At 63.4% G+C, this 57,671-nt stretch carries 47 protein-coding genes and 3 tRNA genes (2 of these 50 only partly in view); 24 read left to right on the forward strand and 26 right to left on the reverse strand.

The window, feature by feature from the left end; all coding sequences use genetic code 11:
* On the reverse strand, positions 1-985 hold the beginning of the coding sequence (locus tag AC5WNI_RS14800) for an LPS-assembly protein LptD (RefSeq protein ID WP_175089713.1). The gene continues 1,400 nt to the left of window position 1, outside the view; the window shows 985 of its 2,385 coding nt (coding positions 1-985); it begins with the start codon at positions 983-985; its stop codon lies beyond the left edge, outside the window.
* Between the two features lie 381 nt (positions 986-1,366).
* Here AC5WNI_RS14800 and AC5WNI_RS14805 point away from each other — a divergent pair, with 381 nt between their 5' ends.
* The 4 genes from AC5WNI_RS14805 (at position 1,367) to speD (ending at position 5,219) form a co-directional block, all read left to right on the forward strand.
* Positions 1,367-2,614, forward strand: a complete 1,248-nt coding sequence (locus tag AC5WNI_RS14805; RefSeq protein WP_175089602.1) for an aminoglycoside phosphotransferase family protein — start codon at positions 1,367-1,369, stop codon at positions 2,612-2,614.
* Entirely contained in the window at positions 2,614-3,474 is an 861-nt protein-coding gene (locus AC5WNI_RS14810) for a nucleotidyltransferase family protein (RefSeq protein WP_175089603.1), read from the forward strand. The genes AC5WNI_RS14805 and AC5WNI_RS14810 overlap by 1 nt, the downstream gene beginning before the upstream one ends.
* Positions 3,475-3,685: 211 nt before the next feature.
* Positions 3,686-4,111, forward strand: coding sequence for an OsmC family protein (locus tag AC5WNI_RS14815; protein ID WP_175089714.1), 426 nt, complete (start codon positions 3,686-3,688; stop codon positions 4,109-4,111).
* A 313-nt stretch (positions 4,112-4,424) separates the two neighbouring features.
* Positions 4,425-5,219 carry an adenosylmethionine decarboxylase gene (gene speD / locus AC5WNI_RS14820; RefSeq protein ID WP_175089604.1) on the forward strand — a complete coding sequence of 265 codons (795 nt, stop codon included), beginning with the start codon at positions 4,425-4,427 and terminating at the stop codon, positions 5,217-5,219.
* Positions 5,220-5,345: 126 nt separating this feature from the next.
* On the opposite strand, the gene AC5WNI_RS14825 is transcribed toward speD, so the two are convergent.
* The 4 genes from AC5WNI_RS14825 to AC5WNI_RS14840 all read right to left on the reverse strand — a co-directional run bounded on the left by AC5WNI_RS14825 (position 5,346) and on the right by AC5WNI_RS14840 (position 10,814).
* Positions 5,346-6,230 (reverse strand): ion transporter, encoded by an 885-nt coding sequence (locus AC5WNI_RS14825; RefSeq protein WP_175089605.1) that lies wholly within the window; start codon positions 6,228-6,230, stop codon positions 5,346-5,348.
* Positions 6,231-6,403: 173 nt separating this feature from the next.
* Entirely contained in the window at positions 6,404-7,171 is a 768-nt protein-coding gene (locus tag AC5WNI_RS14830; RefSeq protein ID WP_175089606.1) for a hypothetical protein, read from the reverse strand.
* A gap of 79 nt (positions 7,172-7,250) precedes the next feature.
* Positions 7,251-10,340: a bifunctional [glutamate--ammonia ligase]-adenylyl-L-tyrosine phosphorylase/[glutamate--ammonia-ligase] adenylyltransferase gene (glnE, locus tag AC5WNI_RS14835; RefSeq protein ID WP_368447698.1), complete on the reverse strand. Its 3,090-nt coding sequence runs from the start codon at positions 10,338-10,340 to the stop codon at positions 7,251-7,253.
* Positions 10,341-10,442: 102 nt separating this feature from the next.
* Complete coding sequence (locus AC5WNI_RS14840; protein WP_043334615.1) at positions 10,443-10,814, reverse strand: diacylglycerol kinase; 372 nt, start codon at positions 10,812-10,814, stop codon at positions 10,443-10,445.
* A 287-nt stretch (positions 10,815-11,101) separates the two neighbouring features.
* On the opposite strand from AC5WNI_RS14840, the gene nhaB reads away from it, so the two are divergent.
* Both nhaB and AC5WNI_RS14850 read left to right on the forward strand, forming a co-directional pair.
* On the forward strand, positions 11,102-12,634 hold the full coding sequence (gene nhaB, locus AC5WNI_RS14845) for a sodium/proton antiporter NhaB (RefSeq protein WP_175089608.1): 1,533 nt from the start codon (positions 11,102-11,104) through the stop codon (positions 12,632-12,634).
* 247 nt (positions 12,635-12,881) lie between these two features.
* On the forward strand, positions 12,882-13,859 hold the full coding sequence (locus tag AC5WNI_RS14850; RefSeq protein WP_175089609.1) for an MDR family oxidoreductase: 978 nt from the start codon (positions 12,882-12,884) through the stop codon (positions 13,857-13,859).
* 304 nt (positions 13,860-14,163) lie between these two features.
* Here AC5WNI_RS14850 and dacB read toward each other — a convergent pair whose 3' ends face one another.
* The 3 genes from dacB to AC5WNI_RS14865 form a co-directional block, all read right to left on the reverse strand.
* The gene (dacB, locus tag AC5WNI_RS14855; RefSeq protein WP_249330404.1) at positions 14,164-15,714 is read right to left on the reverse strand and encodes a D-alanyl-D-alanine carboxypeptidase/D-alanyl-D-alanine endopeptidase; all 1,551 of its coding nucleotides are present in this window, start codon (positions 15,712-15,714) and stop codon (positions 14,164-14,166) included.
* A gap of 67 nt (positions 15,715-15,781) precedes the next feature.
* Complete coding sequence (locus AC5WNI_RS14860) at positions 15,782-16,111, reverse strand: DMT family transporter (protein ID WP_175089610.1); 330 nt, start codon at positions 16,109-16,111, stop codon at positions 15,782-15,784.
* 4 nt (positions 16,112-16,115) lie between these two features.
* Positions 16,116-16,565 (reverse strand): PACE efflux transporter, encoded by a 450-nt coding sequence (locus AC5WNI_RS14865; protein WP_175089611.1) that lies wholly within the window; start codon positions 16,563-16,565, stop codon positions 16,116-16,118.
* Between the two features lie 141 nt (positions 16,566-16,706).
* Here AC5WNI_RS14865 and AC5WNI_RS14870 point away from each other — a divergent pair, with 141 nt between their 5' ends.
* Positions 16,707-17,633, forward strand: a complete 927-nt coding sequence (locus AC5WNI_RS14870) for a LysR family transcriptional regulator (protein ID WP_175089612.1) — start codon at positions 16,707-16,709, stop codon at positions 17,631-17,633.
* 6 nt (positions 17,634-17,639) lie between these two features.
* On the opposite strand, the gene trmB is transcribed toward AC5WNI_RS14870, so the two are convergent.
* A complete protein-coding gene (gene trmB, locus AC5WNI_RS14875) occupies positions 17,640-18,329 on the reverse strand; it encodes a tRNA (guanine(46)-N(7))-methyltransferase TrmB (protein WP_175089613.1) in 690 nt (229 codons plus the stop codon).
* 477 nt (positions 18,330-18,806) lie between these two features.
* Here trmB and AC5WNI_RS14880 point away from each other — a divergent pair, with 477 nt between their 5' ends.
* From AC5WNI_RS14880 to AC5WNI_RS14895, 4 genes are all read left to right on the forward strand, one after another.
* Positions 18,807-20,681 (forward strand): beta-ketoacyl synthase, encoded by a 1,875-nt coding sequence (locus tag AC5WNI_RS14880; RefSeq protein ID WP_175089715.1) that lies wholly within the window; start codon positions 18,807-18,809, stop codon positions 20,679-20,681.
* Between the two features lie 227 nt (positions 20,682-20,908).
* On the forward strand, positions 20,909-21,418 hold the full coding sequence (gene coaD / locus AC5WNI_RS14885) for a pantetheine-phosphate adenylyltransferase (protein ID WP_175089614.1): 510 nt from the start codon (positions 20,909-20,911) through the stop codon (positions 21,416-21,418).
* 10 nt (positions 21,419-21,428) lie between these two features.
* On the forward strand, positions 21,429-21,686 hold the full coding sequence (locus AC5WNI_RS14890; RefSeq protein WP_175089615.1) for a YfhL family 4Fe-4S dicluster ferredoxin: 258 nt from the start codon (positions 21,429-21,431) through the stop codon (positions 21,684-21,686).
* A gap of 519 nt (positions 21,687-22,205) precedes the next feature.
* Positions 22,206-25,136, forward strand: coding sequence for a sensor domain-containing diguanylate cyclase (locus tag AC5WNI_RS14895; protein WP_175089616.1), 2,931 nt, complete (start codon positions 22,206-22,208; stop codon positions 25,134-25,136).
* Between the two features lie 107 nt (positions 25,137-25,243).
* On the opposite strand, the gene AC5WNI_RS14900 is transcribed toward AC5WNI_RS14895, so the two are convergent.
* Positions 25,244-25,525 carry a hypothetical protein gene (locus AC5WNI_RS14900; protein ID WP_254627084.1) on the reverse strand — a complete coding sequence of 94 codons (282 nt, stop codon included), beginning with the start codon at positions 25,523-25,525 and terminating at the stop codon, positions 25,244-25,246.
* Between the two features lie 285 nt (positions 25,526-25,810).
* Here AC5WNI_RS14900 and AC5WNI_RS14905 point away from each other — a divergent pair, with 285 nt between their 5' ends.
* The 4 genes from AC5WNI_RS14905 to AC5WNI_RS14920 all read left to right on the forward strand — a co-directional run bounded on the left by AC5WNI_RS14905 (position 25,811) and on the right by AC5WNI_RS14920 (position 30,888).
* Complete coding sequence (locus AC5WNI_RS14905) at positions 25,811-27,145, forward strand: MATE family efflux transporter (protein ID WP_254627085.1); 1,335 nt, start codon at positions 25,811-25,813, stop codon at positions 27,143-27,145.
* A gap of 189 nt (positions 27,146-27,334) precedes the next feature.
* On the forward strand, positions 27,335-28,645 hold the full coding sequence (locus tag AC5WNI_RS14910) for a short-chain fatty acid transporter (RefSeq protein WP_175089618.1): 1,311 nt from the start codon (positions 27,335-27,337) through the stop codon (positions 28,643-28,645).
* A 272-nt stretch (positions 28,646-28,917) separates the two neighbouring features.
* Complete coding sequence (locus tag AC5WNI_RS14915) at positions 28,918-29,442, forward strand: acyl-CoA thioesterase (RefSeq protein WP_043332919.1); 525 nt, start codon at positions 28,918-28,920, stop codon at positions 29,440-29,442.
* Between the two features lie 114 nt (positions 29,443-29,556).
* Complete coding sequence (locus tag AC5WNI_RS14920; protein WP_495928553.1) at positions 29,557-30,888, forward strand: methylated-DNA--[protein]-cysteine S-methyltransferase; 1,332 nt, start codon at positions 29,557-29,559, stop codon at positions 30,886-30,888.
* A gap of 13 nt (positions 30,889-30,901) precedes the next feature.
* Here the strand turns inward: AC5WNI_RS14920 and AC5WNI_RS14925 are convergent, their stop codons facing one another.
* A complete protein-coding gene (locus AC5WNI_RS14925) occupies positions 30,902-32,353 on the reverse strand; it encodes an aminotransferase-like domain-containing protein (protein WP_175089620.1) in 1,452 nt (483 codons plus the stop codon).
* A gap of 157 nt (positions 32,354-32,510) precedes the next feature.
* On the opposite strand from AC5WNI_RS14925, the gene AC5WNI_RS14930 reads away from it, so the two are divergent.
* The 6 genes from AC5WNI_RS14930 (at position 32,511) to AC5WNI_RS14955 (ending at position 36,561) form a co-directional block, all read left to right on the forward strand.
* Entirely contained in the window at positions 32,511-33,113 is a 603-nt protein-coding gene (locus AC5WNI_RS14930) for a LysE family translocator (protein ID WP_043332923.1), read from the forward strand.
* Positions 33,114-33,246: 133 nt separating this feature from the next.
* Positions 33,247-33,852: a glutathione S-transferase family protein gene (locus AC5WNI_RS14935; RefSeq protein ID WP_175089621.1), complete on the forward strand. Its 606-nt coding sequence runs from the start codon at positions 33,247-33,249 to the stop codon at positions 33,850-33,852.
* Between the two features lie 44 nt (positions 33,853-33,896).
* A complete protein-coding gene (locus AC5WNI_RS14940) occupies positions 33,897-34,340 on the forward strand; it encodes a GNAT family N-acetyltransferase (RefSeq protein WP_175089622.1) in 444 nt (147 codons plus the stop codon).
* 66 nt (positions 34,341-34,406) lie between these two features.
* Positions 34,407-34,811 carry a DoxX family protein gene (locus AC5WNI_RS14945; RefSeq protein WP_282627915.1) on the forward strand — a complete coding sequence of 135 codons (405 nt, stop codon included), beginning with the start codon at positions 34,407-34,409 and terminating at the stop codon, positions 34,809-34,811.
* Positions 34,811-35,395: a DNA-3-methyladenine glycosylase I gene (locus AC5WNI_RS14950; protein WP_175089623.1), complete on the forward strand. Its 585-nt coding sequence runs from the start codon at positions 34,811-34,813 to the stop codon at positions 35,393-35,395. The genes AC5WNI_RS14945 and AC5WNI_RS14950 overlap by 1 nt, the downstream gene beginning before the upstream one ends.
* A gap of 50 nt (positions 35,396-35,445) precedes the next feature.
* Positions 35,446-36,561, forward strand: a complete 1,116-nt coding sequence (locus AC5WNI_RS14955) for a metal-dependent hydrolase (RefSeq protein WP_495928554.1) — start codon at positions 35,446-35,448, stop codon at positions 36,559-36,561.
* A gap of 85 nt (positions 36,562-36,646) precedes the next feature.
* On the opposite strand, the gene AC5WNI_RS14960 is transcribed toward AC5WNI_RS14955, so the two are convergent.
* The 3 genes from AC5WNI_RS14960 to AC5WNI_RS14970 form a co-directional block, all read right to left on the reverse strand.
* Entirely contained in the window at positions 36,647-37,966 is a 1,320-nt protein-coding gene (locus tag AC5WNI_RS14960; protein WP_131432760.1) for a sodium ion-translocating decarboxylase subunit beta, read from the reverse strand.
* Between the two features lie 70 nt (positions 37,967-38,036).
* Complete coding sequence (gene oadA / locus AC5WNI_RS14965; protein ID WP_175089625.1) at positions 38,037-39,854, reverse strand: sodium-extruding oxaloacetate decarboxylase subunit alpha; 1,818 nt, start codon at positions 39,852-39,854, stop codon at positions 38,037-38,039.
* A gap of 205 nt (positions 39,855-40,059) precedes the next feature.
* Positions 40,060-40,326 carry an OadG family protein gene (locus tag AC5WNI_RS14970; protein ID WP_175089626.1) on the reverse strand — a complete coding sequence of 89 codons (267 nt, stop codon included), beginning with the start codon at positions 40,324-40,326 and terminating at the stop codon, positions 40,060-40,062.
* Between the two features lie 256 nt (positions 40,327-40,582).
* Here AC5WNI_RS14970 and AC5WNI_RS14975 point away from each other — a divergent pair, with 256 nt between their 5' ends.
* Positions 40,583-41,659: a tRNA dihydrouridine synthase gene (locus AC5WNI_RS14975; RefSeq protein ID WP_175089718.1), complete on the forward strand. Its 1,077-nt coding sequence runs from the start codon at positions 40,583-40,585 to the stop codon at positions 41,657-41,659.
* Positions 41,660-41,990: 331 nt separating this feature from the next.
* Here the strand turns inward: AC5WNI_RS14975 and AC5WNI_RS14980 are convergent.
* The 9 genes from AC5WNI_RS14980 to AC5WNI_RS15020 form a co-directional block, all read right to left on the reverse strand.
* Positions 41,991-42,067, reverse strand: a tRNA-Arg gene (locus tag AC5WNI_RS14980).
* 97 nt (positions 42,068-42,164) lie between these two features.
* Positions 42,165-42,241 (reverse strand) — tRNA-Arg (locus AC5WNI_RS14985).
* 22 nt (positions 42,242-42,263) lie between these two features.
* A tRNA-Ser gene (locus AC5WNI_RS14990) sits at positions 42,264-42,356 on the reverse strand.
* A 464-nt stretch (positions 42,357-42,820) separates the two neighbouring features.
* Positions 42,821-43,012 (reverse strand): carbon storage regulator CsrA, encoded by a 192-nt coding sequence (csrA, locus tag AC5WNI_RS14995; RefSeq protein WP_043332937.1) that lies wholly within the window; start codon positions 43,010-43,012, stop codon positions 42,821-42,823.
* Positions 43,013-43,370: 358 nt separating this feature from the next.
* Complete coding sequence (locus AC5WNI_RS15000; RefSeq protein WP_175089627.1) at positions 43,371-44,618, reverse strand: aspartate kinase; 1,248 nt, start codon at positions 44,616-44,618, stop codon at positions 43,371-43,373.
* 109 nt (positions 44,619-44,727) lie between these two features.
* The gene (alaS, locus tag AC5WNI_RS15005; RefSeq protein WP_175089628.1) at positions 44,728-47,331 is read right to left on the reverse strand and encodes an alanine--tRNA ligase; all 2,604 of its coding nucleotides are present in this window, start codon (positions 47,329-47,331) and stop codon (positions 44,728-44,730) included.
* A 242-nt stretch (positions 47,332-47,573) separates the two neighbouring features.
* A complete protein-coding gene (locus AC5WNI_RS15010) occupies positions 47,574-48,218 on the reverse strand; it encodes a regulatory protein RecX (protein WP_438940922.1) in 645 nt (214 codons plus the stop codon).
* A gap of 172 nt (positions 48,219-48,390) precedes the next feature.
* Positions 48,391-49,458 (reverse strand): recombinase RecA, encoded by a 1,068-nt coding sequence (recA, locus tag AC5WNI_RS15015; RefSeq protein WP_175089629.1) that lies wholly within the window; start codon positions 49,456-49,458, stop codon positions 48,391-48,393.
* 215 nt (positions 49,459-49,673) lie between these two features.
* Complete coding sequence (locus tag AC5WNI_RS15020; protein ID WP_282627913.1) at positions 49,674-50,210, reverse strand: CinA family protein; 537 nt, start codon at positions 50,208-50,210, stop codon at positions 49,674-49,676.
* A 166-nt stretch (positions 50,211-50,376) separates the two neighbouring features.
* Between AC5WNI_RS15020 and mutS the strand changes: the two genes are divergently transcribed.
* Together mutS and fdxA are read left to right on the forward strand one after the other, a co-directional pair.
* Positions 50,377-52,956, forward strand: coding sequence for a DNA mismatch repair protein MutS (gene mutS, locus AC5WNI_RS15025; RefSeq protein ID WP_175089630.1), 2,580 nt, complete (start codon positions 50,377-50,379; stop codon positions 52,954-52,956).
* 260 nt (positions 52,957-53,216) lie between these two features.
* On the forward strand, positions 53,217-53,540 hold the full coding sequence (gene fdxA, locus AC5WNI_RS15030; protein ID WP_043333067.1) for a ferredoxin FdxA: 324 nt from the start codon (positions 53,217-53,219) through the stop codon (positions 53,538-53,540).
* 1,245 nt (positions 53,541-54,785) lie between these two features.
* Here the strand turns inward: fdxA and eno are convergent.
* From eno to pyrG, 3 genes are all read right to left on the reverse strand, one after another.
* Positions 54,786-56,075 carry a phosphopyruvate hydratase gene (gene eno / locus AC5WNI_RS15035; RefSeq protein ID WP_175089631.1) on the reverse strand — a complete coding sequence of 430 codons (1,290 nt, stop codon included), beginning with the start codon at positions 56,073-56,075 and terminating at the stop codon, positions 54,786-54,788.
* Between the two features lie 102 nt (positions 56,076-56,177).
* Positions 56,178-57,029, reverse strand: a complete 852-nt coding sequence (gene kdsA, locus AC5WNI_RS15040; protein ID WP_175089632.1) for a 3-deoxy-8-phosphooctulonate synthase — start codon at positions 57,027-57,029, stop codon at positions 56,178-56,180.
* 131 nt (positions 57,030-57,160) lie between these two features.
* On the reverse strand, positions 57,161-57,671 hold the final stretch of the coding sequence (pyrG, locus tag AC5WNI_RS15045) for a CTP synthase (RefSeq protein WP_175089633.1). The gene runs 1,130 nt beyond the window's last position; 511 of the gene's 1,641 nt are visible here — the last part of the coding sequence; the start codon falls outside the window, past its right edge; it ends in the stop codon at positions 57,161-57,163.

Below are 57,671 nucleotides of genomic sequence, written 5' to 3' on the forward strand. Positions count from 1 at the left end.
TGCCATCGGAGGCGGCACCGTACTTCAACTGGTAGTCGGTACGGGCGTCATAGCGGCCAGCATGCTGGTAGTTGATGTACCAGCGGTCCTCGCCGATCAGGTCTTCCTCGTCATCGTCGGGGTCGCTTCCGCCGTCGTCATCGGCGAGCCAGGCACCCTCGATGCTGCCTTCATCGCCACGCGGCAATAGATAGCGGAACTCGCCTTCCAGCATCTCGCCACGCTCGGAGATGTAACGCGGCGTGAGGGTGGCATCGTAATTGGGGGCCAGGTTCAGATAGATCGGCTGTGCGTAGTCGAAGCCGCTGGAGCTGGTGTAGCTGAACTGCGGCCACAGCAGGCCCGTGTGGCGACGGTCATCGACCGGGAAGCGCACGTAGGGCCAGTAGAAGACCGGCACGCCGCCCATTTCCATGCGCGCATGCTTGGCCGTCCCCCAGCCGGAGTCCTGATCGATGGTGATGTCGCTGCCGACCAGGCGCCACAGGCTGTTGCCCGGCTCACAGGAGGTGAAGCTGGCATCCTTCAGGCGGTAGCGGCCATCCTCGAGACGCGCCAGCTGCACCGCATCGCCGCGCACATGCTGCTCGTGAAAGACGTAGTGGCCGTTGTCGACGCTGGCCGCATCGCTGTTGAGCGAGACCCGCGCATCGTCGCCACGCAGCAGGACTCCGGGCTGGCGATAGGTGACAGGGCCCTTGGCGGTGGCGGTGTCACGCGCCTCGTTGACGCTGACCTCGGGCGATTCCAGTTGGGAATCACCGCGGCGCAGCACCACCTCCCCCATCAGGGTGGCGACGCCATCGTTGCCGTAGTTGGCCTTGTCGGCCGAGGTCGTGACCTGCTCCGGCGTGTCGCCCGCCTCGATACGGTAGGCCGGCGTGACATAGCGCCCGGAGCACAGCTGGCCCTGCGGCACCTCATCATAGGGCTGCCAATCGAGCTGACTGGCTGACAGGGGCTCGGGCGGAGCGGCCTGTGCCATCAGAGGAGCGCCGGCGGCCAGTGGCGCCAGGGTCCACAACAGACGGAAAACCAGTGGCTTGAGCTGCCAGACCGGGCGGTCATCGCCCGATCGGGCTATCGATGCCTGCCGGGAATGAGCAGACAGAGAGTGAGTCGCGAAGCGACGCTGACGTCGCCCGGGAGCGGTCGTCGGCTTGCCCGGATGGGATGAATGGCTGCGCTGGGCCATGGCTGCTCTGTGTCCTTGGCTGGGGGAATCGGTATTATACAGGCCCAGCAACCGGCCTTCCTGCTTGCCGGTTCCGCCTGCCTTCTCGTCACCACACGACAGCATGCGGGGCCGCGGCACAGGCGTCAACTGACAGCCGGCCCCGCACACGCTGACAGGAGCCCAAGCCCCATGACATCCGACGCCCGCCGCCAGGCGCTGCACGCCTGGGCCGCCGCCCGCCACGACCTCACGCCAGAGGCCGTGCGCATGAGCGCCGTGGCTGACGACGCCAGCTTCCGCCGCTATTTCCGCCTGCACCTCGAGGAGCTCGACCCGGCCACGCCGGCGCGCATCCTGATGGACGCGCCGCCCGAGAAGGAAGACAGTCACGGCTTCGTCGCCATCGCCCGCCAATGGCGTGACGCCGGCCTGCCGCTGCCCGAGGTCTTCGCCTTTGACGAGTCACTCGGCTTCCTGGAGCTGGAAGACCTCGGCGACACCCCGCTGATGACCGCCCTGACCAGCACCGAGCACGCCGACCACTACTATGGCGAAGCCATCGGGCTGCTCGAGCAGCTGCATCAGCTGCCACCCGGCAACCTGCCTGCCTATGACGACGCCCGGCTGTCCGCCGAGCTGGAGCTGTTTCCGGATTGGTGTCTTGGCCAGCTTCTCGACATGCCGCATGACCGCCGCTACGCCGCCTGGGGCAAGCTGAGAGACCAATTGCTCGCGGCCGCCAGCGCGCAACCGGTGGTGAGCGTGCATCGCGACTTCCATGCCCAGAACCTGTTCCTGCATCAATCAGCATCCCAGGACCAGCCCCGGCTGTGGATCATCGACTTCCAGGACGCCGTCAGCGGCCCCGAGAACTACGACCTGATCTCGCTGCTGCGTGACCGTCACTGGCGATGGCCGGAACCCGCCATGGCGCGCTGGATCGAGCAGGCACGCCTGGCCGCCTTGCCACGCTACGCCGCCACCGGCTTGCCGGCACCAAGCCCGCTCGAGTACCGCCAGAGCGTCGAGCGCATGGGCGTGCAGCGCAATCTCAAGATTCTCGGCATCTTCGCGCGCCTGACGCTGCGGGACGCCAAACCCCGCTACCTGACGCTGATGCCGCGCTTCCTTGGCCACCTGCGCGAAGGCCTGGCCTTCTGCCCGGAACTGATCTCCTTCACCCACTGGCTGGATGAGGTACTGACGCCGGCACTGTCACTGCGCCTGGCCGAGGAATGCGAGGCCCGCGATCTGCGTCTCGTCAATGGCGAGCGCCCCGAGATCAACCTCGATGATTACGATGAGCTGGCGGCACTCGCCGATCGCGCCGCCCGCCTGCAGCGCAACGCGGCCGCCGCTACGGCGAAGAGCGCTGCGGCAAGTGGGGAAAGCAAGGAAAGCACTGCAAATGCCGATGACGAGCCAGGGAGCCACTGATGCGCGCGATGATTCTGGCGGCCGGTTTCGGCACGCGCATGCGCCCGCTGACCGACCATACCCCCAAGCCGTTGCTGGAAGTCGCCGGGCTGCCGTTGCTGGAGCACCACCTACTGCGTCTGGAAGCGATCGATGTGGACAAGGTCGTCATCAATGTCGGCCACCTGGCCGACAGGATTCTGAGCCACTTCGCCGCGAAGCCGAATGTCCAGGGCCAGCTCGAGGCTTGCTGGCAGGGGCGCAAGCGCTCCCTGACACTGATCTTCTCGCACGAGGAGACGCCACTGGAAACCGGCGGCGGCATCGCTCGCGCCCTGTCACTCTCCGGTGCGTTGACGCAGGACGCAGGCGATGACACGCCCTTCCTGCTGATCAATGGCGATGTCTGGTGCGACGTTGACCTCACGCTGCTGACCATCCAAGCGCTGGCGAGCCATTCACTGGCTCTACACGCCGACCAGCCGCAGGCGCTGGCGGGGCTGGTGCTGGTGGATAACCCGCCCCATCATCCCGAGGGCGACTTCCTGCTCACCCCGGCGGGGATTGTGAAGGGTGAAACCCGCGACGAGAGTGACGAACAGGACGAGAAGGAAGAGAAAGATGAGCAGGAAAAGCAGGCCGGCAGCCGCCTGACCTTCTCCGGCGTGTCGTGGCTGTCACCCCGCCTGATCCGTCGCGCCATCGCCGAGACACCGGCCTACCAGGGCCCTGACAGCGTCTTCAAGCTGGCGCCGCTGCTGCGTGACGCCATGCAGCATGGCGAGGTACGCGGCCTGCATCATCGCGGCGCCTGGATCGATGTCGGCACCCCACAGCGTCTGGCCGAGCTGGATGAGCTGCTGAGCCACGCCAGGGCCTGAGCCAGCGCGATATAAGCTCAGCGCTGGACGTTCCTCCGGGCACGCCGATGACAATGCTACCCTGTGCGCCATCGTGCTCACCGCGCCCTTGGCTTCCATAGCGCTCAGCCCGCATGACTCTCAGCCTCTATCGCTGTCGGCCCCTATGGCTGCTAGCGCCGGGCCGGTGGCGCATCAACGACTTATCAGAAGGAGAAGTTCCGACATGGCAATGAACGCCAGCATCAAATGGACCGATGGTCGCCAGTTCCTCGCCGAATCCGGCAGCGGCCACAGCGTGGTCATGGACGGCAATCCGGACAACGGCGGTCGTAACACCGGTCCGCGTCCGATGGAAATGCTGTTGATGGGTCTGGGCGGCTGCACCAGCTTCGATGTCATCCAGATTCTGGAAAAGGCCCGCCAGCAGGTCACCGACTGTCACGCCGAACTGAGCGCCGAGCGCGCCGATAGCGTGCCGAGCGTGTTCACGAAGATTCACGTCAAGTTCGTGGTCACCGGTCGCAACCTCAAGGAATCTCAGATCAAGCGTGCCGTCGAGCTGTCCGCCGAGAAGTACTGCAGCGCCTCCCTGATGCTGAGCGCCGGGGGTGTCGAGATCACTCACTCCTACGAAGTCATCGACATCGCGGCCTGATCTCGCCTCGCCCTCCCGCCGCTCAAGGCCCCGCCGACGGCGGGAGGGAGCGCACCACTGACGACGACTCGCCTGGATCGGCGGGAATTGTCGCTGGCGTGTCAGCCCTGCCTGTGCATAATACGCCCCTCAAACCGGTCGTCTCACCGGTCATCTCGTGGCAAAGATGGCACGCAATGCTCCCTGTGAGTCATGCTGCCAGCGCCCGGGACGGACCTTTCGAGATGTCCTCTTCGGCCCGATGCCTGCCTCTGCCCCATTGCAATGGCGCATCGGATGTCATACCACCCTCCCATCTCAAGGAGGCCTGGACGTGAGCGATCAACTCCGCCTTCACGGGTTCAACAACCTCACCAGTTCGTTGAGCTTCAATATCTACGACATCTGCTACGCGCAGACCGAAGAGCAGCGCACGGCGTATATCGATTATATCGATGAGCTCTACAATGCCGAGCGTCTTACCCAGATCCTCAAGGATGTCACCAACATCATCGGTGCCCACGTGCTGAACATCGCACGTCAGGACTACGAGCCGCATGGCGCCAGCGTGACCATCCTGATCGCCGAGCACGAGCTGGAAGAGCAGGACGCGTCCCAGACCGCGCCGGGCCCGGGCCCGTTGCCGGAAACGGTCGTCGGCCATCTGGACAAGTCTCACGTCACGGTGCACACCTATCCCGAGTCCCACCCGGACAACGGCATCAGCACCTTCCGTCTGGATATCGATGTCTCGACCTGTGGCATGATCAGCCCGCTGAAGGCGCTGAACTATCTGATCCACAGCTTCGATTCCGATATCGTGACCATGGACTACCGTGTGCGTGGCTTCACGCGCGACGTGGATGGCAAGAAACTGTTCATCGATCACGACATCACCTCCATCCAGGATTACCTGGCGGAAGACACCAAGCGTGCCTACCAGATGGTCGATGTGAACGTGTATCAAGAGAACATGTTCCACACCAAGATGCTGCTCAAGGACTTCGAACTGGACAACTACCTCTTCGGCACCTCGCGTCGCGAGCTGACCTTCGAGGAAGCCACCAACATCGAAGGCCGCCTGCGTCGTGAAATGCTCGAGATCTTCTACTCGCGCAACTTCGACTGATCACCGCCCGAGCCATGCGCGACCGCCACAGCGTATGTGTCCGCTTGGCTGAGGCCTGGTGACAGTCCGAAAAAAGCCCCCTGACACCTCACGGTATCAGGGGGCTTTCATTATCTGCCTGTCGGTTCAACGATCGCCGGCGGGGTCCTCCCTGTCTGGCGGAGCGGCATCTCTCAGGCGCTGTTCCATCTCCTCATTCACCTGGCGATGCAGCGCCTCGCGGTGGCGCTCGTGATCAGCCAGCGACTCTCCCCGCTCCTGCGCGACCTGATCCAGTCGTTCACGCAGCTCGCGCACTTCCGTCGTCAACTCGCTGATCTGATGATAGAGCGCCCGCGTCATGTCGCGCTGGGCACGCGCCGCTCGGGCCTCCTGCTCGCTGTCATCCTCGATGAAGATCGAGCTGATATAGGCGGCGAAACTCCCGAACAGCCCCACGCCCCCGACCATCAGCAGCACCGCCACCACGCGACCGAGCGTCGTGATGGGATAGTAGTCGCCATAGCCGACAGTGGTCACCGTCACCACCGCCCACCACAGCGCCTCCTCGGCGGTATTGATGGGGCTGTCGGGATTCGGTGTCTCCACCATCAGCATGGTCAGGGCGCCGAATACCACCAGCAGCACCGTAGCGGTGGCCGCCGAGGCGAAGACCCCCTCGGCCCGGTTGCGGAACAGCAGCTTCCAGATCATTTCCATCGACTTGATGGCGCGCAGCACCCGCAGCACCTGCACCACGCGAAACAGCCTCGCGCCCTGGAAGAGTCCCGCCGGGATACAGGCCAGCAGGTCGATCCAGCCCCACTTCATGTACTCACGTTTGCTCTTGGCACTGGCGAAGCGCTTGCAGAAATCGATGAAGAAGAACAGGCAGACCACGTAGTCCATGTACTCCAGCAGCCGCTGGACCTGGGGTGACAACACAAAGACAAGGTCCACCACCATGGCGCCGATCACATAGATCGACAGCACCAGGATGAACAGCTGAAAGGGCGTGACGCGTTCCTGCATCCGAAGACTCTCCGTGAATGGGGCTCTGGAAAGCCTACCCCATCCTCGACGCCCTGACAGTGTGAAGCCACCGCTGGCATGCGCCCGGGCACTCATCTGTCCGATGGTTCATGCATCCCTGGGCTCATGCGTCCGGTGGTTCATGGATTTCTGGCCTCATGCACCCGCGCTCATCAAGCCTTGTTGCGCGACTCCTCGTCACTCGGGGGCTGGAAGGTGGACTGCTCGCTGATGTCCTCCCCACTGATGCGATTCAAAAGCTTGCGCAACTTGTGACGCTGCCTGCGTGATGACAGGCGATTGGAATCCCAGCGCTCCGGTACCAGCGCACATTCTCCATTGGCATCGTGCAGGCGGAAGGCACGCTCGACGCCGATCGGATGGTCCTCACTGCCGTAGATGCCGATGATTTGCAGCGTCAGGCGCTGGAATTCCAGCTGCTCATTGCTGGGCCAGTGACCGTCGAGCGAGATGCCATTGCGGCGCGCCATGCGCTCGATGACTTCAGAGAAAGTCCCGATATGCAGGAAGTCGCCCGAGCCCAGCGGCCCCTGACGCGTGGTATCGGAGATACGCCATTCACTGCTGCTGGAAGCCCCCTGCGCGGGCTGTTCGCTGTCGCCGTCCTGCTGGTTGTCCCCCTGCTCGTCACCTTCCTGATAGCTGCGTTCGAACTCGGTGACATCCATCAGCAGGCTGCCATGACTGGTATCCAGCCTGGCGATGATGTGCTCGATGAAGATCGACTCAGCACTCATGTTGCTGATGATGCACAGACTGTCGATACCCTTGGACTTGCCGCGATTGATCAGCACTCGCGGCCGGCGCTGGCGCCGGAAGTTGTGATACAGCAGCTGCGCGTAGACCAGCCAGATGAAGAACGAGCCGACACTGGCAATCGCCGAGATGGTTTTCGAGTGATTCGCGATCCACTCCATCATGCTGACCTCCCCTGTCAACGTTGTCTGGTGCACCCTTTCTTGGGGACAGCGACAGGGGATTGCGAGCATTGATTTGGCGTTAAACCTCTTTGTTGCTGACCTGATCCTCGCCCAGCAGTGCCTGCCAGAGGGTAATCACCCGCTCACGGTGGGCGGCAATCACCGGGTGCTGCTCCAGTCGCATCAGGCTGCCGTGCTTCTCCAGCGCCAGGCGATGACTGACATCGCGATAGGCCAGATAGGCCTCGCGCAGCTCACCGGCCTGCTCGCCCGGCAGCTGTCCACAGGACTCGAGGGTTTCCAGCAGTCGCATGTTGTCGCTCCACTCAAGCAGAGCAGGCACCTGATGACTCAGCGCCAGCACGCAGTACTGGGCGAGAAATTCAATGTCGACGATGCCGCCGGCATCCTGCTTGAGATGGAACTGGCCGGCCTCGCGGTCCTTGGCGCTGCTGCCCAGGTGATCACGCATCTTGTGGCGCATGGCGATCACCTCCTGGCGCAGCGTCTTCTCGTCCCGCTGCTGACCAAGCACCTCACGGCGCACCTCCTCGAAAGCCAGCGCCAGCGCCGGGTCTCCCGCCACGGCCCGCGCGCGCACCAGCGCCTGATGCTCCCAGGTCCAGGCTTGGGTGAGCTGATAGTCCCGGAAGGCCGCCAGACTCGAGACCAGCAGCCCCGAATTGCCCGACGGGCGCAGGCGCATGTCGACCTCGTAGAGCGCACCGGCCGGCGTCACCGCCGTCAGCAGATGGATGATGCGCTGCCCCAGGCGCGTGAAGAACAGCGGGTTGTCCAGCGGCCGCGGGCCATCCGTCTGGCCCTTGCTGGCCGCATCATGCAGGAAGACGAGATCCAGGTCCGAGCCATAGCCCAGCTCGATGCCGCCCAGCTTGCCGTAGCCGACGATCACGAAGCTGCCACTCAGGCTGTCGCCGGTGATCGGCTGGCCATCGCGCCCGATGGGGAAGCCATGCTTGCGGGTCAGGGTCTTCCACGCCATCGCCAGCACCTGTTCCAGCACCACCTCGGCGATGAAGGTCAGATAGTCGCTGACCTTCATCAGCGGGCGGGCACCGGCGATATCGGAGGCCGCCACGTGCAGCACCTGGGCATGGCGGAACACTCGCAAGGCCTCGAGCAGCGCTTCTTCATCATCTTCGGGGATGCGCGACAGCGCGGTGCGCAGCTCATCGGCGAGGCGCGTCTTGTCGGCGGGAGAATAAAGATTATGCGGGTGCAGCAGCTCGTCGAGCAGCACCGGATAGCGCGCCAGCTGTTCGGCAATCCAAGGGCTTGCCGCACACAGGCGCATCAACTGCGCCAGCGCATCCGGGTTCTCGCGCAGCAGCGCCAGATAGGCCGTTCGGCGCAGTACCGCCTCGATCAGCGGCAAGACGCGCTCCAGCACAAGGCTGGCATCGTGCTCGCCGGGCTTCTCGGGGTCACCCGCCGCCGAGCCCAGCGCCTGCAGCAATGGCGGCATCAGCGCATCGAGGCGATCAAAGCCGATGCGCTGCATGCCCTGCACCGCACGCGACCGCCGCAGGCTATCGAGACGGCGGAAACTCTCAGCCGCACTCTTGAAGCCGCTCTCGGCGAGCAGTGCCTCGCCCTCCTCCGCCGTCAGCTCGCCGCGCCATAGCGCTCGCCATTCATCCAGCGCCTGCTGGCCTTCGCCCTGCTCGGCCTCGTCGTCTTCCGGCGCGGCGATCACGTTGTCGAAGTGATGGCGGATGCGCATACGCACCTCTTCCAGGCGCGCGGTGAGTGCCTCCCAATCGGGCAGTTTCATGGCCAGCGCGAGACGCTCGCGGCCCAGCGGATCCAGCGGCAATGTCTGGGTCTGGCGGTCGGCCTGGGCCTGCAGGGCATGTTCAAGATCGCGCAGGAAGACGTAATCCGGCACCAGCTCATCCACGACCGCCTGCGGCAGCAAGCCCAGGGCTGGCAGGCGCGCAAAGGCCTGCTTGAGCGAGGTGACCTGCAATTCCGACTCACGCCCGCCCCGAATCAGCTGGAAGGCCTGGGCGACGAACTCCACCTCGCGAATGCCGCCGGAGCCGAGCTTGATGTTGTCGGACAGCCCGCGCCGTTTGACCTCTCGATTGATCATCGCCTTCATCTCGCGCAGCGACTCGATGGCACCGAAATCCAGATACTTGCGATAGACGAAGGGACGCAGGTGCGCGATCAGGCGCTCGCCGGCAGCGACGCTGCCCGCCACCGGGCGCGCCTTGAGCATCGCGTAACGCTCCCATTCGCGGCCCTGATCCTGATAGTAGCTGGCCAGCATCGAGAAACTGCCGACCAGAGGCCCGCCGTCCCCCAGCGGACGCAGCCGCATGTCGACGCGGAACACGAAGCCATCGGCGGTCATCGCGTCCAGCGCGGCAATCAGCTTCTGGCCGAGGCGCGTGAAATATTCCTGATGATCCAGAGACTTGCGGCCACCGGATGTCTCGCCCTTGTCGGGAAAGGCGAAGATCAGGTCGATATCGGAGGAGAGGTTGAGCTCGCCGGCGCCCAGCTTGCCCATGCCGAGCACCACCAGCCGCTGCGGCTCGCCGAAGCGATCCGGCGCGGGGCGGCCATAGCGCGGCTCGAGCGACGCTTCCAACCAGCCAAGCGCGCCTTCGAGGGTGACTTCGGCGAGGTGCGAGACCGCCGCCGCGGTCTGCCACATGTCGGCGCCGTTGAGGTCACGCCACACGATGCCCAGCATGCGCAGCTGGCGGAAACGCCGCAGCACCTGCTGCATCGCCTTCTCGTCATCGGCACTGGCGAGACCGGCGGCGAGGCGCTCAGTGAGCTGGGCGACCGGCAAGGCGCGCTCCAGCTCGCCACTCTCGAGCAGTTCGGACAGCAATTCAGGGCGGCGGCACAGCGCCTCCAGCGCGAAGTCGGACAGCGTGATCAGACGCCCAAGCTGCCTGCGCTGACGCTCATCGAGGGCCAGAAAGGTCGCCAGCGGAGAGCTGTCATCGCCACGCATCTCGCTGAGATTCTCAGCCTGGGTCAGGCTCTCTTCGAGACGCTCCTGCGCGGCGTGCAGGGCGCTCTCGAGCGTGGCACGGCTGTCAGCCGACTGCTCGGCCAGCAGCGATGACGGCGCAAGGAAATCAGCGGGCAACAGTGGGCGGGACTGCGCGGGGGATGGCTGGGGCATGGTCGTCTCCTTCGATCCAGCCCTCAGCATAACGGAGGCCGCAGGCACATGACACGGCCCTGCCCGCTGCCCCTTCCATTGATGAGACCAGGGCGAGGACGTTCAGCCGAACAGCTTGTCGTAGAGCAAGGTGCCCCAGGTCAGCCCGGCGAATATCAGGCTGATCATCACCGCCGCCGAGCCCATGTCCTTGGCGCGCCCGGACAGTTCATGGAATTCCGGGCCGATGCGGTCAATCGCGGACTCCACCGCCGAGTTGAGCAGTTCGACCATCAGCACGATCAGCGTGGAGCCGACCAGCAGCAGCCATTCGACATGCGAATCACCGATCCACCAGGCAAACGGCAGCAGCAAGGCGCACAGCACGATCTCCTGGCGGAAGGCCTCTTCGTTGCTCCAGGCGGCCTTGAGGCCCTTTAGCGAGTAACGCGCGGAATGCTTGAGGTGGGTCAAGCCGGTATGCCGTGATTTCATCTTCGGGTCTCGTACAGAAGCAGCACGGGGGCTGCAAAGGCCGATCTTTCAATCGGACGACGTCTGCCAGCAACACGCCTCGGGAGAGCTCGCAGCACACCGGCCAGCGACAGCGCAGCGCTGCCTGCGCGAATTTCACGACCAAAGGCTACCCGAGGCCTCATCGACGGGCGTGCTCTAATACCGCCAGGCGCTCGATGACGGCGGCGATGATAGCAAAGCACGCGCTGAAGCGGCATTGTCGATCCCGTCCTCCAACAACAACAAATCAACGCCGGGAACTGCCCATGCCTTCGCTATCACACGACACACGCCAGACGCTCAGCCGCGGACTGGCGCGCAACTTCCTCGGCCAGTCGCCACGCTGGTACAAGCAGCTGATGTGCCTGTTTCTGATCACCAACCCACTACTGCTGTGGTTCAGCGGCCCGCAAGGTGGCGTGATCGTCGGCTGGCTGCTGCTGGGGGAATTCATCTTCACGCTGGCGATGGCGCTCAAGTGCTACCCCCTCCAGCCGGGCGGTCTGCTGGCACTGGAGGCCGTCGTCATCGGCATGGCCTCACCGGAGGCCATCATGCAGGAGATGGAGCGCAACCTGCCGGTGATCCTGCTGCTGATGTTCATGGTGGCCGGCATCTACTTCATGAAGCCGCTGCTGCTGTATGCCTTCACCAAGATCATCCTCGGCGTGCGCTCCAAGACCTGGCTGTCGCTGATGTTCTGTCTCTCAAGCGCTCTGCTGTCCGCCTTTCTCGATGCCTTGACGGTGACGGCGGTCATCATCGGCATCGCGGTGGGCTTCTACTCCGTCTACCACAAGGTGGCCTCGGGCAAGCATTTCGATACCCAGCATGACCATGCCAACGATGTCAGCGTCGAGGCCGTGCACAGTGAAGACCTCGAGGATTTCCGCGGCTTTCTGCGCTCGCTGCTGATGCATGGCGCGGTGGGAACCGCGCTGGGAGGCGTCAGCACCATGATCGGCGAGCCGCAGAACCTGGTGATCGCCAAGGCCGCTGAATGGGACTTCATCGACTTCTTCCTCGCCATGGCGCCGGTCACCGTGCCGACCTTCTTCGCCGGCCTCGCCCTGTGTGTGCTGCTTGAGCGTGGCCGCTGGTTCGGCTACGGCCAGCGACTGCCCGCCAGCGTGCGACGAATTCTCGAGGATTATGATCATCATCAGGATGCACGGCGCACGCCGCGGGAACGCGCCGCGCTGATCGTGCAGGCCGTGGTGGCCGTGCTGCTGGTACTGGCGCTGGCACTGCACATGGCAGAGGTCGGGCTGATCGGGCTGGCGGTGATCATTCTGCTGACCGCCGGCAACGGCATCACCGATGAGCACCAGATCGGCCGCGCCTTCCAGGAATCACTGCCCTTCACCTCGCTGCTGGTGGTGTTCTTCACCATCGTCGCGGTCATCCACGAGCAGCATCTGTTCCAGCCATTCATCCAGTGGGTACTCAGTCTGCCCATCGAGGAGCAGGCCGGCGCACTGTTCCTGGCCAATGGGCTGCTCTCGGCCATCTCGGACAATGTCTTCGTGGCCACGGTGTACATCACCCAGGTCAAGAACGAGTTCGTGGCCGGCAATATCAGCCGCGAGCACTTTCATGCGCTGGCGGTCGCGGTGAACACCGGCACCAACCTGCCCAGCGTTGCGACCCCCAATGGCCAGGCGGCGTTCCTGTTCCTGCTCACCTCCGCCATCGCGCCGCTGGTCAGGCTTTCCTACGGGCGCATGGTATGGATGGCATTACCCTACACGGTGCTGATGACGCTGGTCGGGTTGGCCACCGTGCGCAGCTTCATCTAGCCAGCGTCTTGACGAGAACCTTGATGAGAGGCCTGACGAGAGCCTTCCGCCAGCGCCTCCTGTTACCGGGGCCAACCGCACACCCGGCTGGCCCCGGTTGCGTCAGTCTCATCCCAATGTCGATATCGCGAGACTTCCCCACAGCGTCGCTTGCAGGCACTGTGAGGTGACGCGTCTCGATCAGACGCCGTGACACCCTTCAAGCAGGAAGACCGCCAACACCAACGCCATCCACAAGGAGACAGCCATGTCCCGCGCACTGATGCTGCACGAAGAGACACCTCGCGCCCGAGTCGTCGACCTCTCCGATGATCAGCTACCTGACCTGCCCGTCACGGTGGCCATCGAGCGTTCAGGGCTCAACTACAAGGACGCACTGGCCATCACTGGCCGTGGCAAGATCGTCCGCGAGCTGCCCTTCGTGCCGGGCATCGATTTCGCGGGACGCGTCGAAGCCTCCGACTCGCCGGACTATCAGCCGGGCGATGAGGTCATCCTGACCGGCTGGGGCGTGGGCGAGCGCCATTGGGGTGGTCTGGCCGAGCGCATGCGCGTCAAGCCCGAGTGGCTGGTCAAGCGCCCTGCCAATCTGAGCGCCGAGCAGGCCATGGCCTTCGGCACCGCCGGTTTGACTGCCATGCTGTGCGTGATGCGCCTCGAGGAGGCCGGCCTGACGCCCGAGCAGGGCCCGGTGATCGTCACCGGCGCCACCGGCGGGGTCGGCAGCTGGGCCGTGCAGATGCTGGCCAAGCAAGGCTTCGAGGTTCACGCGGTCAGCGGCAAGGCCGAGCAGCGCGAATGGCTCGAGTCACTGGGCGCGAGCGAAGTCCATCTGCGCAGTGATTTCGAGGACAAGGGCCGCCCACTGGAAAAGAGCCGCTGGGCAGGCGCCGTGGATACTGCCGGTGGCCAGGTGCTGGCCAATCTGCTGGCGCAGATGAATTACGATGGCAAGGTGGCGGCCGTGGGCCTCGCGGCGGGCGCCGACCTGCCCACCAGCGTGATGCCGTTCATCCTGCGCGGCGTCTCGTTGCTGGGCGTCGATAGCGTCATGATCAATGCCGAACGTCGTCGAAAGGTCTGGCAGCGTCTGGCCGACCTGCCGGATGAGATGCACGCCCAGATGCAGCTCGAGACGGTCGGTCTGGAAGGCCTGGCCGAGCGCGCCGAGGCGATGATCGACGGACGCGTCAGCGGTCGCGTGCTGCTCGACCCGACGCGCTGAAGACACTCGACGCACGACTCGCGACGGAAAATTTGTCCTCGCAGCGCCAAAAACGCTTCAAGTCCTTGATTGTTGCGGTGCAATAGCGATTTTGGCGTTAGCCAATGCCCTCACACAACGCTATGCTCTTGTTATCTCGTTGCGCCCTGTCGAGCGTCCCGAGTGCCCTCCCCTCAGCCATGCCGGGCGTGTGGAGGACCACCCCGCCTTCGGGCGGGGTTTTTTGTGTCTGTCATTCAGGCCATGAACACGAAAGCCCCGCCGATTGGCGGGGCTTTCGTGTCATGCGCTCGCGATCAGGAGCTCAGTTGCGCTCGATCATCGCGGTCAGGTCCTCGGCGACCGGATCCAGCACCTGCGGCCAGGACAGATAAGGCACCGCCGCCCGACCGTTGACCATCACCGCGAAGGCACCCCAGCGGCCACTTTGCGTGCGGAAGTATCCCGAGATGGCGCGCACCGGCACCGGGTTGTTGAGCGTGCCTGTCTTGACCATCACGTGATTGCGGAAGGTCTCGCTGCCACGGCGGATGAAGCGCATCGGGCCATTGACCGGTGCCTGCAGGCCCGCCACGAAGGTGGGGAACAGCGCCGGGCGGTGATACATGCTGTCGAGCAACGCCACCAGCCCACTGACGCTGGTGCGGTTCTGGGAAGTCAGGCCGCTGCCGGAATACATCGTCAGCGGGCCGTGCCCGGGAATCGCGCTGGCGAAGGTTTCAAGCTTGGCACCGCCCTGGCGCAAGGTGGCCTGACTGCCGCCGACCAGCGCCAGCGTCAGCTGGTCCGCCATGAAGTTGTTGGAGTAGTTGAGCATGCGCGTCAGCAACTCCTGCATCGGCTTGCCTTCGACGCTACCGAGCTGCGCGGCGCTGGAGGGCGGCGCCGTCGAGGTGATATCCACCCCGCCGGTCACCGTGATCCCGGCGCGCGCCAGGATGTCGCGCATCAGCTCACCGGTGTACAGCGCAGGATTGGAGACGGCGCGGTAGATACTGCGCGGCTGGCTGTCGGCGGCGATGGTGCCGGTGACGACCAGCGTATCGCGACCGTTGCTGGTGGTACGGCGGGCATTGATGGCGCTCTTGCCCCCCGCGCCGACCGTAGTGACCTGGTTATCGAAGATCTCGGTGGGCTGGGTGGTATCGCAGCTGGCCAGTCGCGCCGGCGCCTGACTGCCCGCACCCGGCATCACCTTCACGCACCAGCTGGCATAGTTGCTGGCCGCGGACGACAGCAGCGCATCATAGGCGTTGCTGGAACGCCGCGAGGCATTGCAGCGATCGGTACTGATGCAGGGCACCGGCCCGAAACGCCACTGACTGATCAAAAGGCGCCCTTCGACACGGCGGATGCCCCGAAAGCGCAGCTCCTCGGTCAGCCGCCACAGCTCTTCGCTGGTCAGCGCCGGGTCGCCGCTGCCCTCGAGCACCAGGTCACCGGTCAAGACACCGCCGCTGATCGTGCCCGTACTGCGCAGACGCGTGGAGAAACGATACTGCGGACCGAAACGGTCCAGCGCCGCACCGGCGATATAGAGTTTGGACAGCGAAGCCGGCGTCAGTTGCTGGTCGGGATTGACCGAGGCCAGCGTCTCGCCGGTATCGAGCATGCGCGCCTGGGCACTGACGATGAAGCCCTTGTCAGTCAGCCGCGTCAGGTTGTCAAAGCCCGCCGCCTGCGCCGGGCCCGCCACGACAAGCGTCGCACCGGCCGCCATGGCCAGTCGGCGCAGCGAGCGCGTGAAACGCAGCGACTTGCCCGCTGCTGCGGGGCGCGCCGCCTTCAGCAAAGGCAACAGGGGAGAGAGTCGGGAGGGTCGCGCAGAGGTCGGTGCAGTGCGAAATAGGGGCATGAGGCATCCAGTGACGTCGTCGGTGAGCATCCATGTCACAGCCGGGAGGCGCCGTGATGCCCCTAGCTTAATGAGGACTGGCGCTGGAAAACAGATGCAGGACGGCGACACCGCCCACGATCATCGCCAACCCCAGGATGGCCGGCAGATCCGGCATCTCGCGATAGACCACCGCACCGAAGACGGTGACCAGCACGATGCCGAGCCCGGACCATACCGCATAGGTCACACCCAGCGGCAGATCACGCAGTACCAGCGTCAGGAAATAGAAGGCGATGCCGTAGCCCACCACCACGATCATGCTGGGGCCGAGTCGTGAAAAGGACTCGGAGGCCTTGAGCGCACTGGTCGCGATGACCTCTGCCAGTATGGCCACTGCCAGGAAGACATAACTCATCGAATCACCTCGTATTGTGGTGGACCAGCTGCTGCTCGCGCGCGGCCTTGCGCGCCAGCAGACGGTGCATCACGGCATCGAACAGCGGATTGAAGATCATGGCCCAGACCAGGAAAAAGGCAACGAAGCCGAGATCCAGCAGGAGTGCCTGCCACAGCCCGAGGTCGAGCCAGGCAGCCACGATGAAGACGGTCACCAGTACCAGGCCGAGTTCGAAGCCGAGTGCCTGAGCGATGCGCTGGGCCACGCTGCGCTGGCGGGTCGGTACCCAGCGGTCGAACATCCAGTTCCAGACCGTACTCCAGATCACCGCCAGTGTGGACATCACCACCGCCAGGCTGCCCATGCTCGCCAGGTCGTGCCCCGTGACCAGTGCCGACAGCGGCGCCACGAGCAGGATACCGCCCAATTCCAGCAGTCCTGCCTGGGCCAGACGTTCTTTCTTGGAACGCATGTCATACCTCCTCTCGATCACCGCGTGTGATGCCGGATGGGCGGAACGACGCGGATGGAGGAGGCATTCTAGAGAGATACAAGATGGTTTAAAGTTGGCATCCATCTATTATTCAGATGGATCAAGGCGCGAGGCGAGGCAATGAACTGGACCCTGGAGCAACTGCAGACACTGCGCTGCGTGGCGGAGACGGGCTCGTTCTCGGCGGCGGCGCGGCGTCTGGGGCGCGCGCAATCCGCAGTCAGCACCGCCATCGCCAATCTGGAACTGGACCTGGGCTGCGAGCTGTTCGATCGCCGCCCTCGCACGCCGGTGCTGACGCCCGCGGGCAAGGCCATGCTGCACGAAGCCAACAGCGTGCTGATGCAATGCCAGCGCCTGGAGGCACGCGCTCGCACCCTCAGCCAGGGGCTGGAAGCCAGCCTGACGTTGGCGATCGATGAGGCGCTGGTAGAAATGCCGCCGGTGATGGCGGTACTGGAAAAGATGGCGGTGCAATACCCGACGCTGACGCTGAATCTGCTCAATGGCGCGCAGGATGAGGTGGCCCGCTGGGTGGAGCAGCACCAGGCCAATCTCGGCATCCTGTTCTATCAGCCATTGGGTGTCATGGCGCTGGAGCGCGAGGCGCTGGGGCGACTGGAGCAGGTGCTGATCGTGGCACGCAACCATCCGCTGGCGCAGCTTGAGAGCCCGACCCACAGCGACCTGGCGGATCACCGCCAGCTGATGATCGGTCAACGCCAGCAACTGGAACCCGGCCACGAGGGGCCACGCTCACAGCGCTTCTGGCAGCTCAACAGCTTCTATGCGATGGCTGAGCTGACGACGCGCGGACTGGGCTGGGCGCAGGTTCCGCGCCATATCGCCCACTACCCGCCCTTCCAGCAGCGTTTGAAGATTCTGGACTTGAGCGCGCTGGGCGCCACCGCCGACATCGATATCGAACTGATCGCGCGCCGCGACAGCCCTCGTGGCCCCGCGGCAAGCTGGCTGCGCCAGTCACTGCGCGACACCTTCCACAACAGCCACGCCGCTATCGCCAACCAGAATCTGCCACCGGCGTGATTCACGTCAGACCTGCAGCGGGTAGCGCTCGGGCGTGTGTTCAAGCTGGCACTCGAGTCGCCACAGCGCCTGGCCAGACTCGTGATACTTGCGCTCGAAGTGCGTCAGATAATCGCCCTGCGGCTCGAAGGCGTGCGCCGTCACCTCGACACCGGTGGCATGCCCGATGGCCTGGGCGAATTCCCGGGCGTAGATTTCCCAGTTGGTGCGCAGCTCAAGCTGACCACCCAGCGCCATGATGATCGGGAATACCGGGTGGCCCTGCCAGCGCATCTTGAGGTGGCGCGCCTTGGGATAAGGATTGGGGTACAGCAGGGTGTGATGCGCAGGTGCCCAGCCCGCGGCGAGCGCCAGACGCCAGAAGTCGACGAGGTCCGCGCGAACCAACAGGGCGTTGTCCGGCAGCTCGCCATGCTTGCGACTGAGACGGTCTTCGCTGCGGTCCACACCGATGACAGCATGGTCCGGGTGCGCCAGTGCCAGTTGACGCGTCGATCGCCCGACGCCGCAGCCACTGTCCAGCCACAGGGGCCTGCCCTGAGCCGACAACCACCGTTGCGCTTGCAGGAACGCTTCGCGGGTATGTTCCGCCACGGGTTTGCGCAGCGGATGCGCCATCGCACGGCGCACGCGACGCTCGATATCCTCGTGGGGGCCGGTCTGGGGAGAATCGATCTGGCGGGAGTTGGCGTACATCAGCAGTTCCGATAGCAACGGGCAGGAAAATCACGCGCGGAGTCTAGCAGATGCGCCTGCATCGGGCTGCGCCATATGGCGCACAGCCCATCCGGGGCCGGCGGTGCAGAAAGGCCTGGGCACAAAAAAGGCGCCTGCCTCGCGGCACGCGCCTACACCAACTCAAACAGCCAAGACAGAATGTCAGCTTGTTTCTCGAAAATCAAACAAACGTTTAATCACGATCACTCCATGCCATGACAAGTACAAAAACAGGCCAGAGGGTCTCGCACTGAGCGCAGAGATATCGCACAGTGTTCGCAGCAAGCGCTCGCTGGCGCGCCCGCGTAGAGGCAGGGGTGCATGACGCCTGTATTGAGGGGGTGTTATCATCCGCCCATCATTTGGACGAATATCCGCAGAGGTATCGCCCAGACCAACGACTCACAGTATTTTTACGAGGAAAGCGGCTTGTCACACTTACCGGTGATCGTCGGCATGGGCGGCGTCAATGCCGCCGGCAGAACTTCGGGCCATCAGGCGTTCCGACGCACGGTGCTCGACTCCCTGCCGGAGACAGACCGTCAAGAGACCCTGCTGGGGCTCGCGTCGCTCATGAACCTCGCCCGCTGCGATGATCAGGGCCAGTGGTTCGATGCCGAAGGCCAACCCGCCGAGGCTCAGGCACTCGCGGAGCGCCTGGCGGACCAGGTGCTGTCCCACACCCTGATTCGTCGCATTGAAGACGAGCGCTTCAACGCGACCGGCATTCCTGCCAATCGTCAGTCAAAGCTGGCGCTGGGCCAGGACTTGACCTTCACGCTGCGCAGCCGCCAGCTGCCGGAACAGCCGCCCGCTGACTGGCAGATCCGCGAGCTGGACAACCGTCATGTCGAAGTCACGGTACCGGCCGGCGAATTCGAGGTCCTGCTGCCCGATCATCGTCAGGCGCTGGTGCGCGCCGCGGGTCAGCTGCCCAGCGGCTTCGCGCCAGAACAGCTCTATCGCAGCGTGCATCACCCGCGCGGCCTGTCGATGACCATCTTCGGCGCCAGCGACTGCCTCGGCGACAGCGGCCTGGACTGGGATGCGCTGCGCGATAGCCTCGATCCGGACGATATCGCCGTCTACGCCGGCAACTCCATCGGCCAGATGGATGCCGAAGGCTGGGGCGGACTGATGAAGTCATTCGTGGCCGGCGAGCGCGCCACTTCCAAGCAGATGCCACTGGGCTATGCCCAGATGCCCGCCGACTTCCTCAATGCCTATGTGCTGGGCAATGTCGGCGGCGCCGGTGCAGCGATGGGCGCCTGTGCCAGCTTCCTCTACAACCTGAAGCTGGGCCTGAACGACATCCGCAGCGGCCGTCGCCGCGTGGTGATGGTCGGCACCGCCGATGCGCCGATCACGCCGGAAGTCATCGAGGGCTTCCGCAGCATGGGGGCTCTGGCCGATGACGAGAGCCTCAAGGCCCTCGACGCGCTGGAAGTGCTCACCGACAGCGATTACCAGAAGGCCTGTCGCCCGTTCGCGCGCAACTGTGGCTTCACCATCGCGGAAGCGACCCAGTTCGTGATCCTGATGGCGGATGATCTGGCGCTGGACACCGGCGCTCGCATCATCGGCAGCGTGCCGGACGTGTTCGTCAATGCAGACGGCTGGAAGCGCTCCATCTCGGCACCCGGCGTCGGCAACTACATCACCCTGAGCAAGGCGGTAGCGCTGGCGCGCGATATCGTCGGCGATGAAGGCGTGCGCCAGCGCAGCTTCGTGCACGCACATGCCACCTCCACGCCGAAGAACCGCACCACCGAATCCCATGTGCTCAATGAAGTGGCTCGCGCCAACGACATCCAGTCCTGGCCTGTGGTGGCGGTAAAATCCTTCGTCGGCCACAGCCAGGGCAGCGCCGCGGGCGATCAGGCGGTATCGGCGCTCGGCAGCATGGCGACCGGCATCCTGCCAGGTATCCCGACGCTGGATGCCATCGCCGATGACGTGCATCACAGCCATCTCGACATTCGCCGCGAGGCGCGCGAGTTCACCGCAGATGTCGCCTTCATCAATGCCAAGGGCTTCGGTGGCAACAACGCCAGTGGCGTGGTGCTGTCGGCAGATGTCACGCTGAAGTTGCTGGCGGCGCGACACGGTGAGGAGGCATTGGCTGCCTGGCGTGAGCGCAGTGATCTCTGCGAGCAGCGGCGTGCTGACTATCTGGACAAGGCACAGCGCGGCGAATTCACGCCGACCTATCGCTTCGGTGAAGGTGTGCTCGAAGGTCCGGAGCTGGAGATCACGGATCGCGAGATCCGTATCCCCGGCTATGCGAAGCCCGTCTCGCTCAAGGTCGACAACCCCTTCGGTTCGCTGTAAGCCAGGCTCGCTGCAAGACCGGTTGGCTACCCCTCCCGGGTTGCGCACTCGGTGACGAATCCCCTCGCGCGACTGGCAAGCCGCGCGAGGGGTTCTACACTCGGCGTACCAGGGGAGCCGGCGGCGCGACAGGCACTGCGCCCCGGCCTTCTGCGGCTCCTCATCCTTCGTCGTCCACTGCAGCCGGTCACCAAGCTGACCCGCTGCCGACAGAGCTCGAGTTCGTCATGCCCAAGAACATCGCCGTCTATCCCGGCACCTTCGACCCGATCACCAATGGCCATACCGACCTGATCGAGCGCGGCGCCCGCCTGTTCGACAAGGTAGTGGTGGCGGTGGCTTACAGCCCCAGCAAACGCCCTGCCCTGCCGCTGGAGATGCGCATCGATCTGGCACGCCGGATTCTGGCGCATCTCGACAATGTCGAGGTCATCGGTTTCAGCTGCCTGCTGACAGAGCTGCTTGAGCAGCAGAATGCGCGTATCATTCTGCGCGGCCTGCGTGCGGTCTCCGACTTCGAGTACGAACTGCAGCTGGCCAACATGAACCGGGCCCAGGCTCCGCACGTCGATAGCCTGTTCCTGACCCCGGAATTACAGAACTCCTACATTTCATCGACCATCGTGCGCGAGATATCGCGTCATGGCGGTGATGTGTCGCGTCTGGTGCATCCGCTGGTGGCCGAGACCCTCGCCCGGCATTTCACCGCTACCGACGACGACACAGCCACAAGCTGAGGACAGCATCATGGCCCTGATCATCACTGATGAGTGCATCAACTGCGACGTCTGCGAGCCGGAATGTCCCAATGGGGCCATCTCGCCGGGGGAAGAGATATACGTCATCGACCCGGACCTGTGCACCGAATGCGTCGGACACTTCGATGAGCCGCAATGTCAGCAGGTCTGCCCTGTCGACTGCATCCCGCTCGACCCGGCCAACAAGGAAAGCCGGGAAGAGCTGATGGACAAGTACCACATCATCACGGCCGCACTCGGCAACTGATTGCCGCCTGCTCCGACAGCCGTCATGACGATGACATGGCCTGTACTGCGCCACATCCGTCGTGACGGCTGCTGCCTGCTTCTTCTTGCCTTCTCCGCAAGCCTTTTTCAAGCGCTCCCCGATAGCCTTTCCTGCAAGCTCCTTTTCTCAAGCCCTTTCCTCAAGCTCGGCCCTGACAGGCGCTTCAGCGCCTGCCCCCCAACGCGGCGCCTCTTGCCGCGAGAAACCAGCGGGTAACGAAACCGACTGGCAAAGACGTCGACCAGCGACACTCTTCGCCCTCGATCACGATCTCCCGCGACGCGCTGCCTGTCATTGCCTGCTCCCGCCAGTCCCACTGCTGAGATGGCCAGACAACGTCATGGTCGTCAGCTTGCGCTCGGCCCCCTGCCTAAACGGCTACGCAATCAATACCAAACGCTACACCAGGTTATTTTCTGTTAGGATAATGTAAACAAAATATTCTACCCTGTAGTGATAAAGTCACCGACCGCACCCTTTCACGCGCACGGATTGCCCATGTCCTCTCGCTCTCTTTCTACCGTTTTCAAGCGCCCCTTCCCGGGGACACGCACACAGCTGCCCAATGCCGGCACGGGAATGCTGCTTGTCATGCTGGCGATCATGGTGGTCTTGATCGTGGTGCCGCGCCCGCAGCTGTTCAGCTCGATCGGACAGTACCTTGTCCCGCATTCACTGCTGGAAATGGGTGCGATACTGGTCGCAGTGATGTCTGCCGTCTCCATCTTCCAAGGGCACCGTCGGACACTGCCGACCAGCTTTCTGGTCATGGGGTGTGCCTTCATGCTCTCCGCCTTCTTCGACATGGTGCATATCTTCAGCTACGACGGCATGCCTGACTTCGTCAGCGAAGCCTCCGTCAGCAAGGCCATCCACTTCTGGCTGGCAGGACGGACCGCCTTCATCATCGCGCTGCTGGCTCCCTGCCTGCTGACAGCCCGTCCCGTGCCGCGCCGCTATCTGCCCGTGGCCTTTGGCGTGACGCTCGCCATCGGGTTAATGGTGAGCTGGATAGGCCTCTTTCATCTCGACTTCCTGCCAGAGACCTTCATCGTCGGCAGCGGCCTGACCGCCTGGAAGATCGGCTACGAGTGGGCTCTGGCACTGAGCGCTGCGCTGGCCGCGGTACTTCTGCTCGGCGCGCGCCGACTGCCTGAAGGCACCAATGCCGGCTGGCTGGCGGTCGCGGCGCTGGCCACGGGGGTTTCCGAGCTGTGCTTCACGCTCTATGCCTCTGCCTTCGATGCCTTCAATCTGCTCGGCCATCTGTACAAGGTGGTGGCCTACGCGATGATCTATCACGCCATCTATTCATCGCGCATGGTCTACCCCTATCAACAGCTGCAGAAAATGAGTGACGCTCTGAGTGAGGCCGAGCAACGCTGGCAGTTCGCGCTGGAAGGGTCAGGCGCCGGCGTCTGGGACTGGAAGCAGGACACCGATCACGTCTTCTACTCTCCGCAGTGGAAGGCCACGCTCGGCTTCCAGGAACACGAGATCGGCAGCAGCTTCGATGAGTGGAAGTCACGCATCCACCCGGATGACATGCCGCGCACTCTCGACGACCTGAAACAGCACTTTGAAGGCCACAGCGCAGAATATCGCAACGAGCACCGCATGCTGACGCGCAACGGCGAATGGAAGTGGATTCTCGATCAGGGACGCGTGGTGGAACGTGCCGAGGATGGCAGGCCTCTTCGGATGATAGGCACTCACAGCGATATCGACTGGATCAAGGAGCAACAGCAACGCCTGATCAGCAGTCGTGCCCGTCTACGCTCCATCTATCACTCCGCCCCGGTGGGCATCATCGTCGCCGATCGGGATGGCACCATCGCGGATGCCAACTCGGCCATGCATGCCCTGCTGGGCAAGAGTGATGCCGAACTTTTCCAGCAATCGCTGTGGGGGCTGTTCTCACTGGACGAGATCAGTCGCATGAAACGTGCCTGGGGCCAGCTGCAACGCGAGGGTGGCAGCTTTCAGGACGAATACCACATGCAGACCGACACGGGACAGATGTTCTGGGCAGAAGTCACCCTCACGCCGCTGGAGGGCGAAGAGCGCACCCTGGTATTGATCAACAATATCGAGGACCGCCGCCGCGCCATCGAGTTGCTCGAGGAGAACGCGACCCTGTATCAGGAAGTCTTCAGCACCGGCAACGCCATCAAGTTGCTGATCGACCCGGAACTTGCAGAGATCATCGATGCTAACCCGGTCGCCGCCGACTTCTATGGCTACAGCATCGGCGAGATGTGCGGCATGCCACTGGGCCGTATCAACGTGCTGGCCAGCCAGTCGCTCTCCAAGCGCATCCGTGCGGTCGTCAACCGTACCGACAACCACTTCGAGGCCAGCCATCAGCTTGCCAACGGTGAATTGCGTGATGTCGAGATCTTTACCGGCCCGGTGGACCTGAACGGCCGCACTCTTCTGTTCTCCATCGTTCACGACATCACCGATCGCAAGCGTGCCCAGCGCGACCTGCAGGCTGCCAACCTCAAGCTGTCGCGACTCTCCGAGAGCCGCAGCCAGATCCATCACCTCGCGGAATGCCTGCTGACCTGCTCTCAGCTCGATGAGATCACCACTCAGCTCAATGTTCGTCTGCCCAGCCTGTTCGCCGGCTGCGAAGGTAACGTGACCCTGCACGACCCGAATGACATCAATCAGACGATGCATATCAACTGGGGAACACCGCCCACCGACGCTCGTCACCTCAAGCAGACGTTGACGGTCGGGGATGGCCAGGTGGGGGAATTCGTGCTGCTTATCCCGCCGGAAGAGGACAGCCTGGAGCGCCTGCAGCCCTTGGCGGAGGATGTCAGCCACCTGGTGATGCTGGCACTGGCAGACCTGCAGCTGAAGCGAGGTCTGGCACATGAGGCGCGCAAGGACACGCTGACGCGCCTCTTCAACCGCCGCCACCTCGATGAGGTTCTGCCTCAGAAACTGGCCGAGGCCAGCATCGGCAACCCACTGTCCCTGGTAATACTGGATCTCGACCACTTCAAGCAGGTCAACGATACCTACGGGCACGAAATGGGCGATCAGGTCCTCACCCGCCTGGCCAACCTGATACGTGAGTCGCTGCGCAGCTCCGATGAAGCCTGTCGCTACGGCGGTGAAGAGTTCGTGATCCTGATCCCCGGTGCCAGCGCAGCGGTATCACGTGCACGCGTCGAGGCCATTCTCGAAGCCTTCCACGAAGAAGTCTTCGAGCATGAGACACTGGGGCCGCTGACCGGCTTGAGCTTCTCCGCCGGAGTCGCCAACGCGCCGCATGACAGCCAGGCCACCGACGCGCTGTTCAACATGGCCGACAATGCGCTCTATGAGGCGAAACGCGCCGGACGCAAACGCGTGCTGTGCTTCAACTCCCTGCCACCCGCAGCCGACAACCACGCAAGGCAGACCGCCCACTGATCGTGGCTCCCACCGTCCTTCGGACATGACAACGCCGACCTCAAGGGTCGGCGTTGTCGTGTACAGACTTGAGCGGCGCATACTCACCAGCCGCGATCAGGACATCTTCAATCCCAATCGACACGCGTGGTCTTGCAGCCCAGGCAGCGAGCGAAGGTCGCCTGCGCCGGGGTCGCGACCAGTACGCGCGCCGTCTCATCGATATTCTGCCCCATGGCCGCGAAGGGAGCCGACACGACAAAGATGGCAGCACCAACGACGGTCGTAGCCAGCAACAGTGGACGCCCGACAAGGGCATCGGCCACCATCATGCCTGCGCTGGGCGTGTCGTCACCCTGCTCGCTGGGCAGCTCGATGGCCTGCACCGGCGACGCCAGCATCAGCGTCATGCCAGCTGCTGCAAGCCCAGTGCGCAATCGCGTGCTTCGCTGAAGAATCGTGCGTTTCATAGTCAATTCCCTTGCGTCCGGACGCTCCATGCGTCCCTGTTATGGATCTTCCCGCCAGTGAATCTCTCGGCTGGCGCATGGCAGGCCTTGCCATCAAGTCACCAGAACTAGATTAGCGCTCCAGCGCCATTACGCCCAGCCCTGCCAGGCCTTATCCTGATCAACGTCATGGCTCGCCGCCCTCTCCCGGCTGACGTTACCTTCACCCCTTCATTCGGACTCATCATGCCCACCCCCTCCATGAAGACCGCCGCACTGCCTTCAGCCGATCGCCATATGTGGCGCCTGGCCTGGCCCATCATCCTTTCCAACATTTCCGTGCCACTGCTGGGACTGGTGGATACCGCCGTGGTCGGGCATCTCGAGGATGCGGTGTATCTGGGAGCGGTCACGCTGGGCGCGGTTCTCTTCAGTTTTCTCTATTGGGGCTTCGGCTTTCTGCGTATGGGCACGACCGGCATGACGGCACAGGCCCATGGCCGTGAAGACCACGATGGTCTGCGCACCCTGCTGGGCCAGGGCATCGGGCTGGCACTCGCCATCGGACTGGTATTGATCATCGCCGGCTCGCCGCTGATCACCCTGGGGCTATCGCTGATGGAGGCCAGCGAGACCACGCGCGCCCTGGCCCATGACTACGCCAGCATCCGGCTGTGGTCGGCACCGGCCGTGCTGATCAACTACGTGATTCTGGGCTGGTTCCTGGGGCTGGGGAATTCGCGCGTCACGCTTGGCATCCTCGTGCTGACCAATGGCGTCAACATCCTGCTCGACCTGGCCTTCGTGCCCGGCCTTGGCATGACCAGCGATGGCGTGGCGCTGGCCAGCGTCATCGCCGACTACTGTGCGCTGGCCACGGGTCTGTGGCTGGTCGCCCGCCAGCTCAGGCGCATGCCGGGGCGCAGTGATCGCGCAGCGCTGCTGTCTCTGCCCGCCTGGGGCGCGCTGATCCGCGTCAATCAGCATCTGTTCGTGCGCACCCTGTGCCTGCTGGGCGCGACGGCCTATTTCACCTCACAGGGTGCCAGTTTCGGAGATGATGTTCTGGCGGCCAATGCGGTGTTGCTGCAGTTCGTGATGATGACGTCCCATGCACTGGACGGCTTCGCCCAGGCAGCGGAGTCAGAGGTCGGGCGAGCCGTCGGCCAGAACGACTGGCAACGCTTCGCGCGCAGCGTGGGGGCGGCAACCCGCTTCTCCTTGATCACCGCGACAGCGGCCAGCGGCCTGCTCTGGCTCTACGGGCCGGCGTTGATCCACCTGCTGACCGACATTCCCGAGGTACGCGCCCTGGCCACCGTCTATCTGCCCTGGATGGTCGCCATGCCCCTGGTCGCGGTGTGGAGCTACCTGCTGGACGGCATCTTCATCGGTGCCACGGCGACGCGTGAAATGCGCAATACGCTGGTGATATCCCTGCTGGCCTTCATCGGCCTATGGCCGCTGCTCGAAGGCTTCGGCAATCATGGACTGTGGCTGGCCTTCCTGCTGTTCACCAGCGTGCGTTCTGCCGTGCTCGGCGGCTACTACCTGCATCATCGCCGCCATCATTGGCGCTGATGCCATGCCCGTTGGCTGAAGCCTCCAGCAGGTTGATGCAGCGCTGAAAGGCTTGTCGCTGGCATTGGCTTGCCGCTGGCATTGGTGTGCCACTCGACCATCGCGCGATATTCTCCTGGTAGCGAATGGACTAATGTGAGCGTGCCAACCCGTTTACCATACTGACAAAAAGCCAACAGGGACTCTCACATGCTGCAATCGCTATCACGGCCAGCCGTCAAGCTGGTTGAGCGCTACCTGCCTGACCCCTATATCTTCGTCCTGTTGCTGACTGTCGTTGCAGCAGCAGCCGCCATGCTCATCGAACAGCGCTCCCCCGCTGAGGTGATGCGCTATTGGGGCGATGGTTTCTGGAATCTGCTGACCTTCTCGATGCAGATGCTGCTGGTGTTGATCTCAGGCTTCATGCTCGCCAACACCCCGCCGGTGAAAAAAGGCCTGGCCAGCATCGCCTCGCTGGCCAGAACGCCGGGCAGCGCCATCATGCTGGTCACCTTCGTGTCGCTGATCGCCAGCTGGATCAACTGGGGCTTCGGGCTCGTGATCGGGGCTCTGTTCGCCAAGCAGCTGGCCAGGATGATCAAGGTCGATTACCGCCTGCTGATCGCCAGTGCCTACTCCGGTTTCGTGATCTGGCATGCGGGCATCTCGGGCTCGATTCCGCTGACCATCGCCACCGCGGGCCACTTCACCGAGGAAAACATCGGCATCGTGCCCACCTCGGACACCATCTTCGCCTTCTTCAATATCGCCATCGTCGCGGCGCTCTTGATCATCATGCCGCTGGTCAATCGCGCCATGATGCCCTTCGAGAAGGAAAGCGTGTACGTGGACCCGGCCCTGCTCGAGGAGAAGCACACCGAGATCAGCGACCAGCCTCGTCCCGCCGAGCGTCTCGAGAACTCGCCGATTCTCGCCTGGGTCGTCGGCCTGTTCGGCCTCGCCTGGCTGGTGGATCACTTCGTGGTCCGTGGCGGCGGGCTGAACCTGAACGTGATCAACTTCAGCTTCCTGTTCCTGGCCATCGTGCTGCATGGCACGCCGCGCAAGCTGCTGGACAGCCTGAATGAAGCCATCAAGGGTGGCGCAGGCATCGTCATCCAGTTCCCCTTCTACGCCGGCATCATGGCGATCATGGTGCAGTCGGGACTGGCCGCCACGCTGTCCGAAGGCTTCGTGTCGATTGCCACCGCCGACAGCCTGCCGTTCTGGTCCTTCATCAGTGCCGGTGTCGTCAATCTGTTCGTGCCCTCCGGTGGCGGTCAGTGGGCCGTGCAGGCACCGGTCATGATTCCCGCCGCCCAGGCATTGGGGGCCGACCTGTCACGCGTCGCCATGGCCGTCGCCTGGGGCGATGCCTGGACCAACATGCTGCAGCCCTTCTGGGCATTGCCGGTGCTCGCCATCGCCGGCCTTAAGGCCAAGGACATCATGGGCTTCTGCCTGGTGCAGCTGCTGGTGACCGGCATCATCATCTCGCTGGGTCTGACGCTGCTCTGATACCTGGCTGACGGCGGCGTCAGCCAGCCTTTTCAGCCAGTGATTCAGATAGCCTTACCGATAACCCCGCAAGCTCCTTGCCCCCACAGGCGACTGTGGGGGCAAGGTCGTTTATAGATAGCTGATATGCCGCTCACGGGGTGCCAAGACGTCACGAATCCCGCAGACTAGCCATTATCCCTCTCTGCGCGGCATGCCAGAGCCATTGCTTCACCTGAGAGCCCCTGACAGCTCCCACTCACCTGACAGGCCCGTGCCTGAAGGACGCCCCAATGAGCGAGAACCAGCCAGAACAGACCGCCCTCAACGAAGCTCTGCCCGGCCAGCATCAGTTGATCATGACCGAACTGATGACCCCCGACATGGCCAACTTCAGTGGCAAGGTGCACGGTGGCGCCATCCTCAAGAAGCTGGATGAAGTCGCCTACGCCTGCGCCAGTCGCTACAGCGGCAGCTATGTCGTCACCCTCTCGGTCGACCAGGTGCGCTTCAAGCAGCCGATTCACGTCGGCGAGCTGGTCACCTTCCTGGCCTCGGTCAATCATGTTGGCCGCTCCTCGATGGAGATCGGCATCAAGGTGGTCGCCGAATCCATCCAGGGTCGCCTGATTCGCCATACCAACAGCTGCTATCTGACCATGGTCGCGGTCGATTCCAACGGCCAGCCGGTGCCGGTGCCGCCACTCAACCTGGAAACCCAGGAACAGAAGCTGCGCTTCCACAAGGCCGCCATCCGCAAGAAGCTGCGCAAGCAGGCCGAAGAAGAAGAGAAGCGCCAGGAATCCATCGAGTTCTGAGCGACTCCCGGCAAGCGCTGCGAGCGCAATCCTGACAGTCAGCACAAGATACGGAGTGCACAGCCCCGAGCGGATGGCGATACTGATCGTGAACCTTGCACAGCGAGATGAACGATGACATCAGTGTCCGGCGAAAAGACAGCGGCGGGGATGACGGAACCACCTGCCGCTGGCGACGCTCAAGGGCGCGATGAGGCCATCTGGCAGCGTCTGCTGGCGCGCCAGCCGATCGCCGGGGAGGCGCTGCGCTACGGCGTGATCACCACTGGCATCTTCTGTCGCATCGGCTGCCCATCCCCGGCGCCACGCCGCGACAACCTGCGCCTGTTTGCCGATTGTCACGCGGCGCGAGCCGCGGGCATGCGCGCCTGCCGGCGCTGTCATCCTGAGCAGCCCGACAAGCCTGATCGCCCTCAGGCCGACAAGCAGAACCGCCACCCCGTCAGGGCCACGCCTGGAGCACCGACGATGCCGGAATCGAACGCCCCACTTTCACGCGCCTCCACTGCCGCCCGCTCGACACCTGCGAATACTGACTCAACCCCCGCCATGCCCTGGCCACTGGCGGTGTGTCGGCAGCTGGAGCAGGCCGTCGCCGCAGGCGAGCCCACTCCGTCACTCGCAAGCCTGGCGGCGGAGCACGGGATAAGCGCCTCGCATCTTCAGCGCCGCTTCACGGCACTGCTGGGCCTGTCACCTTCCGAGTACTCGGCGGGTCTGCGCCAGATGCAGTTCCATGCGCTGCTGGAGGAGGGCCATGGCGTGACCGAGGCGATCATCGCCGCCGGCTATCGCTCCAGCAGCCGTGCCTATGCACGCAGGGACGGCATCACGCCCAGCGCCCGCCGCTCCGGCGGCCAGGGAGAAGACCTGCTGGCATTGCATTGGCCGTGTCGCTTCGGGATACCGGAACAGTCCTGCTGGCTGAGCGCAGGACTCAGCGCGCGTGGCGTGGTCGTCATTCAGCTCAGCGACAGTCGTGAGGCGGGTCAGCAGGCGCTGGAAGCACGCTTACCCAAGGCCAGTTGGCAGCAGATGGAGACAGAGACAGACGAGCAGGACGGCAGCGCTCACACGGCCAGTCGTCTGCTGCATGCCTCACTGGGGGCACGGTTGTTGGCCCTGTGTGAGCAACCGGAGACCAGCCATGCACTGCTGCTTGAACTGCCGCTGGATGTTCGTGGCACCGCCTTTCAATTGCGCGTCTGGCAGCAGCTCAACGCTACCGTGAGTGGCGATACCCTGACCTATCGCCAGCTGGCCGAGGCGCTCGAGCGGCCGACCGCCAACCGCGCCGTCGCCAATGCCTGTGGTGCCAACCCGCTGGCTCTGCTGACGCCTTGTCATCGTGTGGTACGCGGTGATGGCGGGCTCGGCGGCTATCGCTGGGGCGTGCCGCTCAAGCAGGCCAGATTGGCGCAGGAGTCCGGCGACCGCCGGGAGTGAGAGCGGCGAAGCGCTAGAGCGTCATGGGACGCAGCGCAGGCGGCGCCTGCAGCTGCTCGCGCAAGATTTCCAGCGCGTGGGTCAGCGCCTCACGGCTCTCGGCGGCGCTCAGGCACAGCCGGATGGCCTGCGGTGGCGGCTCATTGCCGACACAGAAGGGCTCGGCGCTGGTGACGTGCACACCCCGCTCGGCCAACGACGCGACCATCGCCTGACTGCGCTGCCCTTCGGGCAGCTCGAGCCACAGGTCAAACGAGGACGGCCGCGCCGCCGGCGACCACTCCGCCAGCAGCGTGCGGGCCAGTTTCTGGCGCGCGCGCATCTCCTCCGTCTGCCACTCCACCAGCTGTGTCGCGTTGCCGCTGGTCAACCAGGCGCAGACCGTCTCCATCAACAGTGGCGCCACCATCCAGCTGTGGCTGCGCAGCACTGCGCCGATGCGGGTCAGCACCTCCACCGGCGCCCGCAATACGCCCAGGCGCAGGCCCCCGGCCAGCAACTTGGAGGTACTGAAGACATACAGGGTGCGCTCCGGCGCCATCTGATAGAGCCGCGTGCCGCACTCCTCGTCGGGCAGATATTGTACCCCGTCTTCCAGAATCCAGAAGTCATGCTGGCGCGCGAGGGCGACGAGGGCCTCGCGCCGTGCATGAGACAACTGCGCCGCGCCCGGATTGTTCTGCTCGGCCATCACATAGACCATTCTGGGCGCCTGCTGACGGCACAGCCGCGCCAGCGCCTCGACATCCATGCCGTCCTCGTCCAGCGGCACCCGCAACAGCTTGAGGCCACGTTCGGCGCTGGCGACGATCAGCCCGGGATAGGTCAGCGCGCCGGTGACCACGGCATCCCCGGGCGCCAGCAGCGCCGACAATGCCAGCGTGATGCCATTCTGGCCGCCCTGGGTCAGCATCAGCTCCTCGGGGTCGACCGGCATGCCGAGCTCACCCATCCAGCTCGCCAGCAACTGCCGGTGGCTGCCGTCCCCGAATTCATTCTGATACTCGACACTGCGCAGCAAGGCCTCGGGTGACTGGCTGATCGCGGCCAGCGCCGCCGCCATTCCCTGCTGCCGCGCGGGGTGAGGCGGTGGCAGGCTCATGGTGAGATCGATCACGCCGGCCGCTGCCGACAGCACGCCCTCCTGTTCTGACGCCAATCCATAGGCCTTTCTGACACGCAAGGCATGCCCGAAGCTGCTGGAGGATCCATGCGCGCTCCGGGTGGCGCCGTTGATGTAGGTGCCGCTCCCGACACGCGCCGATACCAGGCCACTCCGCTCGGCCTCGGCGTAGCCTCGCGTCACCGTGCCGATGGTCACGCCCAGCGCATCCGCCAGCCGCCGTTGAGGAGGCAGTCGCTCGCCTTCCTTGAGCTGGCCTGAGGCGATATCGAGGCGGATGGCCTCCGCCAGCGCACGGTAGCGCGGCATGGCGGGGTCCAGGGTCGGAATCCACATTGTCATGGTGACAAAAAACCTGTTGACGGTAATTGTCATCAGATTATGCTCAAAACATGCCGCCAACAAGCCATAAAACACGGGAATGTGCCGGCACTTGCAAATTGAATCCATACAATCAGATATGCTACCTCGACAACGCCCACCACGCTGAAGGACACCCATGGAATCCCTCGCCTTTCTGGCCCCCGCCACGCTTTTCATGCTGTCGATGACCCTGACACCCGGCCCCAACAACGTGATGTTGACGGCCTCGGGGGCCAACTATGGTTACTGGCGCACCCTGCCGCATATCTTTGGCATCCTGATCGGCTGCCTGGTGCTGTTCATCGCCATCGCGCTGGGGCTGGGGCTGGTCTTCGAGCGTTATCCCATCGTGCAGACGCTGCTGAAGGTGCTGGGCAGTGCCTACTTGCTCTACCTGGCCTGGAAGATCGCCACCGCCCCGCCCCCTGACTTCGCCAGCCAGCAGGATGCACGCCCGATGACCTTTCTCGCGGCCTGCCTGTTCCAGTTCGCCAACCCCAAGGCCTGGGTGATGGGCATGGCGCTGATGGCGAGCTTTCTGCCCGAGGAAGGCCCGGCACTGCTCAACGCCGTATTGCTGGCAGGCTTCGCGGAACTGGTCGCGCTGCCGTGCATCTCGCTGTGGGCGGGCTTCGGGACCGCCATCGGGCGCCTGCTGAATACCGAACGCGCCTGGAAGATCTTCAATCGCGTGATGGGCGTACTGACCGCTTCCTGCGTGGTGATGATCCTCGGCTGATCCACAGCCTGCGTCTGGAGCACGCGAATGACATCGAAGCGTCGAACACTGTTCGAATGATCACTGTTCATGCAGGCGAGGTTGGTTAGACTGTCGAGACGCCAATTCCACGCTCGCACAGGACGCTCCCTGCATGCTGACACTCTACGGTGATCGCCGCTCCGGCAACTGCTACAAGGTCGAGCTGCTGCTGCACCTGCTCGAACGCCATCATCACTACATCGAGGTCGACATTCTGGCCGGCGACACCCGCACGCCGGAATTCCTGACCCGCAACGTCAATGGCAAGATTCCGCTGCTGGAGCTGCATCGCGGCGAGACGCTGTCAGAGTCGAACGCCATCCTGAATTATCTCGCCGATGGCAGCGACTACCTGCCGAGTGACCCCCTCCTGCGCGCCAAGGTGCTGCAGTGGCAGTTCTTCGAGCAGTACAGCCATGAGCCGTACATCGCCACCGCCCGCTTCATCAACCGCTACCTCGGCCTCCCCGACGAGCGCCGCGCCGAGTACGCCGCCAAGCAGGAGGGCGGCAAGCGCGCCCTGCGCGTGATGGAGCACCATCTCGCCGAGCATGACTGGCTGGTCGGGGAGCGATTCACGATCGCCGACATTTCCCTTTATGCTTATACGCATGTTGCCGATGAAGGCGGCTTCGCGCTGGATGACTACCCCGCCATTCAGGCGTGGCTGGCACGTGTCGCGGCGCAGCCGAGACATTTCGATATCCCGCGGGACTGATAGGATATGGCATCCCCGACGACCGCCGTTTGCCAGGACACACGATGCCAACCTTGACCTATCGCCCGATGACACCGGAAGACCACCCTGCCTTCATCGCCATGATGGAGACGACCCCGGGAGTGGTCATCCGCGATGCCGACCGCCATGCCCCTGTCGCCCGCTATCTGGCGCGCAACCCCGGCATGAGCCACCTGGCCTTTCTCGATGAGCGCCTGGTCGGCTGCGCCATGGCGGGCCATGACGGCAAGCGCGGCTATCTTCAGCATGTGATGACGGCGCCGGACATGCGTGGCCAGGGCATCGCCAGCACGCTGGTCGACTGCTGCCTGGCGGCCTTGGCCAGCGAAGGCATCGACAAGGTGCATCTGGATACCCTGCACGACAACCATGACGCCCATCGCTTCTGGGAGCGCCTTGGCTGGACCAACCGCAATGCCGAGATCGTGCGCTTCTCGCGCATTCTGGTGGACAACCCCAACGCCTGAGACAGCCGCCTTCCATCCCGACGACCGCTGAGCAAGCCCGACGACCGCTGAGCAAGGAGCTCTACCGTGCAATTTCTCGAAAATGACGACCTCGGCAAGCTGATACTGCGCCTGATGCTGGGCCTGCTGTTGCTGTTTCATGGCCTCTCGAAATTGCTTGGTGATGGCGGCACGCTGAGCTGGATCGCCGGCGAGCTCGAGAATCTTGGCATCCCGGGCGTGGTGGCCTATGGCGTCTACATCGGCGAGATCATCGCGCCCATCATGCTGGTGCTCGGCGTGCACTCGCGCATCGCCGGACTGATCGTGGTCGCCAACATGCTGTTCGCCTTTGCCGTGGCGCACATGGGCCAGCTGTTGAACCTATCACCCTCCGGCGGCTGGGCGCTGGAGCTGCAAGGCTTCTTCCTCGCCAGCGCCCTGGCCATCGTCTTTCTCGGCAGCGGCCGCTACGCGGTACAGGAGGACTGATGGCCGACGTCGTCACCGCCAGCACCTATTGCGAGAATGCTCCTAAGCACCCGATTCATGGCCCATATCATGATCATGAATACGGCTTTCCGGTCAGCGATGATCGGGTGCTGTTCGAACGCTTCGTGCTCGAGATCAATCAGGCCGGCCTCTCCTGGCTGACAGTGCTCAAGAAGCGTCCGGCCTTCCGCGAGGCCTTCGAGGATTACGACATCGCGCGCATCGCCGCCTATGGGGACGAGGATCGCGCGCGCCTGCTCAGCAATGCGGGCATCATTCGCAACCGGCTCAAGATCAATGCCGTGATCCACAACGCAGGCGTGGTGATGCAGCTCAAGGACTCCCACGGCAGTTTCAGCGGCTGGCTGGATGCCCACCATCCTCAACCGCTATCAGCCTGGATCAAGCTGTTCAAGAAGACCTTCCGCTTCACCGGCCCCGAGATCGTCAACGAGCTGCTGATGAGCTGCGGCTATCTGCCCGGCTGTCATCGTGATGACTGCCCGGTGCAGGCGCGCGTGCTGGATGCCGGCCCGCGCTGGGCCGAGCCGGGCGCCCTGGCGGCGATCCGCTCAGATGACTGACGCCTGCTCTCACGCCTCCCGCTCTCTTCTTCCTCACAGGTAGCCCACGCATGGACTCCCTTACCCAGATCTGCCTAGGGGCCGTCGTTAGCGGCGCCGTCATGACGCCGGCCATTCGCCGCCTGCCCAGCCCGAAACGCGGCGCGGCCATCCGCCATGCGCTGCTCGGCGGTGCGGCGCTCGGCACCCTGCCCGACCTCGACGTGATGATCGACTACGGCGACGCGGTCGCCAATTACACCCATCACCGTGGCTTCAGCCATTCCCTGCCGATATTGGCGCTTCTGGGCATCGTGCTCGGCTGGCTGCTGGCTCGCCTGCCACGTCTGGCGAATCTTGGCCGTGGTCGGCTGATCGCCTACTGCGTGCTATGCCTGGTCACCCACCCGCTGCTGGACAGCTTCACCACCTACGGCACCCAGCTGCTGTGGCCGTGGCCCAGTCGGCCCATCAGTCTGGCCAGCGTCTTCATCATCGACCCGCTCTACACCCTGCCATTGCTGATCACCGGCTTGTGGGTGGCGATTCGTGGTCGTGCCGGGCGCCTTCTGACCGCGGGCCTCATGCTCTCGAGCCTCTATCTGGGCTGGGGGCTGGCCGCCAAGAGCTGGGTCGAACATCGCGTGGCGCCGCTGCTGGCCAGCCAGGGCTTCGCCGACGCCCCGCGCATGGTGCAGCCGACTCCCTTCAACAGCCTGCTGTGGCGTGTCAGCGCGACCACGCCGCAGGCAGATCACGAATGGATGGTCAGCGTGTTCGACTCCGACGCGCAGCTGGCGTCTCTCGCACGCCGCGATTTTCCGCGCCATCCGACGCTGGATGCCGAGGTCGCGAAGCTGGAGGACGGCCAGCGCCTGCGCTGGTTCGCGGCGCCCTATCTGCGCGCGAGCCGCGAGCGGACCCCAGAGGGTGAGACGCTGCTGGCAGTGACCGATACACGCCTGGGCTCGCCCGGCTATCACCCCTTCCGCTTTGCCCTCGCACGTCAGAGTGCCCCGGGGGGATGGCAAGAGCTCGAGGACAGCCAACGCCTGCCCAGCCGACCTGTCGATCGCACCGCCCTGCAAAGCCTCTGGCAGGCCATCCACGACCCGCAGACGCGCATGCAACCGAGTCAGCGCACCGTCTCTGCCACGCCCTCCAGCCTCTCGGCCGAGACAAGATAAAGCGCCACTGATGAAGACCCGAGATACGACAACGCCCGCCATGGTAGCCATGGCGGGCGTTGTCGTATCAGTGCTGCAAAGACGATCAGCCGAGGTACTTGATCATCACCCCCGCGGCAACCGCCGAGCCGATCACACCGGCCACGTTCGGCCCCATGGCATGCATCAGCAGGAAGTTATGCGGGTTGTACTCGAGCCCGACCTTGTTGGAGACACGTGCCGCCATCGGCACCGCCGAGACACCGGCCGACCCGATCAGCGGATTGATCGGTGTCTTGGAGACCTTGTTCATCAGCTTGGCCATCAGTACCCCGCAGGCCGTGCCGATGCCGAAGGCCACCACGCCGAGGGCCAGAATGCCCAGTGTCTCCACCGCCAGGAACTTGTCGGCCTGCAGCTTGGAGCCCACCGACAGCCCCAGGAAGATGGTGGTGATGTTGATCAGTGCGTTCTGGGCGGTATCCGACAGACGCTCCACCACACCACACTCGCGCATCAAGTTACCGAAACAGAACATGCCCAGCAGCGGTGCGGCGTCCGGCAGCAGCATCGCCACCATGATCAGCAGCACCAGCGGGAAGAGGATCTTCTCGGTCTTGGACACCGGCCGCAGCTGGGTCATGACCAGGCTGCGTTCCTTGGCGGTGGTCAGTGCGCGCATGATCGGCGGCTGGATCATCGGCACCAGTGCCATGTAGGAGTAGGACGCCACGGCGATCGCGCCCAGCAGCTCCGGCGCCAGCAGACTGGCGACATAGATGGAGGTCGGGCCGTCCGCACCGCCGATGATGCCGATGGCCGCCGACTGCTGCAGGCTGAAGTCCATCAGGCCCATCGAGGTCATCGCCACCGCGCCCAGCAGGGTCGCGAAGATACCGAACTGCGCCGCCGCGCCGAGGAACAGGGTCTTGGGATTGGCCAGCAGCGGGCCGAAGTCCGTCATCGCGCCCACGCCCATGAAGATCACCAGCGGCGCGATGCCGGAGGCGATCGCCACGCTGTAGAAGCTGTAGAGCATGCCGTTGGAGAAGCCGCCATCCAGCGCCATGTTGCTGGCCTGTTGCTTGAGCGCGGCCGGGATCTCACCATGCAGCGCCTGCTCCACCGCGTGGCGCGCCTCATCCAGCGGCAGGCTGGCGATATTGACGTTGAGCAGATTGGCCATCGAAGCCAACAGCTCCGGCTTGCCGAGATGGGCCGCCTGCTCGGCGGCAGACAGCGCCAGCCCGGCTTCCGGGATGTTGGCCAGAATGCCGCCGAAACCGATCGGCACCAGCAGCAGGGGTTCGAAGTTCTTGCGGATCGCCAGATAAAGCAGGCCAAGGCCGATGACGATCATCGCCAGCTGGCCGAAGCTCATGTTGTAGAGCCCCGAGCCGTGCCAGAGGTTGAGTATCTTGTCCATGTCGTGTCGCCTTGCAGAGGAGCATCACCGACCGGCCCACCGTGCATGACGATGGGCCGGACATACCGGCTCAGAGGGTGATCAGAACGTCGCCGACACTGACACTGTCGCCTTCCTTGACCTTCACTGCGGAGACGGTGCCGGCCTGGTGGGCACGGATCTCGGTCTCCATCTTCATCGCCTCGAGGATGATGACCACATCCCCTTCGGCCACGCTGTCACCGGCACTGACATTGACCTTGAAGATGTTGCCCGCCAGCGGCGCACTCACCGGCTCACCGGAGGCGGCCTGTGCGGCAGGTGCCGCCGTGGCTGCCGGAGCAGGTGCCGTTGGCGTGCTGGCCTGCACCTGGGTGATGTCTCCGCCTTCGGCGACCTCGACCACATACTGCTTGCCGTTGACGTTCAGGGTGTAGGTCTGCGGGCCGCTCGACGCGGCTTGAGCACTGGCGGCCGGCGCGCTTGCAGCCTTGGGCGCCTTGTCATCGACAGCCTGCGGGGCAGGCTCGAAGGCATCCGGGTTGCCACGGTTGCGCAGGAACTTGAGGCCGATCTGCGGGAACAGCGCGTAGGTCAGCACGTCATCGGTCTCGCGCTCGCCACCTTCCAGCGTAATGCCTTCTTCGCTGGCCTTGCCCTTGAGCTCCTCACGCAGCTGCTCCATCTCCGGCGCCAGGTTGTCTGCCGGGCGGCAGGTGATCGGCTCGGCGCCTTCCAGCACGCGGGACTGAAGCTCACTGTCGAAGGGCGCCGGTGCCGCGCCATATTCGCCCTTGAGCAGCGCCTGGACTTCCTTGGAGATCGACTTGTAACGCTCGCCCATCATCACGTTCATCACCGACTGGGTGCCGACGATCTGTGAGGTCGGCGTCACCAGCGGGATATAGCCCAGGTCCTTGCGCACCCGCGGAATCTCGGCGAGTACGTCATCCAGCTTGTCACCGGCGCCCTGCTCCTTGAGCTGGCTTTCCATGTTGGTGAGCATGCCGCCCGGCACCTGCGCGACCAGGATGCGCGAGTCGATACCGCGCAGGCTGCCTTCGAAGGCCGCGTATTTCTTGCGCACTTCGCGGAAATAGCCGGCGATATCCTCGAGCTTCTCGAGATCGAGTCCGGTATCGCGCTCGGTCCCCGCCAGCATCGCGACAACGGATTCCGTCGGGCTGTGGCCGTAGGTCATCGACATGGAGGAGATGGAGGTATCGACGTTGTCGATGCCTGCCTCGATGGCCTTGAGGGCCGTGGCGGTGGAAAGCCCGGTGGTGGCGTGGCACTGCATGTGGATCGGGATCGACAGGCTCGCCTTGAGGCGCGAGACCAGCTCAAAGGCGGTGTACGGCGTCAGCAGGCCCGCCATGTCCTTGATCGCCAGTGACTGGGCGCCCATGGACTCGATCTTCTGTGCCAGTTCGACCCACATCTCCAGGGTGTGCACCGGGCTCACGGTGTAGGAGATGGTGCCCTGGGCATGCTTGCCCTGATCCAGCACCGCCTTGAGCGGACGCTCGAGGTTGCGCGGATCATTCATGGCATCGAAGACACGGAAGACATCGACACCGCTGGTCGCGGCACGCTTGACGAAGGTATCCACCACATCATCGGCGTAATGACGATAGCCGAGCAGGTTCTGGGCGCGCAGCAGCATCTGCTGCTGGGTCTTGGGCATCGCTTCCTTGAGGGCACGAATGCGTGACCAGGGGTCTTCGCCCAGGTAGCGAATGCAGGCGTCGAAGGTCGCGCCACCCCAGCTCTCCAGCGACCAGAAGCCGATATCGTCCAGCTTGGCGGCGATCGGCAGCATGTCATCGAGACGCATGCGCGTGGCCAGCAGTGACTGATGCGCGTCGCGCAGTACCACATCCGTGATGCCCAGCGGTTGCTTGTCCATGAGTGATCCCTTGTTCTTTATATTGTGGATATCGAGTTCTGCGCGCGCTGCAGGCAGCCTGTTGCATCAGCCTGCAACACGGAATATTGCACTCGGGGGGAGGTCTACCCACCGTACTGCTCGTGATAGAATCGCCGCCTGCTACTCTTGGCAGTGGTCAGACGCTCGGCAGAGCCCAGATGCTATCGGCGAAGCCGCGAAAGCGTCAGTGCCTGCTCTGGTCCTGCCGGAAGCGGTGAATCGCCGCGGCCATGACGACCGTCAGTTCTCTGTCGTCCTCTGCCGCAGGGGCCGGGGCAGCCGGCGCCCGCGCAGCACCTGGCGCAGCGGGCACTGGTGCAGGCGCAAAGCGATCCACCAGCCTGGCCATCGCCATCATGGCGACCACCAGCAGACTTAGAAACACGAACACGAACCCCATCCCGAACACCATCAGGTTCAAGCCTTCACCGAGCAGATCATTCTCTTGCATGCCAGTGTCCTCGAGTCTTTCTCGTTATCGAGCCGCACTACGGCGCAGCGCCTGCGCTGAACGCCAATGCCTTCGGTCACGCCGGACACGGCACGACGGATAGGCTCCGCCGCCGATAGCCTCTGTCGGTATGCCCATGCAGCTGCATTCAATGCTTGTTGGTCGCTCTAAAGTGCCTGATTCCACGGCAATTGCAATGACACCATCGTTGACCCCACAGGCCCTCGCGCGGGCCGGCCGCATCGGCATCGCGCCGATGGAAGGCGTGATAGATGACATCACCCGCGAATGTCTCACTGGCCTTGGCGGCTACGACTGGTGCGTGACGGAATTCGTGCGCGTGACCCACGTCAAGTTACCGCCGCGCGTCTTCAAGCGCATCTGTCCCGAGCTGCTCGACGCCTCCCCGACACAGACAGCCCGTACACGACACGCGACCCCGGTCGCCCTGCAGCTGCTGGGGGCCGATCCCGAGGCACTGGGCATCAATGCGCGCGTCGCGGCGCGCCTGGGCGCCCCAAGCGTCGATATCAATTTCGGCTGCCCGGCCAAGACCGTCAATCGACATGATGGTGGCGCGGCGCTGCTGCGCTCGCCGGAACGCGTCTTCCGCGCGGTGGAAGGCGTGCGCAAGGCACTCGAGGGCACGGGCGTACCGGTCACCGCCAAGATTCGTCTCGGCTTCAATGATCGGCGCCTGGCACTGGCCTGCGCTCAGGCGGCAGAGGCAGGCGGTGCGACTCAGCTGGTGGTGCATGGCCGCACCAAACAGGAAGGCTATCGCCCACCGGCGCACTGGGAATGGATCGGCAAGATCACCTCCGAGCTCTCCATTCCGGTGGTCGCCAATGGCGATATCTGGGATATGCACTGCTACTGGCGGGCGCGCTCCCTGTCCGGCTGTCGCGATGTCATGCTGGGTCGGGCCGCCCTGGCCGACCCCTTCCTGGCGGCACGCATCAAGCATTGGCAGGCGACCGGCGAGCTGCTGCCCGAGACGGACTGGACACAGCGTGCGCAGGTGCTGCTCTCTCATGCTGAGCGCTGCGCTCACCTTCCCGACAAGGTGATGGTGCCGCTGCTCAAGCAGTGGATGAACATGATGCGTCAGAGCGGCAACGCAGAAGCCGAAAGCCGTTTCCAAGCCATCAAGCGTCACAAGGGGCGCGCCGAGTTCTTCACCGGCCTGGTGGCCGGCACTGCGCTGGAGCTGGCGCCGAGTCTTCTCACCTCAGTGACTCGCATGCCGGAACCGGCTCAGGCACCGGAATCTCCTCAGGCATCGGAATCGCCCCAGGCATCGCAAATGGAAGCCGTGAACGCCCCAGTCTGAGCCTGAACTGAAACCTGAACCTGAACATCAGCACCGGCCAACACCCGATCCGGCTGCTGCCCCGATCAGTGAACCAAAAAAAGGGCGCCCCTCGCGAAAAGGGCGCCCTGGCGATCGTCCGCCCGAAGGCGTGACATCACAGTCAAGGAAAGTGGTAGAACAACAAGATCGTCGGCAATGCGGGGATCGGGGTGTGCAGGCGGCGATCACTCGGCACTGATCCTGCCTCATAACCTTGCTTGAGAACCTGGCCTCAAAGCCTGGCGTCTTTCATTGCCTGACTTTTCTTCAGACGAAGAAAAACCCGCTTCGTTGAAGCGGGTTTTTCAATTGGCGCGCCCTGGAGGATTCGAACCTCCGACCGCCTGATTCGTAGTCAGGTACTCTATCCAGCTGAGCTAAGGGCGCATAAACCTTGAAATCTGTGGCCTGAGCATTTCAAAATGACTTCAGGACTTTATCGTGCGAGTACTGCGTCTTTCCAACTTCATGTCTTGCGTTGCAGTGGCGCGCCCTGGAGGATTCGAACCTCCGACCGCCTGATTCGTAGTCAGGTACTCTATCCAGCTGAGCTAAGGGCGCATCTTACTGCATTTGTACTTAATGGCGGAGAGAGAGGGATTCGAACCCTCGATAGGGCTATAAACCCTATACTCCCTTAGCAGGGGAGCGCCTTCAGCCACTCGGCCACCTCTCCTCATCAGGTACGGCGCATATCTTACTCATTTGATTGGGCTTTGTCCAGCCCCTGTGTCGATTTTTTGGCTTCGATGCTGAACATCTCATCACCACTCGACGACAGGCTCGAGGCTGCGCGCCCCCAAGCAATCTCCCCGCATGAACCAGAACATGACGATGGCTAGCCTGTCGTCGCGTCTCGTTCGAGGGAGCGGGCATATTACCGAACCAGAATCGGCTTGTCTCCCCCTTTATTGAGAAAAAAGCCAAATTTTTCCCTTACGGAACACAGACTTGAACAAGCCGTCCTCTCATCACCCCGCATGAGCCGCTGCTCATGGAGGTAAGTACGCCGTTGTTCATGAGCTAGGCGGGCCGCCCTCGCCTGCGCCAGGCCCACATACGCGAACGCCAGCCATGGGGACAATGGCTGGCGTTCGTCGGGTCGTGCAGGGTCGTGCGACGTGCAGGCGCAGCATGCCGTCAGGCGATGGCATCGCCATTGTCTTCTTTCTCACGCTGGATGCGCTGATAGATCTCTTCTCGATGGACGGCAACGTCCTTGGGCGCGTTCACACCGATACGCACCTGATTACCTTTCACTCCGAGAACGGTGACAGTGATGTCGTCTCCGATCATCAGAGTTTCACCCACTCTACGGGTCAGGATGAGCATGACTGATCTCCTTGTCAGAAATTCAAAACAGCTGGGACTTCAACGGGATGTGGAGGCGGCGATCGACCGGGACAAGTCGACCACCCTGATGCATGAAGCTCGAATTATGCGCTATGCATGCTCCGACGGCCAATGCCATACCTTCATCACACCCGATAGGCACGTTGAATGAAAGCGCCCGATGCACAGACTGACATTCAGAAGAATGACAGAAAATACATCGGGCGCTATCGACTTCACGTGCCGCACGTCTTCCAGACCAATATCCCCAGCCTGGGCACCGACGCTTAACGACTTGGGCAAGTCATTGATTGTCGGTGTCTTTACGACTTCCTTGCTGCACGCTCCGTGGTGAGACTCAGGCAGTCTCGTCGCTGATCGCTTCTGCATCCAGGCCGAAGGCGGTGTGCAGAGAGCGAACCGCCAGCTCCATGAATTTCTCGTCGATCAGGACGGAAATCTTGATCTCTGAAGTGGAGACCATGCGGATATTGATGCCTTCTTCCGCCAGTACGCGGAACATCTTGGAGGCGACACCGGCGTGAGAACGCATGCCGACACCGACCAGCGAGACCTTGGCGATGTTGTCATCACCGCGCATCTCACCACCACCGACGGACGGAATCACCGTCTCGGTCAGGATGCGCTGGGTCGCCTTGAAGTCGGTCTTGGCGACGGTGAAGGAGAAGTCAGTGGTATTGCCGTCCGGAGAGACGTTCTGGACGATCATGTCGATTTCGATGTTGGAATCGGCGATCGGGCCCAGAATCTTGGAAGCGACACCCGGGATATCCGGCGTGTTGAGCAGAGTCAGCTTGGCTTCGTTGACATTGAAGGCGATGCCGGAGATCAGCGGTTCTTCCATGTTGTCTTCTTCCTCAGCGACGATCAGGGTACCCGGGCCATCCTCGAAGGAAGACAGCACACGCAGGGGAACATTGTACTTGCCGGCGAATTCCACCGAACGGATCTGCAGGATCTTGGAGCCCAGGCTCGCCATTTCCAGCATTTCCTCGACGGTCACCGTTTCCAGACGACGTGCCTTGGAGCACACGCGCGGGTCAGTGGTATAGACACCATCGACATCGGTGTAGATCTGGCACTCATCCGCCTTCAGTGCGGCAGCCAGGGCAACACCGGTGGTATCAGAGCCACCACGACCCAGCGTCGTGATGTTGCCCTCCTCATCGACACCCTGGAAGCCTGCCACCACGACCACCTTGCCATCGTCGAGGTCTTCACGCAGGTCATCGGTATCGATGCGCTGGATACGCGCCTTGGTGTGCGCGCTATCGGTGCGGATTCCCACCTGCGCCCCCGTGTATGAGGTCGCATCGACGCCGATCTTCTGCAGCGCCATGGCCAGCAGGGAAATGGTGACCTGCTCGCCAGTGGAGACCAGCATGTCCATCTCGCGCGGTGTCGGGTCATCATTGATCTCGCTGGCGAGACCGATCAGTCGATTGGTCTCGCCACTCATGGCAGAGACGACCACGACAATCTGATGGCCTTCATCGCGGAATCGCTTGACCTTCTCGGCGACGGCCTTGATCCGCTCCACCGAGCCGACCGAAGTGCCTCCGAACTTCTGAACGTATAGCGCCATGTGCGTTTCCGTTATCCGTGTCCGTTTGCGTTGTCCCCACATGAAGCTCATGTGAGCCCAAAAAGAGGCCGGGTCTCCCCAGGAGGAGCCCGGCCTTCATCTTGTACTGTCAGCCCAGCTGGGCGTCTACCCATGATGGCACACCGGCCAGTGCGCCCGGAAGCGAGGCGGCATCACTGCCACCGGCCTGGGCCATGTCAGCACGACCGCCACCCTTGCCGCCGACCTGCTCGGCCACGTGGCGTACCAGGTCACCCGCCTTGACGCGCGAGGTCAGGTCGTCGGTGACACCGGCGATCAGGCTGACCTTGTCACCGTCCGCGACGCCGAGCACCAGGATGCCGGAACCGAGCTTGGACTTGAGGTCATCCATCAGGCCGCGCAGCTCCTTGCCGGAAACGCCTTCGACCTGTTTGGCCAGCACCTTGATGCCCTGGACATTCGCGATGTCGCTGAGCATGTCGCTGGCCGAGGCAGATGCCAGCTTGGCCTTGAGGCGCTCAAGCTCCTTCTCGAGGCCGCGGTTGCGCTCCAGCAGGCTGCCAACGCGCTCCTCGACCTGTTCCGGCTTGGCCTTGAGACGCTCACCGAGGCGAGTCAGGGTCGCTTCCTGCGCAAGCAGGAAGTCACGCGCGGCGCGACCGGTGATGGCCTCGATACGACGCACGCCGGACGCGATACCGGTTTCGGCGAGAATGTGCATCTGGCCGATGTCGCCGCTGCGCTTGACGTGAGTCCCGCCGCACAGCTCGATGGAGAAGGCGTCCTGACCGATGGTCAGCACGCGGACCTCCTCACCATACTTGGCATCGAAGAGTGCCGCTGCGCCGCGCGCCTTGGCCTCATCGAGGCTCATGAACTCGATGGTGGTCTCGGCGTTGGCGAGGATCTGCGCGTTGACGATGCGCTCGACCTCGGACAGCTGCTCGGCCGTCATCGCTTCAAAGTGGCTGAAGTCGAAGCGCAGACGCTCGGCCGTGACCAGCGAGCCCTTCTGCTGAACGTGCTCGCCCAGCACCAGACGCAGCGCTTCGTGCAGCAGGTGCGTAGCGGAGTGGTTGCGCACGGAAGCCGCACGCAGCTCGGCATCGACCTGCGGACGCACCTTGTCACCGACCTTGAGAGCGCCTTCGATCAGCACACCGTGGTGCAGGTGATGGCCGGTCTGCTTCTGGGTATCGCTGACCTGAAAGCGGCCGCCGTCCAGATGCAGATAGCCGGTGTCACCGGCCTGGCCACCTGACTCGCCGTAGAACGGGGTGGTGTCGAGCACCACGATGCCCTTGGTGTCCACCTCGAGTTGCTCGACGGCATTGCCTTCGGCGTCGAACAGCGAGGTGACGGTGGCTTCCCCTTCCAACTGGTCGTAACCGGTGAAGACAGTCTCGCCTTCCAGCACCAGGTTGGCGGAGTAGTCGCCGCCGAAGTTGCTGGCGGCACGGGCGCGATCACGCTGTGCTTCCAGGGCCGCCTGGAAACCTGCCTCATCGAGGATCAGCTCGCGCTCGCGGCAGATGTCGGCGGTCAGGTCATACGGGAAGCCGTAGGTGTCGTAGAGCTTGAAGATGGTCTCGCCGTCGAGGGTATTGCCCTCGAGGCCAGCGATGGCTTCTTCCAGAAGCTTCATGCCATGTTCCAGCGTACGCGCGAACTGCTCTTCTTCCTTGAGCAGCACCCGTTCGATCTGCTCGCGTGCGGCGCGCAGTTCCGGATAGGCATCGCCCATCTCGCTGTCGAGAGCCGCGACCAGCTTGTAGAAGAAGCTGCCACGCGCGCCCAGCTTGTGACCATGACGCACGGCGCGACGGATGATGCGACGCAGCACGTAGCCACGGCCTTCGTTGGAGGGCAGCACGCCATCGGCGATCAGGAAGGCGCACGAGCGGATGTGGTCAGCCACCACACGCAGTGACGGCGTGGCGATGTTGTCGTGACCGATGATCTCGGCCGCGGCGGCCAGCAGATTCTGGAACAGGTCGATCTCGTAGTTGGAGTGCACGCCCTGCATCACGGCCGCGACACGCTCCAGGCCCATGCCGGTATCGATGGACGGCTTGGGCAGCGGGTGCAGCGTACCCTCGGCGTCACGGTCGAACTGCATGAAGACCAGGTTCCAGATCTCGATGTAGCGATCGCCATCTTCGTCCGGGCTGCCCGGCGGGCCACCGGCGACGTCTTCGCCATGGTCATAGAAGATCTCGGAGGACGGGCCACACGGGCCGGTGTCGCCCATCTGCCAGAAGTTGTCCTCGTCGAGACGCGAGAAGCGGTTCTGATCGATGCCGACCTCGTTGAACCAGATATCACGGGCTTCGTCATCGCTGACGTGCACGGTGACCCAAAGCTTCTCCTTCGGCAGGCCGAGTTCTTCGGTCAGAAACTTCCAGGCGAACTGGATGGCTTCACGCTTGAAGTAGTCGCCGAAGCTGAAGTTGCCCAGCATCTCGAAGAAGGTGTGGTGACGGGCGGTATAACCGACGTTGTCCAGGTCATTGTGCTTGCCACCGGCGCGCACGCAGCGCTGCGCGGAGGTCGCACGGCTGTAGCCACGCGGGTCACGACCCAGGAAGACATCCTTGAAGGGCACCATGCCGGCGTTGGTGAACAGCAGGGTCGGGTCGTTGTTCGGCACCAGAGAGCTGGTGGGAACGATGGTATGGCCCTGCTTCTCGAAATAGGTCAGGAAGGCGTTTCTGATTTCTGCGCTTTTCATAGAGGTTCCGTAGCGATGTGCGTAAAGACGCTCCGGGGGTCTTCTGCATGACTTCCGCATGGTTTCTGCATATTCATCCATGTGGGTATGCATGGAGGTGCAATGAAAAGCATGAAAGAAGGCGCCTGCCCCGTGCCGTCGCAAGACGACCTAGTATAACGTCTGTTCGCGCAAGCTAAAGGGGGGGAAATGTCCTGAAGCGCCGGTTTGCGCGTCATGAGAGCCAAACAGATGCTCGCCAGCTAGCCATCTTCCTCCTCATCACTCCAGGCGGACTCCATGGCATAGCGCAGCTGCTCATAGTCGAAGCCGCGCTGGAGCAGAAAGCGTTCGCGCCGTGCGCGCTCCTTTTGTCCCTCGCCGGGGCCGGAAAAGCGCCTGGCCAGCGTCTCGCGCGCCAGCTCGAAGAAATCCACCGCCTCGACATGGCCGAAGGCATCCGGCGTCGGGTCACTGGCGGCACGCATGACGGCATTGAGCGTCTCGCTATCGATACCACGCTGGCGCAGCTCCTGCTGGATACGCCTCGGCCCCTGCCCGCGCAGGACGCGCGCCCGCAGGAAGCTGGCGGCAAAGCGCTCATCGGATTGCAGGCCCTCCTCGGCCATGCGCTCCAGCACCTCCTCGATCAGCAGCTCGACCTCATCGCGACTCAAGGTCGCCTGCGCGCCCTCCTCGCCCGCGGCTTGCCGCTCTGCCAACTCGTCATCGCTGACCGCCCGCAGGTAGTCACGCTCCTTGAGATAGTCGTGCAGCTCGCGGCGACTATGTTCGCGGCGCGCCAGTCGCGCGATGGCATCATTGCGCGCACGCCGTTGCGGCGTCATCGCACCTGAGTCGAGCGGTTGATATTCAGGCCCGCCCATTTCAGCGCTGTCATCGTGCATGGTCATGCTCTCCGGGGTTGAGCAGAAGGACATCGATGGACGTGAACGCAAGGCGCCCGCCTCCGAGTCATCGGGGCGGGCGCCTTGCGTTCATCGCACCGGGTCGGAAACGACACGCTGCGATGACGCCAGCCTGACGGCCGGCGCTCTTGCTCTTTCTTCTGGACGAGCCTCAATCGAGATCGATATCCAGGTCGTCTTCACTCTCGGCGGCCGCGGCCTCTTTCGACTCTTCCTTGGCTTCCGGGGCTGCCAGCAACTGGGCGCGGATCTGGGTTTCAATCTCCTCCATGATGGCGGGATTGTCTTCCAGGTACTGGGCGGAGTTGGCCTTGCCCTGGCCGATCTTGCTGCCCTGATAGCTGTACCAGGCACCTGACTTGCCGACCAGACCACACTGCACACCCAGGTCGATCACCTCACCGGCGTGATAGATGCCCTTGCCGTAGAGAATCTGGAACTCGGCCTGACGGAACGGCGGCGCGACCTTGTTCTTGACGACCTTGACGCGGGTCTCGTTACCGGTGACTTCATCACCGGACTTCACGGAACCGGTACGACGGATATCCAGACGCACGCTGGAGTAGAACTTCAGTGCGTTACCGCCAGTCGTGGTTTCGGGGCTGCCGAACATCACGCCGATCTTCATGCGGATCTGGTTGATGAACACCACCATGCAGTTGGCGTTCTTGATGTGACCGGTCACCTTGCGCAGCGCCTGGGACATCAGACGCGCCTGCAGGCCAACGTGTGAGTCGCCCATCTCGCCTTCGATCTCGGCACGCGGCGTCAGCGCTGCCACGGAGTCGACGATGATGACGTCAACACCGCCGGAACGTACCAGCATGTCGACGATCTCGAGCGCCTGCTCACCGGTGTCCGGCTGGGAGACCAGCATCTCGTCCAGATTGACGCCCAGCTTCTCGGCGTAGGACGGATCCAGTGCGTGCTCGGCATCGATGAAGGCACACACCTTGCCCTGCTTCTGCGCCTGGGCGATGACCGAGAGGGTCAGTGTCGTCTTGCCCGAGGATTCCGGGCCGTAGATCTCGACCACGCGCCCGAAGGGCAGGCCGCCGATGCCGAGTGCGATATCCAGCCCCAGAGAACCGGTGGAAACCGACGGGATGGCCACACGCGGGGCATCGCCCATGCGCATGACGGCGCCCTTGCCGAACTGGCGCTCGATCTGGGACAGCGCCGCGTTCAGCGCCTTGGTACGATTGTCGTCCTTTGCCATGTGGCCTCCTGTCGAACGGCGGAGCCACACGGGCTGCCACCTGGAATAGAGAATTCTGTCACTGAGAGCTGAGCAGACACCGTCAGACTAGCGGCTGAGGTGCCGTGGCAAAACCCTGTATACATGGACAGTATAATGCCGCAAGTTGCGTCGCTCTGCCAGTCCGGTGGTGCGCTTTTTCAGGCAGCACCCCCAACGCGGGGCTTGCATCGGACTCACGCGTCTTCGGTGCCGATCTGCAAGGCCTCCACGCGCTTGATCAAGCCCTGCAACGCCTCCCGCACGGCGGCGTCACGCACCGCCTGCCGGTCGCCGGGAAAGTGACAGCAGCGTGCCTGCTGGCGCGCCTCGCTCCCCCACGCCAGCCACACGGTGCCGACGGGCTTCTCGTCACTTCCCCCGCCGGGGCCGGCCACGCCGCTGATCGCCACCCCCAGCTCAGCGCCGCTGTCGCGACAGGCGCCCCGCACCATCTCGCACACGACCGCCTCGGAGACGGCGCCGAAAGTTTCAAGCGATGCCTCACTGACCCCCAGCAGGCGCTGCTTGGTGGCATTGGAATAGGTCACGTAGCCCGCATCGAAATAGCTGGAGCTGCCGGCAATCGCCGTGATCGCGGCACTCACGCCGCCCCCGGTGCACGACTCGGCGGTGGTGACGCGCACGCCGCGCGCGATCGCCAGCGCCTGCAACTGCTCAGCCAGAGCATTCACGCACGCAGCCTCGGGTGTCGTACCAGTCAATTGGCTCACGAACTTTCTCCCTGTAAAGGTCATCAAGTGAAAAGGGCAGCGAGCATGAGACATCACAGGCATTGGAGCCGGCCGCGCCAGTCCGTAGAATATCGCGCATCCCGCATGCCGTGTTCTCGCATGTGTGCTTTTTCCCATTGCAGTGCAGTCAAGGAAGTCCATGGCCATGGCCAAGAACAGCGCGCCCCAGATGACGCCGATGATGACGCAGTACATGAAGATCAAACGCGAGCACCCCGGCGTGCTGCTGTTCTATCGCATGGGCGACTTCTATGAACTGTTTCATGAGGACGCAAAACGCGCAGCACAACTGCTCGATATCACGTTGACGGCGCGCGGCAGCTCCGGCGGTTCACCGATCCCCATGGCAGGGGTGCCCTACCACAGCGCCGAAGGTTATCTGGCACGTCTGGTCAAGATGGGCGAATCGGTGGCCATCTGTGAGCAGATCGGTGACCCGGCGACCAGCAAGGGGCCTGTCGAGCGCAAGGTGGTGCGTATCGTCACGCCGGGGACGCTGCATGATGAGGCGCTGCTGGATGCCAGCCGCGACAACCTGCTGGTGGCGCTGCACCGTGATGGAGAGACCTGGGGCCTGGCCGCTCTCGAGCTCTCCTCCGGTCGCTTCAGCGTGCTCGAGGTCAATGGTGATGACGAGCTGCTGGCCGAGATCCAGCGCCTGTCGCCTGCCGAAGTCATGGTCGGCGAAAGCCGTACCCTCCCCGCCAGCCTGTCCTCGCGCCCAGGCCTGACCCGCCAGAGCGATTGGCACTTCGATCACGAGACTGCCTTGCGCCTGCTGTGCGATCAGTTCGGCGTCCAGGACCTCAACGGCTTTGGCTGCAGCCACCTGACGCGCGCCGTCACGGCAGCCGGTGCCCTGCTCGACTATGCTCGCGACACCCAGCGCACCGGCCTGCCCCACGTGACCGCGCTGGCCGTCGAAAGCCGCGATGACTCGGTGGTGATCGATGCCGCCAGCCGCCGCAACCTCGAGATCGATACCAACCTGGGTGGCACCGGCGACAACACGCTGGCCAGCGTGCTTGACGTCACCGCGACCGCGATGGGCTCACGCCTGCTCAAGCGCTGGCTCAACCGCCCGCTGCGCGATCAGCGCCAGATCGGCCAGCGTCAGGCGGCGGTACAGCGTCTACTGGATGGCGACTACCCCTTCGAACTGCAAGGCCTGCTCAAGCGCATCGGAGATGTGGAGCGCATCCTCGCCCGTGTCGCGCTGCGCAGCGCACGCCCCCGTGACATGGCACGCCTGCGCGATGGTCTCAACACCCTGCCCGAGCTGCGCGCCGTGCTCGCCAGCGTCGAGAAAGGCAGCGCCATCGATGACCTGCGCGATGCCATCCGCCTGTTCCCGGCACTTTCCGCGATGCTCAGCGAGGCGCTGGTCGAGAATCCGCCGGTGGTGCTGCGCGATGGTGGCGTGATCGCCGATGGCTACGACGATGAGCTGGACGAGTATCGCGGCCTGTCCGAGAACGCCGGCCAGTATCTGGTCGCACTCGAGACTCGCGAGCGCGAGCGCACCGGCCTGAGCAACCTCAAGGTCGGCTACAACCGCGTGCATGGCTACTTCATCGAACTGCCGCGCTCGCAATCGGCCGAGGCCCCGCCGGAATACATCCGTCGCCAGACCCTCAAGAATGCCGAGCGCTTCATCATCCCCGAACTCAAGGAATTCGAGGACAAGGCGCTGTCCGCCAAGTCCAAGTCACTGGCGCGCGAGAAGCTGCTGTATGAGCACCTGCTGGATGATCTGAATACCGAACTGGATGGCCTGCAGCAGACGGCCCGTGCGCTGGCATCACTGGATGTGCTGACCGCCTTCGCCGATCGCGCCGCCGCGCTCGATTTCGTGCGTCCAGAACTCAGCGAGACCCCGGGCATCGACATCGAAGGCGGCCGCCATCCGGTAGTCGAACATGTCAGCGACCATCCCTTCGTCCCCAACGATGTGCGCTTCGATGATACGCGGCGCATGCTGGTGATCACCGGCCCCAACATGGGCGGTAAATCCACCTACATGCGTCAGACGGCACTGATCGCTCTGCTCGCGCATACCGGCAGCTTCGTGCCGGCGACGCGCGCCTGCATCGGCCCGCTGGATCGCATCTTCACGCGCATCGGCTCATCGGATGACCTGGCCGGCGGCCGCTCGACCTTCATGGTCGAGATGACCGAGACCGCCAGCATCCTGCACAACGCCACTGACGAGAGCCTGGTGTTGATGGATGAGATCGGCCGCGGCACCTCGACCTTCGATGGTCTGTCACTGGCATGGGCCAGCGCCGAGCATCTGGCGCGCACGCGTGCCTTTACCCTGTTCGCGACCCATTACTTCGAGATGACGGCGCTGCCCGAGCATGCCGATGCCGTCGCCAACGTGCACCTGACGGCCGCTGAGCACGGCGATGGCATCGTCTTCATGCACCGCGTCGAGGAAGGCCCTGCCAGCCAGAGCTATGGCCTGCAGGTGGCCCAGCTGGCCGGGGTGCCGCAGAGCGTCATCCTGCGCGCGCGCGAGAAGCTGACCAGCCTGGAGCAGCAGGAAATCGATCGCCCACAGGTGGCGCGCGAGGATGCGCTGGGCCAGCCGGTACCGCAACAGAATGACCTGTTCGCGGCACCGCCGCATCCGGTCGTCGAAGCCCTCAACAGCCTTGACCCGGATGATCTGAGCCCCAAGCGAGCGCTGGAGCTGATCTACGAATGGCACCGGCAGCGCTGAGTGCCGTCACGCCTGCTCCGAGAAGGAACGGCAAGGCTCAAGAGTGAATGGCAAGACTCGACAGCAACCTTCGGGCATAGCACCATTCCAAAACGATCCGCCCCTGCTGATTGCGGGGGCGGCAGAGCGCCACTAGAATAACGTCTTATAACATCTGCGCCGCTTATAACCTGAAGGCCATGATGTCGCCGAGACGACACATGGTGGGCGCCTGGACCACGACCTACGAGAGAGACGCCAATCCGCGTCAGGAGACCTGCATGGCATTCATCGTCACCGAGAACTGCATTCGCTGCAAATACACCGACTGCGTGGAAGTCTGCCCGGTGGATTGCTTCTACGAAGGCCCGAACTTCCTGGTGATCAACCCGGATGAGTGCATTGACTGCGCGCTGTGCGAACCGGAATGCCCCGCCGAAGCCATCTTCTCCGAGGATGAAGTGCCGGAGAACCAGAAGGAATTCATCGAGCTGAATGCCGATCTGGCCGAAGTCTGGCCGAACATCAGCGAGAAGAAGGACGCCATGGAAGACGCCGAGAAGTGGGATGGTGTCGACGGCAAGCTTGAGTATCTGGAGCAGTAAGCCCCTCAAGTCACCCGCATCTCGCGTGGCTAGCGGCTTGCCCGCCCTGACAGGGCAAAGCCCGGCTCTGACGACAGAAACGGCAGCGATTCCCCCGGGAGCCGCTGCCGTTTCTGTATCTGATGCCTGAAGCCTGTGCCTGAAGAGCTCGCGCTGAGAACTCCTCCCCCCCGACCTCCAGACATAAAAAAAGGGCGACCCCGTAAGGTCGCCCGCTCCAAGCGTGTCCCTGTCGATCCATCCTGGATCGCACTCCTGAGTGCTGTCCCTGCCCTTCACGACATCCTGTCATTCGGGGCGCACCGTCACGCGTGGCGGGCATTGCAGCACTGCTCGCGCAGCTGTCCCACCGCAATGCCCGTTAGTGCAGATATTTGCCTGTCCTGCTGTCCTGCCCATGCATTGCCCGGCGTCCTGCCTTTACCGCTCCCTGCCTGTGCAGCTGACAGCCTCACGACATTCCTTGTCCGACTATGCTTGTCGTGGCTTCCTGTCACTTGATGCTGCCGCTGTCTGCCCCATCATTCTTGACGCAGATGATGTCCCGTCATCCGTCACTTCCTGTGAGGGCAAGCTTCCTGACTGCATATCAGAGCCTGGGGCTCTTCGACACTCCGTGTCGTTATCGTGCTTCCTGCCTGTGTGGCGCTTCCCATCGCCGACGGATCATCCTGATCCTGACACACTCCGGTGTCATGCCCGCCATCCTTGCTTCCTTGGCATCTCTCGCCTGACTCCTTCAAGCGAAGATATGCAGCTCTCTGCTACCGACGTCCATGCCAGGTCCTTTTCCGCCGAGCGTCCTGCTCAGCGGGGCGAAACGTCCTGTCTCGCCATCAAGTCTTTTCTGATCATCCCGTTGGCATCCTGCCGAGACTGCGGTGTCCCGCCGCACCCTCACGTCCATGCAGCCATTCTGGGCAGCATTCGCCGGCGAGGCAACTAGCCAAACCTCTTACCCCGCTATACCCGAACAGACCATCAGAGAAAATATATTCAATAAAAACAAGTAGATAATGAAGAACATACGTTCATATCCGCAGGCGACTCGCAGTCAGTGTCTCGATTGTCCTGCGGAATTTGTAAGAGATGACTTACACGAAATCAGTGCCTGGAAGCGGTCCATTTCCTGCCTCCCCACTCATTCATCGCCTGCAATGCACAACGGGGCCGTGCCAGAAGGCACGACCCCGTTGCAAGTTACCTCTACGGTGCTGGGCGCTGAGCCCCGCACACCACGGGCAATTACTGACCCTTGATCTCTTTCAGACCGTTGTAAGCCACGTCTCCCAGCTGCTGCTCGATCACCAGCAGACGATTGTACTTGGCGACACGATCAGAGCGGCACAGAGAACCGGTCTTGATCTGGCCAGCACAGGTACCGACGGCGAGGTCGGCGATGGTGGTGTCTTCGGTCTCGCCACTACGGTGGGAGATGACCGCGGTGAAGCCGGCGGCCTGCGCCATCTTGATCGCATCCAGAGTCTCGGACAGTGAGCCGATCTGGTTGAACTTGATCAGGATGGAGTTGCCGATGCCTTCATCGATACCGCGGCTCAGGATGCGCGTATTGGTGACGAACAGGTCGTCGCCGACCAGCTGCACCTTGTCACCCAGCTCGTCGGTCAGCATCTTCCAGCCTTCCCAGTCGGACTCATCCATGCCGTCTTCGATGGAGGCGATCGGATATTCCGCGGCCAGGCCCGCCAGATAGTCGACGAAACCACGTGCGTCGAAGCTCTTGCCTTCGCCGGACAGGTTGTACTGACCGTCCTGGTAGAACTCGGAAGACGCGCAATCCAGCGCCAGAGTCACATCGGTGCCCAGGGTGTAGCCCGCATCGCTGACGGCCTGCTTGATGACGGCCAGTGCTTCGGAGTTGGACGCCAGGATCGGAGCAAAGCCACCTTCATCACCCACGGAGGTGCTCAGCTCGCGCCCCTGCAGCACCTTCTTCAGCGCGTGGAAGATCTCGGCGCCGGTGCGCAATGCTTCACGGAAGGTCGGCGCGCCGACCGGCTGGACCATGAACTCCTGGATGTCGACGTTGTTGTCGGCATGCTCACCGCCGTTGATGATGTTCATCATCGGCACCGGCATGGAGTACTGCCCCGGCTGGCCGTAGAGCTCAGCGATGTGAGCGTAGAGCTCGATGCCCTTGGCCTGCGCTGCCGCCTTGGCAGCCGCCAGAGAGACGGCAAGAATCGCGTTGGCACCCAGCGATTCCTTGTTCTCGGTACCATCCAGCGCCAGCATGGCATCGTCCAGCGCGCGCTGGTCGAGTGCATCCATGCCCACGAGGCGCTCGCGGATCGCGCCATTGACGGCTTCGACTGCCTTCAGCACGCCCTTGCCCAGATAACGGCTCTTGTCGCCATCACGCAATTCCAGCGCTTCACGCGAACCGGTGGAGGCACCGGAAGGCGCGCAGGCACTGGCGCGTTGGCCACCTTCCAGCACGACCTCGGCCTGTACGGTCGGGTTACCACGGGAATCGAGCACCTCAAGGGCGCGGATTTCGACGATATTGGCCATCTTGTGTCGTCCTCTACACGGGGGATTGAAACACCACGACGGGCATCTTGCCCATAGTGCAAAAAGGCCGCTCACACAGGGGTGAACGGCCAGTAGTCCTGCTCAACGAATGTCCAGCGGCGCGAAGCCCTTGACCAGCGCATCCAGCGATTGCAGCTGGCGCAGGAAGGGTTCGAGCTGGTCCAGCGGCAAGGCGCAGGGGCCGTCACACTTGGCGTTGTCCGGGTCCGGATGCGCTTCGAGGAACAGACCCGCAAGCCCCAAGGCGACACCGGAGCGTGCCAGATCGAAGACCTGCTCACGGCGCCCGCCAGCGGAATCGACTCGCCCGCCCGGACGCTGCAGCGAGTGGGTGACATCGAACAAGACCGGCAGGCCGCTATCCTTCATCTCGGCCATGCCGAGCATGTCGACCACCAGGTTGTTGTAACCGAAGCTGGAGCCACGCTCGCACAGCAGAATCCGGTCATTGCCCGCTTCACCGCACTTGGCGACGATATGGCGCATCTCGTGCGGCGCGAGGAACTGCGGCTTCTTGACGTTGATGACGGCGCCGGTGCGCGCCATGGCCACGACCAGGTCCGTCTGCCGCGCCAGGAAGGCCGGCAGCTGAATGACATCGGCCACTTCCGCCACGGCTGCCGCCTGATGCGGCTCATGCACGTCCGTGATGATCGGCACACCGAAGCGCGACTTGATCTCGGCCAGAATCTCGAGCCCCTTCTCCATCCCGGGCCCGCGGTAGGAGTGCATGGAGCTGCGGTTGGCCTTGTCGAAGCTGGCCTTGAAGACGTACGGCATGCCCAGGCGTGACGTCACCTCGACGTACTGCTCGGCGACTTCCAGCGCCAGCTCCCGCGATTCGAGCACGTTCATGCCACCGAAAAGCGTCATCGGACGATCGTTGGCGACTTGCAGACCCGCAAAGTCGATCACGCGTTGTTCGTTGCTCATCTCTGCACCGTCCATCAAATCGTTGTCCATCGGCAGTCTGCCTGATGATGCTCTGGCGAACATCAAGACCTGCAACCACCACGCAGAAGACCTACGGGCGCCACCCGAGGTGGCGCCCGCTCAACACCCTATCACTCGCCGCGAGTACGCGCCGCCTTGTGATTGAGCGCGGCATTCACGAAGCCGGTGAACAGCGGATGGCCATCACGCGGCGTGGAGGTGAATTCCGGGTGGAACTGACATGCCACGAACCATGGGTGATCCGGCAGCTCGACCATCTCGACCAGCGAGTTGTCGACGCTGCGACCGGAGAAGATCAGGCCCGCTTCTTCCAGGGCCGGCACGAACTGGTCATTGACCTCATAGCGGTGACGGTGACGCTCGACGATCTCGTCGCTGCCATAGGCCTGATGCGCCTTGGAGCCGTTGAGCAGGCTGCAGGCCTGACCGCCAAGACGCATGGTGCCGCCCAGATCAGACGCCGCATCGCGGGTCTCGATCTTGCCTTCCGGCGTCAGCCACTCGGTGATCAGACCGACCACCGGGTGCTGGGTGTCATGGGTGAATTCGGTAGAGTTGGCATCGCTCCAGCCCGCCACATTACGTGCGAACTCGATGACGGCAACCTGCATGCCCAGGCAG

Source organism: Cobetia sp. PDI-12MA, from assembly GCF_059507695.1.

Excerpts from the sequence above, each read along its gene's own strand:
- AC5WNI_RS14805 (WP_175089602.1), top strand. The coding sequence starts at position 1,367 with ATGACATCCGACGCCCGCCGCCAGGCGCTGCACGCCTGGGCCGCCGCC.
- AC5WNI_RS14810 (WP_175089603.1), top strand. The coding sequence starts at position 2,614 with ATGCGCGCGATGATTCTGGCGGCCGGTTTCGGCACGCGCATGCGCCCG.
- AC5WNI_RS14815 (WP_175089714.1), top strand. The coding sequence starts at position 3,686 with ATGAACGCCAGCATCAAATGGACCGATGGTCGCCAGTTCCTCGCCGAA.
- AC5WNI_RS14825 (WP_175089605.1), bottom strand. The coding sequence starts at position 6,230 with ATGCAGGAACGCGTCACGCCCTTTCAGCTGTTCATCCTGGTGCTGTCG.
- AC5WNI_RS14830 (WP_175089606.1), bottom strand. The coding sequence starts at position 7,171 with ATGATGGAGTGGATCGCGAATCACTCGAAAACCATCTCGGCGATTGCC.
- glnE (WP_368447698.1), bottom strand. The coding sequence starts at position 10,340 with ATGCCCCAGCCATCCCCCGCGCAGTCCCGCCCACTGTTGCCCGCTGAT.
- AC5WNI_RS14840 (WP_043334615.1), bottom strand. The coding sequence starts at position 10,814 with ATGAAATCACGGCATACCGGCTTGACCCACCTCAAGCATTCCGCGCGT.
- nhaB (WP_175089608.1), top strand. The coding sequence starts at position 11,102 with ATGCCTTCGCTATCACACGACACACGCCAGACGCTCAGCCGCGGACTG.
- AC5WNI_RS14850 (WP_175089609.1), top strand. The coding sequence starts at position 12,882 with ATGTCCCGCGCACTGATGCTGCACGAAGAGACACCTCGCGCCCGAGTC.
- dacB (WP_249330404.1), bottom strand. The coding sequence starts at position 15,714 with ATGCCCCTATTTCGCACTGCACCGACCTCTGCGCGACCCTCCCGACTC.
- AC5WNI_RS14860 (WP_175089610.1), bottom strand. The coding sequence starts at position 16,111 with ATGAGTTATGTCTTCCTGGCAGTGGCCATACTGGCAGAGGTCATCGCG.
- AC5WNI_RS14865 (WP_175089611.1), bottom strand. The coding sequence starts at position 16,565 with ATGCGTTCCAAGAAAGAACGTCTGGCCCAGGCAGGACTGCTGGAATTG.
- AC5WNI_RS14870 (WP_175089612.1), top strand. The coding sequence starts at position 16,707 with ATGAACTGGACCCTGGAGCAACTGCAGACACTGCGCTGCGTGGCGGAG.
- trmB (WP_175089613.1), bottom strand. The coding sequence starts at position 18,329 with ATGTACGCCAACTCCCGCCAGATCGATTCTCCCCAGACCGGCCCCCAC.
- AC5WNI_RS14880 (WP_175089715.1), top strand. The coding sequence starts at position 18,807 with ATGGGCGGCGTCAATGCCGCCGGCAGAACTTCGGGCCATCAGGCGTTC.
- coaD (WP_175089614.1), top strand. The coding sequence starts at position 20,909 with ATGCCCAAGAACATCGCCGTCTATCCCGGCACCTTCGACCCGATCACC.
- AC5WNI_RS14890 (WP_175089615.1), top strand. The coding sequence starts at position 21,429 with ATGGCCCTGATCATCACTGATGAGTGCATCAACTGCGACGTCTGCGAG.
- AC5WNI_RS14895 (WP_175089616.1), top strand. The coding sequence starts at position 22,206 with ATGTCCTCTCGCTCTCTTTCTACCGTTTTCAAGCGCCCCTTCCCGGGG.
- AC5WNI_RS14900 (WP_254627084.1), bottom strand. The coding sequence starts at position 25,525 with ATGACGCTGATGCTGGCGTCGCCGGTGCAGGCCATCGAGCTGCCCAGC.
- AC5WNI_RS14905 (WP_254627085.1), top strand. The coding sequence starts at position 25,811 with ATGCCCACCCCCTCCATGAAGACCGCCGCACTGCCTTCAGCCGATCGC.
- AC5WNI_RS14910 (WP_175089618.1), top strand. The coding sequence starts at position 27,335 with ATGCTGCAATCGCTATCACGGCCAGCCGTCAAGCTGGTTGAGCGCTAC.
- AC5WNI_RS14915 (WP_043332919.1), top strand. The coding sequence starts at position 28,918 with ATGAGCGAGAACCAGCCAGAACAGACCGCCCTCAACGAAGCTCTGCCC.
- AC5WNI_RS14920 (WP_495928553.1), top strand. The coding sequence starts at position 29,557 with ATGACATCAGTGTCCGGCGAAAAGACAGCGGCGGGGATGACGGAACCA.
- AC5WNI_RS14925 (WP_175089620.1), bottom strand. The coding sequence starts at position 32,353 with ATGACAATGTGGATTCCGACCCTGGACCCCGCCATGCCGCGCTACCGT.
- AC5WNI_RS14930 (WP_043332923.1), top strand. The coding sequence starts at position 32,511 with ATGGAATCCCTCGCCTTTCTGGCCCCCGCCACGCTTTTCATGCTGTCG.
- AC5WNI_RS14935 (WP_175089621.1), top strand. The coding sequence starts at position 33,247 with ATGCTGACACTCTACGGTGATCGCCGCTCCGGCAACTGCTACAAGGTC.
- AC5WNI_RS14940 (WP_175089622.1), top strand. The coding sequence starts at position 33,897 with ATGCCAACCTTGACCTATCGCCCGATGACACCGGAAGACCACCCTGCC.
- AC5WNI_RS14950 (WP_175089623.1), top strand. The coding sequence starts at position 34,811 with ATGGCCGACGTCGTCACCGCCAGCACCTATTGCGAGAATGCTCCTAAG.
- AC5WNI_RS14955 (WP_495928554.1), top strand. The coding sequence starts at position 35,446 with ATGGACTCCCTTACCCAGATCTGCCTAGGGGCCGTCGTTAGCGGCGCC.
- AC5WNI_RS14960 (WP_131432760.1), bottom strand. The coding sequence starts at position 37,966 with ATGGACAAGATACTCAACCTCTGGCACGGCTCGGGGCTCTACAACATG.
- oadA (WP_175089625.1), bottom strand. The coding sequence starts at position 39,854 with ATGGACAAGCAACCGCTGGGCATCACGGATGTGGTACTGCGCGACGCG.
- AC5WNI_RS14970 (WP_175089626.1), bottom strand. The coding sequence starts at position 40,326 with ATGCAAGAGAATGATCTGCTCGGTGAAGGCTTGAACCTGATGGTGTTC.
- AC5WNI_RS14975 (WP_175089718.1), top strand. The coding sequence starts at position 40,583 with ATGGAAGGCGTGATAGATGACATCACCCGCGAATGTCTCACTGGCCTT.
- csrA (WP_043332937.1), bottom strand. The coding sequence starts at position 43,012 with ATGCTCATCCTGACCCGTAGAGTGGGTGAAACTCTGATGATCGGAGAC.
- AC5WNI_RS15000 (WP_175089627.1), bottom strand. The coding sequence starts at position 44,618 with ATGGCGCTATACGTTCAGAAGTTCGGAGGCACTTCGGTCGGCTCGGTG.
- alaS (WP_175089628.1), bottom strand. The coding sequence starts at position 47,331 with ATGAAAAGCGCAGAAATCAGAAACGCCTTCCTGACCTATTTCGAGAAG.
- AC5WNI_RS15010 (WP_438940922.1), bottom strand. The coding sequence starts at position 48,218 with ATGCACGATGACAGCGCTGAAATGGGCGGGCCTGAATATCAACCGCTC.
- recA (WP_175089629.1), bottom strand. The coding sequence starts at position 49,458 with ATGGCAAAGGACGACAATCGTACCAAGGCGCTGAACGCGGCGCTGTCC.
- mutS (WP_175089630.1), top strand. The coding sequence starts at position 50,377 with ATGGCCAAGAACAGCGCGCCCCAGATGACGCCGATGATGACGCAGTAC.
- fdxA (WP_043333067.1), top strand. The coding sequence starts at position 53,217 with ATGGCATTCATCGTCACCGAGAACTGCATTCGCTGCAAATACACCGAC.
- eno (WP_175089631.1), bottom strand. The coding sequence starts at position 56,075 with ATGGCCAATATCGTCGAAATCCGCGCCCTTGAGGTGCTCGATTCCCGT.
- kdsA (WP_175089632.1), bottom strand. The coding sequence starts at position 57,029 with ATGAGCAACGAACAACGCGTGATCGACTTTGCGGGTCTGCAAGTCGCC.